This is a genomic window from Streptomyces sp. ALB3 (assembly GCF_044385685.1).
Taxonomy (GTDB): Bacteria; Actinomycetota; Actinomycetes; order Streptomycetales; family Streptomycetaceae; genus Streptomyces.
This window is the reverse complement of record NZ_JBISCE010000027.1, coordinates 514,832-570,962: the sequence shown is the minus strand read 5'-3', so window position 1 is coordinate 570,962 and position 56,131 is coordinate 514,832. Positions and strand designations below refer to the sequence as shown.

Genomic DNA, 56,131 nt, shown 5'->3' with positions numbered 1-56,131 from the left:
CTGACTGCTGTTTCTGGTCATGCGTGGTCCGCCCTGCGTGGTTCCCGGCGGGGCCGCTTCCGCTGTCACGGCCGGTGCACCATCAGTGACGTGGGACCAGCGTGACTCAGGGGGTTGGGCTCCGCAACTCGCGGTGCCCGTACCGTGCCGTAGCGTCAGGCCCGCTGCCCGGCGGCGCTCCGTAGCGCCTCCAGGAACCTGCGGACCGGCGCGGCTCCGCCCGGCCTGCGGTTGCGCTGGCCCATGGTGAGCCGGTAGCGGACCCCGTTGATCCTGGCCACCGCCGAGTCGGAGGCCAGGAACCACGTCCTCCCGGCGCTCACCGCCGTCACCGGGGCACTGGCGATCTCCCGTCCGTTGCTCGTCAGCAGCACGATCCGGCCGTCCTTGACGATCACCTGGCCCGCCCTGGTGAGCGAGCGCGCCCACCGCTGGATCCTCACGTCGCTCGCGCGGAACTCGACCACGCCGAACTCCGACGTGCTGAAATCCGCAGCACTGAACTCTGTCTCAGCCATGGCGACTTCGCCCCCCTTGTACCGGCTTCTGCAAGTCTGCCCGTGGACGGGGCCCGTGCACCAGGCCGCGTCACCAGCGATTTCCGCCGCCGACGGCATCCGGACGCATCCGGGGCGCGTCCGGGGCGCGTCCGGGGCCCGAACGCCCGGGACACGCGGGCCAAGGGAGGGCTATGGGCCGTCAAAGTGAACGTTTGTGCAGGTGGGGGGAATATCGTGGGTCCCAGGCCGTACCGCCGTCCCCCTGAAGGAGACCCGTGATGGACACCAGCGAGCGCACCCATGGCGGTGGCGTGATGGAGACCGTGGACATCGACCGGAGCGATCCGGACTACCGGGCCTGGCTGAAGGAAGCGGTGCGCAAGGTCCAGGCGGACGCCAACCGGTCGGCGGACACGCACCTCCTGCGCTTTCCGCTGCCGGAGCACTGGGGCATCGATCTCTACCTCAAGGACGAGTCGACGCACCCCACGGGGAGCCTCAAGCACCGGCTGGCCCGTTCCCTCTTCCTCTACGGGCTCTGCAACGGCTGGATCCGGCGCGGCAAACCGGTCATCGAGGCCTCCAGCGGCTCGACGGCCGTCTCGGAGGCGTACTTCGCGAAGCTCATCGGTGTGCCGTTCGTCGCGGTGATGCCCCGGACCACCAGCCCGGAGAAGTGCCGCCTGATCGAGTTCCACGGCGGCCAGTGCCACTTCGTCGACGACTCCCGACGGCTGTACGAGGAGTCGGCCGCCCTCGCGGCGCAGACCGGCGGCCACTACATGGACCAGTTCACCTACGCCGAGCGCGCCACCGACTGGCGGGGCAACAACAACATCGCCGAGTCCATCTACCAGCAGCTGCGGCTGGAGAGGTACCCCGAGCCCGCCTGGATCGTCGCGACCGCAGGCACCGGCGGCACCTCCGCGACCATCGGGCGCTACGTCCGCTACATGCAGCACGACACACGGATCTGTGTGCCCGATCCCGAGAACTCCTGCTTCTTCGACGGGTGGACCCGGCACGACCAACTGGCGACCAGCGACTGCGGGTCGCGGATCGAGGGCATCGGACGACCCCGCATGGAACCGAGCTTCGTGCCCGGAGCCATCGACCGGATGATGAAGGTGCCCGACGCGGCGAGCGTCGCGGCGGCCCGCGTCCTGGAGCGCGCCATCGGCCGCAAGGCGGGTGGCTCGACCGGCACCGGACTGTGGAGCGCCTTCAAGCTCGTGGCCGAGATGGTGGAGCGGGGCAGCACCGGAAGCGTCGTGACCCTGTTCTGCGACCCCGGGGACCGCTATCTCGACAAGTACTACTCGGACGACTGGCTGAGCGGGCAGGGCCTGGACATCCGGCCCTACACGGAGACGATCGACCACTTCCTGGCCACGGGCACCTGGTCCGCCTGAGACGGGCGCGAGGACCGGACTCCGCCCGGAGTCAGTCCTCCAGCAGCACGCGGAGCTCCCGGGCGAAGACCCGTCGGCCCATGCTCGCCAGCACCGGATCGGCCCAGCGGGGAAGCAGCCTCACACGCAGCTCCTCGACCCAGATCACGTGCGAGCCCGCAGCGGACGGGCAGACCTCGATCGACGCACGGCCGCGCACCACGGACCCCCGCTTCTCCAGCCGGCACAGCCCCGTCCGGCCGGCGGCGGGCGGGGTCCACCGCACCACTTCCATCGGATCGTCGAAGCCCAGCGGCCCCACTCCCGTCCGGGCCACGAAGACCGTCCCGGTTTCTGTGGGCCCACCCCCCGGGACGGTGACCGAGGTCAGCGGAACCGTCCCACCATGCCGCTCCCAGTCGGTCACCCGTCGCCACGCCTCGGCGGCGGAGAGGGGAGTGAAGCGCTCGATGCGGAATACGGCCACAGGCCGATACTAGGACCACCACGGCCCAGGACGCGCGAAGCGGAGCCTGCGGCCGCACCGTCGCGGCGGACTACTCGTCCGCCTGCCCGCCCGCCACCACCAGGCCGGGCAGGTGCTCCTCGATCTCCTGTCTGGCGGTGTCCGCCAGGCCCGAGTCCGTGACGAAGGCGTCGACCTCGTCGAGCGCCGCGAACGAACTCAGCCCCACCGTCCCCCACTTGGTGTGGTCAGCGACCACCACGACGCGCCTGGCCGCCCGCACGAAACGGCGGTTCGTCTCGGCCTCCGCGAGATTCGGCGTGGAGAGACCGGCTTCGACCGAGATGCCGTGCACCCCGAGGAACAGGACGTCGAAGTGGAGTGAGCCGATCGCGCGGTCCGCGACCGGCCCGACGAGCGAGTCCGACGGCGTGCGGACCCCGCCGGTCAGCACCACCGTGGCCGCTCCGGCCCGCCCCCCGCCCGCCGCGGCCGGACGCTGCGCCCCGTGGAACACATCGGCGACGCGCACCGAGTTCGTCACCACGGTCAGTCCCGGAACCTCCAGGAGGTGCCGGGCCAGCGCGAACGTCGTCGTGCCGCCGGAGAGGGCGATCGCACTGCCGGGAACGGCCATCGTGGCCGCCGCGCGCGCGATGTCCTCCTTGGCGCTGAGTTCCAGCGTCGACTTGGCCTCGAAACCGGGCTCGTGCGTACTCGCCTCGACGACGGGGACGGCTCCGCCGTGCACCTTCTCGATGACGCCCTGGCGGGCCAGCGCGTCCAGGTCCCGGCGGATGGTCATGTCGGAGACGCTCAGCTTGCGGGTCAGCTCGTTGACCCTGACCCCGCCGCGCTTGCGCACATCGTCGAGAATGAGGGCGCGCCGCTGCTCCGCGAGCAGGTTCTGATTCTCGCTCAACGCCGGGAACCGGTCCTTCCCTCTGTCCGTACGGTCCGGCAGCGGTCCTGCGGGACGTCCCTCATCCTCCCACGCACCTCCGAGCACCATCCCACTGGGGAGATTCGGTGAGAGACGGTGCGGGAGTGCCTCCCGTCCGCGATGGTGGTGACTGCGCATCAGTTCACCCCCAGCCGCCCCCTCCCGCAGGCCGCGCGCCGGCGGACCAGAGAGCGAGTCACCGACGTTGCCCACTGCCCCCCGGGCCGAGAGCCCGCAGAGCGGCGGCGCCGCACTGGAACTGCTCGTCCACGGTGTGGGCGGAGCCACCCCGCAGGAGATGCTCGGGGACCCGCGTACGACCAGGATCACCGGTGACGCCACGGCCGCCATCCACCGGCGCACCGAGGACGTCGGAGCCGAACAGCGTCCGGGGCGCGACCGGGAGGGGCCCGTCGCCGAGGCCTACTGCTGGTCCAACCTCACCTCGGGCAACGGTTCCCGGGCCCTGTGGCTGCTGCTGCTGCCCTTCATGGTGGTCAACCTCGCCCACTGGATGCGCCCCACCGCGCGAGGCCGCACCAGGGCCGTCCGGCTCTACGGGGTGCTGGTGCGGCTCGTCGCCCTCAGTCTCACCGTGCTCCTCACCGCAGCGGCCTGCGAGGTCGCCCTCGACCTGGTGGCCTGGCAGTGCGCGGGGACGCCCGAGTGCTCCGTACAGCGCTCCTGGCTCGGTTTCCTCTCCACACAGCAGGACGGATGGTTCGCCCAGCCCGGACGCCGCCTCGCCGTGGCCGCGCTCGTGCCGGCGGCCCTGGTGGGACTGCTCTGGTACCTCTCCCACCGGACCTGGAGCGCCTACGAGTCACAGCGGTCCCTGATCTGGGACGGACCGGACAGCGCGGAAACGGACGCGGACGCGGACACGGACGTGGTGACACGGTCCGGCGCCGGCCATGTCCGTCCGGCCCTCGGGAGGCCCGGCTTCTGGTACGGGCGCCGGCTGGTGGCCCGGCTGCGCGCGGCGCACACCGCCGCCGGATTCCTCACGGTCGCCGCCGCGGTCGGCGGCACGGCGGCCCGGCACGACCGGGCCGCCGACAGCCCCGTGCCCACGGCGATCGGGACCCTTCTCGAAGCAGGGCTCCTCCTGTGCGCGCTCGCCGTCATCGCCGTGGTCTGCCGCCGTGGACGCAGCGAGCGGCGCCTCGACAACCGGCTCGACCGGGCGGTCACCACGTACCTTCCCGGCACCGCTCTCGCGCTGCTGCTCCTCGCGTCGGCCTACGCCGGCTGGTCGCGTCCCGGCTGGGTGTCCTCCGGCGCCCTCCCGGGGGAGGCGGTCTTCCGGGCACTCGCCGTGGGCCAGGCGCTGCTGGTCGTGGTACTCGCCGTGGTCGCGCTGAGCCTGTACCGGAGCGCCCCCGAGCCGCGCACCACGCTCCACGGCCTCGGCGGACCGGCCGTGGCCATGCTCGCCTGCGCCCTCGGCGGTGTGATGACCGGCGGGATCGCCCAGCGCGTGGCCGACTGGCTCGACGGCCCCGGCACTCCCGGCATGGGCGCGGGCGCCGACATAGACGGACCGCCCGTACTCCTCAGCTGGCAGGCCTCCGTCATCCCGGTCCTGCTGCTGCTCCTGCTTCCGCCCCTCGTGTGGCTGGCGGCCCGCACCGTGCGCCGCGCCCGCCTGCTGGGACCGGCCATCGAGGCGGAGTACGCGGAGAGGAACCCGGAGCCCGGACGCACACGGCGGATCGCACGCACCCGGGCGACCGCCGCGCTCACGGACTCCGCCCCCGGGATCCTCGGGCTGCTCTCCGCTGCCACCCTGCTGCTCGGCGCCGCGGCGGTGACGGGTTCCTGGCTCACCGGCGAGGTCCCCGGCCTCGCGACGGACGGCACGGGCCCGTTCGTCGAATCGGTCGCCGAGACGGCCCAGTCGACCGGCTCCTGGCTGACCGGATTCGGCGTCATACTCTTCGTCACCTGGGGCCGCCGCGCCTACCGCGACGTCTCCGCCCGGCGCACCATCGGCATCCTCTGGGACGTGGGTACGTTCTGGCCGCGAGCCGCCCACCCCTTCGCGCCCCCCTGCTACGCCGAGCGGGCCGTACCGGACCTCTCGTCCCGGATGTGCGCGTGGACAGGCCGCACCCGAGGCAGGCTCGTCATCTCCGGTCACTCCCAGGGCAGCGTCCTCGCCGCGGCAGCGGTGTGGCAACTCCCCGACTCGGCCCGGCACCGGGTCGCCCTGCTCACCTACGGTTCCCCGATCGAGCGGCTGTACGGGCGATGGTTCCCCGCCTACTTCGGCCGGGTGCCCCTCGAAGGACTGCAGCGGTCCGTCGACTGCTGGCGCAACCTCTGGCGCGCGACGGACCCGATCGGCGGACCTGTCCGGATCGACGAACGGCAGGGCCACGAGGTGGACCGCGGCCCCCTGAAGGACCCGCTGGTCTACGGCCGTACTCCTGAACACCCGCTGCCCGAGCCGATCCTGGGACACTCGGACTACCAGGCCGACCCCGCCTTCGCCGCGGAGCGCGCCGCACTCCTCGAACGGCTCGGGCCCGTCGTACCCCAGCAGGCGGGTGCGGACCCGGAGGGCCGGGACAGCACCGCTCAGGGGGACAGCACCGCTCAGGGCAGTGCCGGAAGGTCTTCCGGGTAGAGCATGGTCAGGTCGGCCGTGCTCGGCTCGGCGAGCTGGGCCACCCGGCCCGCGTGCCGCTCCACCATCGACTCGAAGGTCTGCCGGGCCGTACGGCCGTTACCGAAGGCCGGCCCCTTGGGCAGTGCCGTGAAGTACTTCAGCAGCGCTTCCCCCGTCCCCTCCGCCAGGCTGTACTCGTGCTCCTCGCTCTGCTGCCCCACGATCCGCAGCAGCTCCTCGGGTTCGTAGTCGCTGAAGGTGATGGTCCGCGAGAAGCGGGACGCCACACCGGGGTTGACCGTGAGGAAGCGCTCCATCTCATGCGTGTACCCGGCGACGATCACCACCACGGCGTCGCGGTGGTCCTCCATCAGCTTGACCAGCGTGTCGATGGCCTCCCGGCCGAAGTCACGGCCGGAGTCCTCGGGCGACAGGGCGTAGGCCTCATCGACGAACAGGACGCCACCGCGCGCCCGGTCGAACGCCTCCTGCGTGCGGATGGCCGTGGACCCGATGTGCTCGCCGACCAGGTCGACGCGGGACACCTCCACCAGATGGCCGTGCTCCAGGACACCGAGCGAGGCCAGGATCTCGCCGTACAGCCGGGCCACGGTCGTCTTGCCCGTGCCGGGCGACCCGGTGAACACCAGATGCCGGCGCACCGACGCCGCCTTCAGACCGGCCAGCCGACGGCGCCGGCCGACCTCGATCATGTCGGTCAGCGCCCGCACCTCGCGCTTGACGCTGTCCAGGCCCACGAGTGCGTCGAGCTCACCCAGCACGGCGGCCGCGTCGCGCACCGGTTCGACGGGAGCGGGGGGAGCGGGCTCAGCGGTCCGTTGCCCGGGCATCGCGCCGAGCAGCCCGGGCGTGACCTGCGTGGCCGTCAGCACGGCGGGAGCCGGGGGAGCGGCGCTGCGCAGGCCGCTCTCGTCGCTGGTGCAGTCCTGTGCCACCGGGCCGGCCGCGTTCCCGTCACCGCCGGATCCGTCGGGGAACTCGTAACCGCCGCGCGCGCACCGCTCGGTCCTGCACCGGGTCAGGGTGGAACGGCAGCCGTCCATCACATGGAAACCGTAGCCCTCGCTCCCCGTGACGCGGCAGCTGTCGAACGTGCCCCGGCCCTCGGCGGAGACGTAGAAACCGGCCTCGGCGGGCGAGGTGACCGTGCACCTCTCGATCGTCGGGTCGGCGCCCTTGGTCACGATGACCCCGGTCTGCGCCGCGTCGATGGTGCAGTTGTTCAGTGTGCCGCCGCTGCCGTGGTCCCGGAACCACGCTCCGGTGGAGGCCTCGCGGATCCTGCAGTCGTCGAGCTGGGCGGTGGCCCCGTCGCTCACCGATACCGCGGTGTTGCGGATCTGGGACAGGTCACTGTCCACGACGTCCGCCCGTGAGCCCCGGTCGAGGACGAAGAGCGCGTCAGGCACGTCGTGTACACGGCAGGAGTCGAGTATCACCGTGGCACCGTCACTCACCCACACCGCGGGGTAGTCCCCCGTACTGTCGTGGATCTCGCACTGGTTGGCGTCGGCACGGGTGCCCGGGTCCCAGACGGACAGGCCGTTGCGGCCGAACCTGCGGACGGTGGAGCGGGTCAGGGTGAGCACCGAGCGGGACCGCAGGTCGACCGCGTTCTCAGGGATGTCGTGGATGTCGCAGTCCGCGAGCGTGAGGACCGCGTCCGTGTCCAGGGTGACCCCGTCGGCGGACGTGCGGTGCACGGTGCAGTCCGTGAGGTGCGCGGTACCGCGGGAGGTGATCTGCACCCCGCTGCCCTTGATCTCGTACACCTCGCAGCCCACCGCCTCCAGGCCGCTGCCCTCCCCGGTCACGCTCAGCCCCGCGCCGGACGAGTGGTGCACGCGGCAGCGCTCGAGCCGTGGGTGCGCGCCGTCGCGCACCGAGACACCGGACTGCCCGGCGGAGACGACCTCGCACTCCTCGAACACACCGCCGGCGCCGTCGAGTACGGCGATGCCCACGCCTGCCGGGTTGTCGACGGTGCAGCGGCGCACCGTGGGCCTGGCCGCGCCCCGCACCTCCATGCCGGCGGCCGACCGGGTCACGATGCGCAGGTCGGAGAGCTCGGGGGCGCCTTCCTCCACGAGCAGCGCGGGGGCGGCCGAGTCCTGGCCCTCCACATGGAGGTCCTGGACGACGGCGGAGGCGCGGACGGTCAGCGGGACGCCGTCGGCGGGCGCGATCCGGACGGACCCCGCGGAGCCTTCGGGGCCGCGCAGTGTCACCGCGCGGTCGACGACCAGATTCTCCCGGTAGGTACCGGGGGAGACGGTGAGGATGTCACCGTCCGCTGCGGCCTCCAGGGCGGCGGTGAGGGAAGCGTATTCGCCCGTACGGCGCCGCCATCGCGATGTGCCGGTGTGCGTCACCTGGACCGTGCCCTGTGCCATGGTGCTGCTGTGCCCCCACCTCGTGCCGTGTGCGCTGCCTCGTGCCTGTCCCCGTGCCGCCTGTTCACCGGCAGCCTCCGGCCCGCCTGCCGAGGAGTCGGGCGGGCCGGTCCACCGTAGCGCGCGCGAGGGGCGCGAGCTGACGGACCGGGTGGGCGAACGGCCCTGATCAGCCGGACACGAGGGGAACCCGCGCCCCCGGGATCAGCTGCCCGTACCCGTTCTGCCCCAGTCGGGACCGACTTCGGCCCACGCACGGTCGAGCCGGGCGTACCGCCTCTGCATCATGCGCCATACGACGAGCCTGCGGGCGACTTCCGTCAGACCCCCCACGAGCAGCGTCGCGCCGACACCGGCGAGCACCGCGTGGGTGCGAGCCGTGGGGAGGTCCATGGGGCGCACGGCGGGGTCGCCCCGGCCGTCCGTCCAGATCTCGATCCGGGCGCCGGGTTCCGTCCTGGTGGACGTCGTCGACACGGTGCCCGTACGTGCCGTACCGTCCGGGGCACGCCAGCCGGCCACCACCGACGTGCGCGTGGAGGCCTCGGTGACAGCCGTCTCCGGGTCCTGGGCGGCGTGGGGTGTGCCCGGGGCCGGGCGCACCACGACGGCCGGGGTGAGATGGCGTTGCTGATGCTGGGTCCGCACCGTCCGCCGGAGCGCGTCGTCCGTGAGTGAGCCGGTCTTCCAGCCGATCACCGGTGCCGCCAGCAGCATCAGCACCAGCGCGGCGAGCGCCACCCGTGCCTCGTGCCGGTCGGTGGCACGGCACACGGGGTTGTGCCGCCACCGCCTGATTCCCAGAACCGCTCGCACAGTCATGCACCCCCTTCCCTGTCCGTGATAACCCGGCAGGACGGCGATCGCGTCCGCCGACGGTGAAGAGAGAGCAACCTCACGCCGTCAACGCCCCGCCCGCCTGCCCGGGTCGAGGGACGCCGAGAAGCCCTGCCGGTCAGCCGAGTACTCGTACCGGGTCGCCGACCCGGATCACGCCGGTGCCCTCCGGGATCATGTTCTGGCCGAACAGGAGGCGCTTTCCGTCCCGTCGGTGCCGGGCGAGGGTGTGCAGCGGCTCCCTGCCCCGGTCTGCCGTCCGCTGGTCGGTGGTCGTGACGACGCACCGCCCGCACGGCTTGACGACACGGAAGGTGACCTCCCCGATCCCGATCCGCTTCCAGCCGTCCTCCGCCCAGGGCGCTGTGCCGTCCACGACCACGTTCGGCCGGAAACGGTTCATCGGCAGCGGCCCCTCGTCCGGATGGTCCCCCTGCGCCACCAGCGAGTTGAGCGCGTCCAGCGAGGCGCTCGCGGTGAGCAGCAGCGGGAAACCGTCGGCGAGCGACACGGTCTCGCCCGGCCGGCCGAACTCCGGATCGACGGGCCTGCGGTGCGACGGCGCGTCGAGATGGACGAGCCGGACCTCCGCACCGAGGCGCGTGCTGAACCAGGCGTGCGCGGCCTCCGCCGCCACCGCCACCTCCACCTCGCTCCTGTGGAGCTCGGCGACGACGGTGCGGCCCGGACCGGGCTCCTCAACCGTCAGCGACGGGCTCCCGGGTGCCGACAGGGCCAGACCGCCACCGGGCAGGAGCTCCGCGGACACCTGTGCCATGCGCGGCTGCTGACGCTGTGTGACGACTCTGTCCTCATGGTCGATCAGCATCCACCGGCGGTCGCCGTCGAGTCCCCATGGCTCGACGACCGCCTCCCCGGCCGCGCGTGCGGCCAGTGACTTGACCGGATGGATGTACACGGCACTGAGTGCAGGAGGAAGCATGCCTTCATCCTGCCAGTCGTCACTGACCGTGGCCGACGGCGGTCGTCAGTACCCCCGGCCCTGATACGGGCGGTTGTACGGGTCCTCGTACGGTGACTGGGCGGGCGCGGGCGCGGGCCGGGGCGACGCCGGACGCATCGCCTCGTAACCCGTACCGGGCCGCTGCTGTTGCGGCGCCTGCGGGTAGCCGCGGGGCGCCGAGGGCTGCTGCGGGATGTAGGGCGCGGGGGCCTGCTGCAGCTGTGCCGGCTGCATCATCGGCGCCTGCTGCATCCCCGCGTTCTGGTACTGCGGCTGCGACGCCTGCTGCGGGTACCCGTAGGACCCGGTGTGCTGCGACGGCGCCGCGGGCAGGGCCGGGAGCGCCGACGGCAGGGCCGGCAGGTAGCTGTTCCCGGTGTCATAGGCGGCAGGGACCCGGATCGGCGCGATCTGAGGGGTTCCCCGCTCGGCGACCAGGGAGTCGTAGATCGGGGTGTCGGCAAACGACGGCGCGGCGTAGTAGCCGCTGCCGTAGGTGGAGCGGGGGGAGGTCATGACACATAAGTTAAGCCCACGATGTGCTGGTTGGGGAGCCCCAATCTTGGGGTTATCCGTTTTACGTTGCTTTTGTCGGCCTGACCTGCCGGAACAGGGATAAAGCCGCGGTAAACAGCGAGGGTTTCCCGTCGAAAGCCCCGCCGATAGCAAGAAGTGTCGGACGGGCTACAAAGGGCGACGCCATGGGGCGCTCCCCGGATCGGACCACTCCGGCACGCTCCCCGGTCCCGGGATGAGTACCGGGCCGGGGTCCGGAGCCTGGCGGCGCGTAGCCGGTCGCCACCCGACGGCGTGACGCGGGAGGTCACCTGACTCGGACCCCTGGGCGTCGACCACTTGGCCCACTTCGCCCGGCAGGCGATTTCGGCGACCGGGGGAGTGGGTAAAGCCACCGGGCCGCGTCCGCGGACGGCCGGCGACGCTGTCGAGCTCAGGGCACTGCGGACACGCGCCGCCGGCCCGTGCGAAGGAGTGTCGTTTCGCCGTACGCCGGGCTCCCGCGGTGGTTGTCCAGCTGGTCCGTGTCCGCCCGTGTGACCGAGAGGTGTGTGTGATGACCCGAGGCTTGATCGTCGTGGATGTGCAGAACGACTTCTGTGAGGGAGGCAGCGTCCCTGTGGCGGGTGGCGCACGGATCGCCACGGCGGTCGCCGAACTGGTGGAACAGGCCGCGAACCGCGACTACCGGTGCGTCGTCGCGACTCGCGACCACCACATCGACCCGGGGCACCACTTCTCCGAGCACCCCGACTACAAGGACAGCTTCCCCGTCCACTGTGTGGCGGGGCAGGAGGGCGGCGAGTTCCATCCCCACTTCGCCCCCGCCGTCGCCAGCGGCAAGATCGACGCCGTGTTCTTCAAGGGCGCTCACAGTGCCTCGAAGAGCGGCTTCGAGGGCGCCGACGAGCACGGCACGCCCCTGGCGGACTGGCTGCGCGCCCGCGGTGTCGAAGAGGTCGACGTGGTGGGGATCGCGACCGACCACTGCGTGCGCGCGACCGCGCTGGACGCCGTCAAGGCCGGGTTCCGCGCCCGCGTGCTGCTCGACTACTCGGTCGGTGTCGCCCCCGACACCACGGCGTCGACCCTGGAGGACTTCCGGCAGGCAGGCGTGGCCGTCTCCGGTGGGACACCCGTACCGCAGTGAGCCGCCCGCGCCGGGGCGAGGAACGCACCACGGCGTAGCCGCACGGACCGGTGCGCGCCCACGGGGCCGCTCAGGGCGCACCTCGCGCGTCAGGCCGGCGTCGTCGGGGGATGACCTCGGCGGCCCCGGCGGAAGGCGACAGGCGGTGTGCATCCCCGCCGCTCCCGGCCCGCCCGGACGCGTGGGTGGGAGCGGGGCCGGCGCATCGGGAACCGGCCGGTCGGGGGACGCGGGGCCGCGAACTGCGGAACAGGGCCGACCGACACGCACCGGGGTTCTCACGACGGTCGCGAGAACCGCGGACGGGGGCACTCGTCCGCCGGTTGCCGGTGTTCCCTGTCCCTCTTGTCCGAGCCGGAGTTCACACACTGACGTTCCTTCATGAGTGCGGCGGTATCCGCCTCGCCGGCCCGTACCGCGGCCGTCCGTCGTCCTGACGGTGGTTTCGGACGACGGCGCGACGGAGTTCCCGTCACGGGGGCGCTCACCTCGCAATTGCCGGTCTCCGGACGGGGAGCGCCACCGCAATCGCCTTACCCCACCGCGCTTTTGCCGGAGCCGGTGCGAGGACGGGCTCGCCATGAATTCCGGCCCGTCCAATCGCCTCACCTGTCGGTCCGGTTCACCACCCTGCCGGCGGCTCGCGGGTGACTGTCCGGTCGGGACCGTGGGCTCTGCGGCGGGCGGGGGATTAGGTTGTCGGGAGACTCTCCGGGCAGCCGGACTCGTGATGGGGGCGAGCATGACCATGCAAAAGGGAACCAATGTCCCGGTGCCGGCCCGAGCCGTGCGGGTCGAACTGGGCTGGCGTGCCGCTCCGGGGACACCTGACGTGGACGCCTCGGCGCTCCTCCTCGTGTCCGGAAAGGTGCGCGGCGACGCCGACTTCGTCTTCTACAACCAGCCGGTGCACGGCTCCGGTGCGGTCCGCCACGAGGGCAAGCAGACGGCGGCCGGGGGCGCCGTCACCGACACCCTCACGGTCGACTTCACACGGATGGAGCCGGCGATCGACCGTGTCGTGGTCGCGGCCTCCGCCGACGGAGGCACCTTCGGCCGGGTGACCGGCCTCTATGTGAGAGTCCTTGACCCGGCGAGCGGTTCCGAGATCGCACGCTTCGAGACCGCGACCGCGACCGTGGAGACCGCGTTCATCCTCGGTGAGCTCTACCTGCGCCAGGGTGCCTGGAAGTTCAGGGCAGTGGGGCAGGGATACGACACGGGGCTCGAGGGCCTGGCGACGGACTTCGGCATCTCCGTCGACGAACCGCAGCAGGCGGCGCCGCCCCGGCAGCCGCAGAGTGCCCCCCGGCCCCCCGCCCGCCCCGTCACACCCCAGGCCGCTCCCACGCCGCCCCCCGAGCCTCCCGTGCTCCACCCGGTGAGGCTGACCAAGGTCACCCTGACGAAGGAGGCACCCGCGGTATCGCTGTCCAAGCAGGGCGGCACATCCGGTGCGTTGCGCGTCAACCTCAACTGGGAGGTGCGCAAGCAGTTCAAGGGCTGGGGCGCGAAACTCGGCAGGGCCGTGGCGATGCACGCGGACCTGGACCTCGATCTGTGCGCGCTGTACGAACTCACCGATGGAAGCAAGGGAGTGGTGCAGGCCCTCGGGAACGCGTTCGGTTCCCTGCGCCAGCCGCCGTACATCCACCTCGACGGGGACGACCGGACCGGCGCGCTCTCCACCGGCGAGAACCTCACGGTCAACCTCGACCACAAGGACCGGCTGCGGCGTGTCCTGATCTTCGTCACCGTCTACGAAGGCGCACGCAGCTTCGCCGATCTGCACGCCACGGTCACTCTGCAGCCGCAGAACGGGGCGGCGATCGACTTCTCGCTGGACGAGTGCACGGTACCTTCCACCGTGTGCGCCCTCGCGCTGATCACCAACGACGGGGGAGACCTCACCGTACGGCGCGAAGCGCGCTATCTCGTACCCCAGCGAGGGGTGAGCCCTCAGCGGACGATCGACGCCGCCTACGGGTGGGGCATGAACTGGACCCCCGGGCGCAAGTGAAGCCGTGCTCCACGGCCGGTACGCGCTGGGGCCGTCGGCCTCAGGGTTCCGGGGCGGTCTCGGGGCGGGCGTACGTACGTCCCTTCCAGGCCGCACCGAGCCCCCGGTAGTGCTGTACCGCGGAGTCCACCGTCATCAGGAGGTAGAGGGCCGCGGTGAAGGGAAGCAGCGGGGCCAGCCACAGCGACTGCCGGTAGTACCCGAGCATGGGCATGTAGGTCCCCGCCATCACCGCCCAGGCCGTCCCGCCGGCGGCCGCCGCCACCGCGTCGCCCGTCAGCAGTCCGGCACCCAGCGTGAGGGGCGGCGCGAGGTAGACGAGGCCGAGACCCAGGACCGCGCCGGCCAGCAGGAACGGGTTGTGCCGCAGCTGGGCGTACGCACTCCGCGCAACCATGCGCCACAGGTCGGCCAGCCGTGGGTAGGGGCGCACGCTGTCCACCCGGTCGGCGAGTCCCAGCCAGACCCGGCCGCCGCTGCGCCGGACCGCACGCGCCAGCGACACATCGTCGATCACCGCCTGGCGGATGGACTCGGGGATCCGCGCCCGCTCGGCCGCCCCGGCACGCAGCAGCACACAGCCGCCCGCCGCCGCGGCCGTCCGCGACCTGCCGTTGTTCACCCGGCGGAACGGGTAGAGCTGCCCGAAGAAGTAGACGAATGCGGGGACGACCAGCCGCTCCCAGGTACTCGTCACCCGCAGACGGGCCATCTGGGACACCAGGTCGAAACCGCCCGCGTCCCCGCTGCCGGCCGCGGCGACGAGTTCCCGCAGGCTGTCCGGCTCATGGGCGATGTCGGCGTCCGTCAGCAGCAGGAACTCGGGTTTCCGCTGCCGGGCCAGTGCCATCCCGTGCCGCAACGCCCACAGTTTTCCCGTCCACCCCGGCTCCGGCTCGCCGGGCGTCACCACGGTCAGCGGCAGACCTCCGCACCGCTCGGCGAGCGCACGGGCCAGCTCCCCCGTGCCGTCACCGCTGCAGTCGTCGACCAGGTAGACCTCCGCATCGCCCGGATAGTCCTGGGCGAGCAGTGACGGCAGGCTCACCGGCAGGACCTCGGCCTCGTCCCTCGCGGGTACGACCACGGCCACCGAGGGCCAGCGCGCCGGGTCCCGGCGCACCGGCAGCCGCTGGTCCGTCCGCCAGAAGAAACCCTGGCCGAGCAACAGCCACACCCACACGATCAGCGAACCCACGGCGATCCAGGCAACGGCGCTCATCCGTCGAAGTGTGCCCCACTCCCGCGGCGCCGCAAGGGCTGTCGACTATGGTGACCGGGTGAAGATCGCACTCATGGACTCGGGAATCGGCCTGCTCGCGGCAGCGGCCGCCGTACGCCGCCTGCGGCCGGACGCCGATCTGGTGCTGTCCTCGGACCCCGCCTCGATGCCCTGGGGGCCCCGCACCCCCGAGGACGTGACCCGCCGCGCCCTGTCCGTGGCACAGGCGGCCGCCGCCCACGAGCCGGACGCCCTGATCATCGCCTGCAACACCGCCTCGGTCCACGCCCTGCCCACCCTGCGAGCCGCACTGGAGCCCGGGCTTCCGGTCGTCGGCACGGTGCCCGCGATCAAGCCGGCCGCCGCGGGCGGCGGCCCCTTCGCCATCTGGGCCACGCCGGCGACCACCGGAAGCCCTTATCAGCGCGGACTGATCGACGAGTTCGCGCGGGCCGTGGACGTGACCGAAGTGCCCTGCCCGGGTCTCGCCGACGCGGTGGAGCACGCCGACGAGGAGGCGATCGACCGCGCGGTGGCCGCCGCCGCCGCCCTCACCCCCGCCGGCGTCACGGACGTCGTCCTCGGCTGCACCCACTACGAGCTCGTCGCCGCGCGTATCCGCGCCGCGGTGGAGAGCGGCCGGTCCGGCAGCCGTCCGCTCGTGCTGCACGGGTCCGCCGAAGCGGTGGCCGCCCAGGCGCTGCGCCGCATCGGGGCGGCACCCGCTCCGTCGGCCGAACCGGCCGGCACCCTCACCGTCCTCCTCGGCGGACACACCGCTGACCTGACCGAACCCGCTCTGGCCTACGCCGAGGGCCTGCTGCTGAAGGCCGTCAGCCCCGCGATCTGACCGCACGCGTCGCCCGGCCGGGTTCCGCGCCCCTCCCGACGACGCGGAACGTGGGTACGCTGCTTGGCATGACGGACCACCCCGGCAACGCGCGGCACGGTTCGAGCCAGGCCCCGAGCACGGTCTGGACGGGACGGGCCACCAATCGCTTCCAGTGGCTGCTCGCGGCCGCGGGAGCGGGGTGCCTGGCACTCGGCATCGAACTAGCTGTCGACTCTGCGTGGGGTGCCGGGTTCGCCCCACTGCTCATGTCCGTCATCGGGTGCGTGGCCGCCGGACTCCTGATCCTCTTCGGCACCCTCGCCTTCGTGCACGTGGCCGTGAAGGTGGACGGCGACGCCCTGGAGGTACGGTGCGGTCACGCCGGCCTGCCCAGACGCCGGATCCTGCTCACCCATGTGGTGGGCGCGGAGTTCGTCCCCAAGGTCACCCCGCGCCAGTGGGGCGGCTGGGGTTACCGCTGGCGTCCCGACCAGGGCACGGCCGTGGTCGTACGCCGGGGGGAGGCGCTCGTGCTCCGGCTGGGGGACGGCAGGACCTTCACCGTCACGGTGGACGACGCGGAGGCCGCCGTCCGCTTCATCCGCGACCGCCTCCACCTCGCGGCCACCGGCAAGCCCCCGGGCCCCTGAGCACGGCGGGACCGAGCCGCTGCCATCGCTGTCATGCGGGCCGGAGCGGAGCCACAGCCGCCCGCACGGCGGGGCCGAGCCGCTGCCGCGTGGCGGGCGCCACTGCCGCCCGCACCGTCGCTCACCGTAGACTCCGGCAGGTGAGCGCCACCATCACCACCGTCGAACCGCCGCCCGCCCCCGTGTCCCGCAGCGGAAAGCCGTGGCAGCGGCTCGTCCGGCCGGCCGCGGCCGTGCTGTCGGGTGCGCTGCTCTACGCCAGTTTCCCGCCCCGGCCCCTGTGGTGGCTGGTGCTTCCCGGCTTCGCGCTGCTGGGCTGGGTGCTGACCGCACGCGGGCTCCGCGCGGCACTGGGTCTGGGCCTCCTCGCGGGCCTCGGCTTCATGCTGCCGCTGCTGCACTGGACCGGGGAGGAGGTCGGCCCCGTCCCCTGGCTCGCGCTCGCGCTCGCCGAAGCGCTGTTCATCGCGGTCGGCTGTGTCGGTGTCTCCGCCGTCTCCCGGCTCCCGTACTGGCCCGTCTGGGCAGCGGCCGTGTGGACCCTGGACGAGGCGCTCCGGGCCCGCGTCCCGTTCGGAGGCTTCCCCTGGGGGAAGATCGCCTTCGGTCAGGCCGACGGCGCGTTCCTGCCGCTCGCCGCACTGGGCGGCACCCCGCTGCTCTCGTTCGCCGTCGTGCTGTGCGGCTTCGGCCTCCTGGAAGCCGTCCGGCAGGTCCGCCGCCACCGCGCCACCGGCACCGTGCCCCGCTCCGCCGTCGTCGCCGCGGCCGTCGCCGTGGTCGCCCCGCTCGCCGCCGCGCTGGCGGCCGTCCCGCTCGTCGACGACTCGCCCGAGGACGGCACCGCCACGGTCGCCGCCATCCAGGGCAACGTGCCGCGCCTGGGACTCGACTTCAACTCCCAGCGGCGGGCCGTCCTGGACAACCACGCGGAGCGCACGGAACAGCTCGCCCGCGACGTCGAGGCGGGGAAGGTACCGCGACCCGATCTCGTGCTCTGGCCGGAGAACTCCTCGGACCTCGACCCCTACCGCAACGCCGACGCCCGCGAGGCCATCGACCGGGCCGTGCGGGCCATCGGCGCCCCCACCGTCATCGGTGCGGTCCTCACCCCCGACAGCGGGCCACTCCGCAACACCCTGATCGAGTGGGACCCCGAGAGCGGCCCCGTGGACACCTACGACAAGCGGCACATCCAGCCTTTCGGCGAGTACATGCCGATGCGGTCCGTCGCACGTGTCTTCAGCGAGGACGTCGACCGGGTACAGCGTGACTTCGGCCCCGGCAGCAAGGTCGGTGTGTTCGACCTGGCAGGCACGAAGGTCGGGCTCGTGACCTGCTACGAGGCCGCGTTCGACGACGCCGTACGCGACACGGTCGAGCACGGCGGACAACTGATTGCCGTACCCAGCAACAACGCGACCTTCGGACGCAGCGAGATGACCTACCAGCAGCTGGCGATGAGCCAGGTGCGGGCGGTCGAGCACGGTCGGTCCGTCGTCGTGCCCGTCACCAGCGGCGTCAGCGCGGTGATCCGGCCGGACGGCAGGATCGTGGAGAAGACGGAGATGTTCACCCCGGACGCCCTGGTCGACGAGGTGCCCCTGCGGTCCTCCCTCACGCCCGCCACCCGTCTGGGGGCGCTGCCGGAGGGCGCCCTGGCGCTGCTCGCGGTGGCCGGTCTCGGCTGGGCGACGGTGCGGGCGGCGCGCGGAAGGAAGGGCGCGAAGGACCTGACGGCCGGCCCGGGGGACACCCCGGCCGCCACGTAGTCTCGCCGCATGGCTACTCCTGACTTCATCCGCGACATCCGTGCCACCGCCGGTCACCAGCTCCTGCTGCTGCCGGGAGTCACAGCGGTCGTCTTCGACGACGAGGGCAGGGTGCTGCTGGGGCGGCGGTCGGACACCGGCAAGTGGTCGGTCGTCGGAGGCATCGGTGAGCCCGGCGAAGAGCCCGCCGCGACCGCGGAGCGTGAGGTGTACGAGGAGACGGCGGTGCACTGCGTCGCGGAGCGGGTCGTGCTCACCCAGGCTCTGAAGCCGGTGCAGTACGCCAACGGCGACCGGTGCCAGTACGTCGACATCACCTTCCGGTGCCGGGCCACGGGCGGGGAGGCACGGGTGAACGACGACGAGTCGCTGGAGGTCGGGTGGTTCGACGTGGACGCGTTGCCGCCGCTGAGCGAGTTCGCGCTGTTCCGGATCAAGCAGTCCCTCACGGACGGGCCCACCTGGTTCGAGCGCACGCCCGGGACCTGACGGGCCCGGCACCCCACGGCGACTGGAGGCGGGCCCGTCGGCGATCCGGCTCAGACGGAGTGGACGTCCGCGGGCGGCGTCGCGGAATCCGCGGCCCGCCGGTCGTCCGGATCGAGGTCCGAGAGGTCCCGGCTCCTCGTCTCCTTCGCGCAGAGGATCGCCAGCACCGTGAGAAGCGCGGCGGCGATGACGTACAGCGAGATGGGGGTCGAACTGCCGAAATCGGCGAGCAGCGCGGTGGCGATCAGGGGCGCCGGGGCGCCCGCCGCGACCGAGGAGAACTGGGCGCCGATGGACGCTCCCGAATAGCGCATCCGCGTGGCGAACATCTCCGCGAAGAAGGCGGCCTGCGGCGCGTACATCGCACCGTGGAAGACCAGCCCGACCGTCACGGCGAGCAGCAGACTCCCGAAGCTCCTGCTGTCGATCAGGGCGAAGAACGGGAACATCCACAGCGCCACTCCTATGGCGCCGACCAGGTAGACGGGCCTGCGGCCCACCCTGTCGGACAGCGCCCCCCACATCGGGATCACGGCGAAGTGCACGGCGGAGGCGATGAGCACGGCGTTGAGCGCGGTCTGCTTGCTCAGCTCGGCGGATGTCGTCGCGTACACGAGGATGAACGCGGTGATCACGTAGTAGCTGATGTTCTCGGCCATCCTCGCGCCCATGGCGATCAGCACGTCGCGCCAGTGGTGCCGCAGGACAGCGACCAGTGGCGTCTTCTCGGTGGAGGAGGAGTCCGCCTTGCGCCGCTCGGCCTGGGCGAGGGCGGCCTTGAAGACAGGCGATTCGTCGACAGAGAGACGAATCCACAGCCCGAGGATCACGAGTACGCCCGAGAGGAGGAAGGGGATCCGCCATCCCCACGACTCGAAGGCGGACTCCGACATGAGCGCGGTGAGTGCCGAGAGCACCCCGGTCGCGAGCAGCTGCCCGGCGGGTGCGCCCGTCTGGGGCCAGGACGCCCAGAAGCCACGCCGTTTCGCATCACCGTGCTCCGACACGAGCAGCACGGCGCCGCCCCACTCGCCGCCGAGGGCGAATCCCTGCACCAGGCGGAGGACCGTGAGGAGTACGGGTGCGGCGGAGCCGATGGTGGCGTGTGTAGGCAGCAGCCCGATGGCGAAGGTGGCCCCGCCCATCATCAGCAGGCTCAGGACCAGAAGCTTCTTGCGTCCGAGCCGGTCCCCGTAGTGCCCGAACACCAGGGCCCCGATGGGGCGTGCGGCGAAGCCGACGGCGTAGGTGAGGAAGGAGAGAAGCGTGCCCACGAGCGGGTCGGATCCGGGGAAGAACAGCTTGTTGAAGACCAGCGCGGCTGCGGAGCCGTAGAGGAAGAAGTCGTACCACTCCACGGTGGTCCCGACGAGGCTCGCCGCGACGACGCGGCGGAGGTTGGACGGGGGTGGGGGAGCGGTTGCTGGGGCGGCCATGGATACCACTTCCGGACAGTTGGCGGGGACGTTTCCGTGTCGCCATACCGTAGGAAGGGGCAGGTCAGGGGCGTATGTGGCGGGACACCATAGTTCGGGTGCGTGGTGTGCGTGCGAGAAACACCTCGCAGCCGGACCGGTTCGTACCCCTCCACCCGGCTACGGATGTGCCGACACTGCTGGTCCCCACTCCTGACACCCGCCGGACGGACGGACGACACTCCAGCGAGGGGCACACCGTGCAACGTTCCTGCGGGATTCCCGCCACCGCGGGCCCTGCTGACGCCGACTCATCCTTGTGGCCTGCACCGGCAGCCAGAACTCCAGACGCTACCCCGGAGCGACCAACGTCCCCCACACCGTCCTGGTGGACAGCGTCACTCCGTACACCTGCGTGCTGCCCCCTCGGAGCCGTCCCGGGCACAGCGTGGTTCCCGGGCCGGCCGCCCCGGCCCTCCTGTGACGGCTCCCGGTTCGGTCACCCTCCATCGGAGCGCGGCGTGCTCAACGAGCCCGAGCCTGTCGGGGAGTTCGTGCCGGCGATCCGCGGCGCGAGGCTGCGCGCTCGCTGTACCCCTCCATCCATCCACCCGATGCAGAGGACGACCGACGGCGAGGCATACCCGGGCCGGTGCCGGCGCACACGAAGGGGGAGCCGCCGAGACCGGGGAGGTCCTCATGGCCGTCAATCTGCTGGGTTTTCTGGGAGTGGTCCTGCTGGCGTACGCGGTACCGGGGCCGGACTTCCTTGTCATCGTGAGGGCAGCCGTCCGGAGGCGCTCCTTGGGCCGCGCCGCCGCCTTCGGCGCACAGGCCGGTCTGTGTGTGCACGTCGCCGCGGCGGTCGCGGGTCTCTCGGTGCTCGTCAGCCGGTCCGCGCTCGCCTTCACCGTGCTGAAGATCGCCGGGGCCGCTTACCTCATCCATCTGGGGGTGCGTACCCTGCTGGCGGCTCGCAGGAGGGACAGGGCACACCGGCGAGGTGAAGGGGACGGTGACGGTAGGCCAGATGTCCACCGCCGCGCCGCTGGGGGAGGAGGGGCCGGGGCGGCGTGCGTGGGCGCGGAGGATCGTACCGGGACCGGCCGCCAGGGATGGTGGCAAGCCTTCACCGAGGGGCTGCTGACCAATGTGCTCAACCCGAAGGCCTCGCTGTTCTTCCTGAGCGTCCTCCCGCAGTTCGTCGAGCACGACGGTGCCGGGGTCCGGGACCAGATCCTCCTCCTGGGGCTCCTCGACGTGGTCGTCGGCGTGGTGCTGTGGCTCGGCCTCGTCGCCGTGGCTGCCAGGCTCCAGTCCCAGATGGCTCGGCAGTCCTTCAGGCGCCGTTGGGACAGGGCGACCGGCTGGCTCTTCGTCGCCCTGGGCGTCGGGGTGGCAGCCGCCGACTAGCCGCCGGTCCGGTGGCCGCCGAGTGCGACGCCCCAAGCACGGCGAGGGCCGCGACGGTCGGACCTCTGGCGCCTCAGCCCCTCCCTGACCGCCCCCGCGCCTCCCGGGCAGCGTCCTGGCCGACCTCCCGCAGGCCGCTCGCGGCCTCCTGCCCGGAATCCCGGACCTGCTGTCCGGTGGCTTCGGCGGCATCCTGCGCCGTGCTCTTCACCGATTGCACGGCTTCCGTGGCCGGCCCGCGCATGCCTTCCTTGAGGTCCTGTGCCGCTTCCTGTGCTGTCTGTCTGGCCGGCTCGAGCAGTTGGTCGGAGTGCTCACGGAGCTGGGAGCCGACCCTCTCCTCGGCCTTCGAGGCCGGGATCAGCGCGGCGGCGAGCATCCCGGCGCCGAACGCGATGACTCCGGCGGCGAGAGGGCTGCCCTGCGTCTGCTCGGTCACCTGGCCCGGGACCTCCTGCACCGACTGACCGACCTGGTCGGCCGTGCGCCGGAGGGTGTCCCCGGCCTGTCCGGCGGCGTCACCCGCGCTTCCGGCGAGGCCACGCGCCTTCTGCCCGGGCCCTGCGCCCGCGCCGTCGGCGGCGCCCATGACGCGTTCCTTGATGCCGGTCAGGCGGCGCTGCGTGGCGTCCGCCTTGCGACGGGCCACCCTTCCCGGTGCCACCCTCTCCGCGAGGCGGTCGACGTCGTGCGACAACTGGGCCCGGGTGTCCTCCACCTCGGTCTTCAGTTCGTCCGGTTCCGTGCCCATCGGACATCCTCCTTCAGCGTCTCTGTGGTCCTTTCCGGCTTCACCCGCACCGCGCGCATACGTTTGCGCCCGATCACGAAGAGGGCGGCGCCCACCAGTGCCCAGAGGGCGGCCACGATGAGGGCGGCCCAGGCGAGGTCGACCAGGCGGGCCAGTCCGAAGACCGCTGCCAGGCTGCCCATGAGCAGCACCAGGTGTCCGGCGTATCCGGAGCCCGCGAGCATGCCCGCGGCCTTGCCCGCTCTGGTCGCCTCCTGCTTCATCTCGGCTTTCGCCAGATCGATCTCGCCGCGCACGAGCCGGGTGAGGTCGTCACTGATCTCGCCCACGAGTTCCCCGACGGACGGATCCGCCGAGGGGACCTGCGTGGAGCCGGTCGGGCCGGTGGTGTGCCGGGCGGTGGCGTTCCGGGAATAGGAGATGGCCACGGCTCAGCCCCCTTGCTGTCGCGGGTCCGGATTGGGGTACGGGTCCGTGACGGGGAGCGGCCCGGGTGGCGATATCGATCCGCCGTAGGACGGTGTGGGCTGCGGCGTCCCCTGGGAGTCGGGGAGTTCCGTCGCGCCGTAGCGCGGATCGCCGTCGGTCCCCACGGATCTGCCGCCGTCCCCGGCAGCCGTCGGCGGAAGGGTCGTTCGGTCGCCGGCCGTGCGGGACGACGCCCCGTCGTTCGCGGACTTGACCCCCTTGCCCAGGCGCGCCGTCGCGAAGCCGGCCAGTGCGGCGCCCGCCAGGAACGTGCCCGGGTGACGGCGCGCGAAGTCCTGGAGGTCGCTGACGAGTCCTTGTGGGCCCCGGTCCTCCAGCCTGGCCGCCGCGTCGTGACCGCGGTCGGCGACCCTCCTCACCGCGTTCGTGGCCGGTGAACCGTCCCTGCCGCTGTTTCCCATGTCGCTGAGATCGTCCGCGAGCCGGCGGACGTTCTCAGCCAGGCGCTGTGTCTGGGTCCGCGCCTGATCCTGTAGTTGCTCCTGCAACTCGCCCGCGACGTCCCGGGCCCGGGACGAGGCTTCACCTGCCACGTCGCCCGCGCGCTGTCTGGCGGTCCCGGCGGCGTCGGCCGCCTTCTCACCCACCAGCCCGACGCCCTCGCCGGCCTTTTCCTGCGCCGTCTGCTTCACGGCCGTCGCTCTGTCGTTGTCCGGACGGTTCGCACCGCTGAAGTCACTCAACGTTCCTCCTCGGTCGTCCTGTGCGGAGAGACGTACGCCTTCCCCATTCCTGGCGCACTATCATCAAGCATGACAAGCCCTGTGAAATGTGCCAAGTCGCCTTCCGCAGGCCTGAAGAACGTCGACGAGTTGTTGCGGATGCAATCGTTCTGAGGGGTCAGGAGCCTTCGGCGGGACTGCGAGGCCCGAGTCCGGTACGTGGCTCCACAGCCTCGGCGCGCCGGGGAGGGGCGGGTGTGCGCCGGCCTGATGAACTCCCGTCGGGACGCGGGCGTGAGGCCATGTCTGCCGCCTCTGTGTCCGCACGGGCCCGGCCGGGCGCCGGAGCCGGCACCTGGCGCGGCCACAGGCGCGCCGTGGCGGCTTCCCCTCGGCGGAGCCCCCGCGCCCCACGCCGCCCGGGCACTGCCATGGCGCCCAGGCATCGGAGAAAGGCCCGGGCACCGTCCGGCAACGGCACCGACCGGCGCACGATCCACGCGACCACGCGGGGCAGCGGGGGACATCGACAACGATCGACGCCCCGGCCGCGGCCGGCACGTACGTCTGCAGCCGGCGGCCCGGGGCACGGTGTGGGGCTACTCGCTCGACGAGTCCTGCGTCCACGGCTGACCGGTGCGAAGCAGGCCGTGCAGGCCGTACCGAGGGCAGGGTCCGACCGCCACGGGGCGGCCGGACCCTGCCCGCACGCGTACGGGCCGGGGCCGCCCCGAGGCCGGACCGGGGCCGGCTGCGCGGGCGTCCTCGGCCCGTCACCTCACCTCATCGGTGCGCGGCCCGGTCCTGCAGAGTCGTCTGCCACACCGGGCCCTGCTCCTGGGGGCCCGCCTCCTCCTGCCGGCCTCCGCGCTCGAAGAAGTCGGCGAGCGGCAGGGCGGCGGCCCCCACGGTGACGGCGTCCGGTCCCAGGGTGCCGAGGCCGATGTGCACATGGGCGGCCGGATAGGCGAGGGCGTAGGAGGTCGCGTGGGCCCTCACCGAGTCCAGGAAACGCGTGCCGAGCTGGAGCCCCGCCCAGCCGCCGACGAGGATGCGTTCAGGCTGGAAGAGGTTGATCAGGTCGGAGAAGCCCGCACCGAGGTACTCCGCGGTCTCCTCCAGGACGGCCAGGGCCGTGGCGTCGGAGTCCGGCCCGGCACCGTCGCCCTGTCCGGCCGGATAGGCCGCGGCCAGCATGGCCGTGAGCGCGGTCTCCTCGTCGACGTCCGCGAGGGGCTCCCCGCCCGCCTCCCGCCAGCGCTCCAGGAGCGCCTCCGCGCCCGCGTAGGCCTCCAGGCAGCCCAGCGCGCCGCATCGGCAGCGCCGGCCGCGCACCCGCACGGTCAGGTGTCCCCACTCGACGGCCCGTCCCGGGCTCATGTCGTCGGTGACCACGCACGCGCCCACACCGGAGCCGAACAGCACCACCACGGCGCTCTGCGCCCCACGTCCGGCGCCGAACCACATCTCGGCCTGGCCGAGCGTCTTGGCACCGTTGTCGATGTAGTACTGCACGTTCGCGGGGAGTGGCACCGACTCGCGCAGCAGGCGCTCCAGTGGCACCGCGTCCCAGCCGATGGTCTGGCCGTGCACGACCGCGCCGTGCTCGGGCCCCCCGGAGACGATGCCCGGCACACCGACCCCGACTCCCAGGAGCCGGTGGGCCGCGATCCCCGCCCGGTCCAGGACCTCGGTGATGCCCGCCCGCACATGGCCCACCACGACGCCGACGTCGTAGCGGTCGACGCGCCGGGGACCGTCGAGCGACAGGGGTTTCTCGACACGGGCGAGCTCGGTGAGGGCGAGGTCGAAGAGCTCGACCCTCACCCGGGTCTCGCCGATGTCGACGCCGATCATGTAGCGGCTCTGTGGCCGGATACGCAGAAGGGTCCGGGGGCGCCCGCCCGCGGAGTCGACGCTGCCGGCCTCCTCGACCAGCTCCTCGGCGACCAGTTCGGCCACCACGTTGCTCACGGAGCCGGAACTCAGACCGGTCAGCGGGCCGAGCGAAAATCGGCTCAACGGGCCATCGAAATACAAACGTTGCAATACGGCGGTGCGGTTCTCGCGCCGCAGGTCACGCACCGTTCGGCCGCTGCGTACTTTCACCCTGCCCCCTCTTCTTGAAGCTCACCTCTGCAACATACCGCCGTGGCCCCCCTTGACGCGACCTTCACTTGGGGTTTAACTCACACCCTAAATTAAGCCGTGTGGGTTTGAGGTCGCTCTCAGGACGTCGCCCCGACCCGTCTGCGGCGGACATTCGTCACTTCTGAAAGGCCCCTGGAGTCATGCGCAGAATCCGAGCCGCGGCCGTCGGCGCCGTCACCCTCTCGCTCGTACTCACCGCGGCTGCCTGCGGCGGTGGGTCGTCCGGGTCGGGCGGTTCCAACGAGCAGCCGAAGACGCTCACCTACTGGGCCTCGAACCAGGGCGCCAGCATCGAGGTCGACAAGAAGGTCCTGCAGCCCGAACTCGACAAGTTCGAGAAGGAGACAGGCATCAAGGTCAAGCTGGAGGTGGTGCCCTGGGGTGATCTGCTGAACCGCATCCTCACCGCCACCACCTCCGGGCAGGGGCCGGACGTCCTGAACATCGGCAACACCTGGAGCGCCTCGCTGCAGGCCACGGGTGCGCTGCTGCCCTGGGACGAGAAGAACTTCGAGGCGATAGGCGGAAGGGACCGCTTCGTCGAGTCCGCCCTCGGCTCGACCGGAGTGCGGGGCGAGGAGCCGGCGGCCGTGCCGCTGTACTCCATGGCCTATGCCCTGTACTACAACAAGCAGATGTTCGCCGACGCCGGCATCCAGAAGCCGCCCACGACATGGGCCGAGGTGGCCGAGGCGGGGAAGAAGCTGTCGAAGGACGGCAAATGGGGGCTGGGAGCGGAGGGCTCCAACCTCTCCAACAACATCCACCAGGTCTTCGTCCTCGCGAAGCAGCACGGGGCCGACTTCTTCACCGCCGACGGCAAGGCCGACTTCACGTCCGAGGGAGCGGTGGCGGCCGTCAAGCAGTACGTCGACCTGATGGCCAAGGACAAGATCATCGCCCCCGGCAACGCCGAGTACGCGCAGAACCAGTCCCTGAGCGACTTCGCCAAGGACAAGACAGCCATGGTGCTGTGGCAGACGGCGGCGGCCACGTTCGAGGCCCAGGGTATGAAGAAGGACGAATGGGGTGTCGTGCCCGCCCCGGTCCAGTCGGGGAAGCCCGGTACGGGCAAGGGCACGAACTCCATGGTGGCCGGCATCAACATGGCCGTCTTCAACAACACCAAGAACGTCGACGGCGCCAAGAAGTTCGTGAAGTTCATGACCAGCGACGAGGAGCAGAAGGTCCTGAACAAGGCCTACGGCTCCATCCCGCCGGTCAAGGCCGCCCAGGAGGACGACGCCTTCAACACCTTCGCCCTGTCTCCCCTGCGGGAGACCCTCGCCACCAGCGCCACCGCCCTGCCCCAGGTGCCCGAGGAGTCGCAGTTCGAGACCGTCGTCGGCACGGCGGTCAAGGAACTCTTCGCCGACGCGGCCGCCGGACGCCCGGTGACGACCGCGTCGGTCAAGGCGAAGCTCGAAAAGGCCCAGCAGCAGATGCCCAAGAAGTGAGTACGGACACCACCATGACCACGACCGCCGCCCCCGTAACCGGCGAGCGGACAGCAGAGAAGAACGACCCCGGAGCGGCGCCGCGCAGACGCCGCTCCGGGCGGCTGCGCAAGATCGGCCTGCCCTACCTGCTGCTGCTCCCCGCCCTGCTCCTCGAGCTGCTGGTCCACCTGGTGCCCATGATCATCGGCATCGTCGTCAGCTTCCGGCAGCTCACCCAGTTCTACATCCGGGACTGGGCCACCGCGCCGTGGGCCGGACTCGACAACTACGCCCTCTCGGTCGACTTCGACGCCCCGGTGGGCGAGGCGCTGGTGCAGTCGTTCCTTACCACGTGCCTGTTCACCCTGCTGTCGGTGAGTCTGTGCTGGTTCCTCGGTACCGCCGCCGCGGTCTTCATGCAGGAGACCTTCCGGGGCAGGGGCTTCCTTCGCACGCTCTTCCTCGTGCCGTACGCCCTGCCCGTGTACGCCGCCGTCATCACCTGGGCGTTCATGTTCCAGCGTGACAACGGCATCATCAACCACGTCGTCCACGACCAGCTCGGCCTCACGGACAGCCCGCCGTTCTGGCTCATCGGCGACAACGCCTTCGTCACGCTGCTCGTCGTCTCGGTGTGGAAGGGCTGGCCCTTCGCCTTCCTCATCATGATGGCCGGCCTCCAGAACATCCCCCGGGACGTCTACGAGGCGGCAGCGCTGGACGGCGCCGGCGTGTGGCAGCAGATCCGCCGCATCACCCTGCCGTCACTGAGGCCGGTCAACCAGGTCCTCGTACTCGTGCTGTTCCTGTGGACCTTCAACGACTTCAACACGCCGTTCGTCCTCTTCGGCAAGGCGGCACCGGCATCGGCGGACCTGATCTCCATCCACATCTACCAGTCGTCCTTCCAGACCTGGAACTTCGGTACGGGCTCCGCGATGTCGGTCCTGCTGCTGCTGTTCCTGCTCGTCGTGACCGGCCTCTACCTCCTGTTCACGTCCCGAGGAAAGCAGGCCACCGATGCCTAGGACCGCACAGCGCACGACCCCTTCGCCGATGGCGCCCCCGCAGTCGTTCCTGTGGGCGCGCCGGGTCTTCCTGACGCTTCTCACCGTCTTCGTGGTGCTGCCGGTGTTCGTCATGGTCACCAGCTCCCTCAAGCCGCTGGAGGACGTGACCGGGAAGTTCCAGTGGGTCCCCTCGGGCCTGACCATCAGCCCCTACTTCGACATCTGGGACACCGTTCCCCTCGCCGACTACTTCATGAACTCCCTGATCGTCGCCGGGGCGGCGACCGTCTGCTCCGTGGTGATCGCGGTGTTCGCGGCCTACGCGGTCAGCCGCTACAACTTCCGCGGCAAGCGCGTGTTCACGGTGACCGTCCTGTCGACGCAGATGTTCCCCGGCATCCTCTTCCTGCTGCCGCTGTTCCTCATCTACGTGAACATCGGCAACGCCACCGGTATCGCCCTGTTCGGGTCGCGGGCCGGCCTCATCATCACGTACCTCACCTTCTCGCTCCCCTTCTCCATCTGGATGCTGATCGGGTACTTCGACTCGGTGCCCAGGGATCTGGACGAGGCGGCCAAGGTGGACGGCTGCGGACCGCTCGGCGCGCTGTTCCGGGTCATCGTCCCCGCCGCGATCCCCGGCATCGTCGCCGTCGCCGTCTACGCGTTCATGACGGCCTGGGGCGAGGTGCTCTTCGCCTCCGTCATGACCAACGACACCACCCGCACCCTCGCCGTCGGCCTGCAGGGCTACTCCACGCAGAACGACGTCTACTGGAACCAGGTCATGGCCGCCTCCCTCGTGGTGAGCCTCCCCGTCGTCGCCGGGTTCCTGCTCCTCCAGCGGTACCTCGTCACCGGCCTCACCGCCGGCGCCGTCAAGTAGCCGCCCCACCCACCGCTCCGCCCCTCCCTTACTGCCCGACTTCTGCGAGGTAGCCCTGTGTCCGCATCGATCGATCTCGCCGCCTTCCCCCCGGACTTCGTCTGGGGCACCGCCACGGCCGCCTACCAGATCGAGGGCGGCGTCGCCGAGGACGGCAGGTCCCCCTCGATCTGGGACACCTTCTCCCACACCCCGGGAAAGGTCGCCAACGGTGACCACGGCGACGAGGCCTGCGACCACTACCACCGGTGGCCCGAGGACGTCGCCCTGATGAAGCGGCTGGGCGCCGACTCGTACCGCATGTCGACGGCCTGGCCCCGCGTCGTGCCGGGCGGTGACGGGCCGGTCAACGCTCCGGGGCTCGACTTCTACGACCGGCTGGTGGACGCGCTCCTGGACGCCGGCATCACGCCCAACATCACCCTCTACCACTGGGACCTTCCCCAGGCACTCCAGGACCGGGGAGGGTGGACCGAGCGTGAGACGGCCGAACACCTCGCCGCCTACGCGACCGTCGTGGCCGGACGGCTGGGGGACCGGGTCACCCGGTGGGGCACCCTGAACGAACCCCTGTGCTCCGGATGGATCGGGCACCTGGAAGGCCGGATGGCCCCCGGCCTGACCGACCTGACCGCGGCGGTCAGGGCCTCCTACCACCTGCTGCTCGGCCACGGACTCGCCGCCCAGGCGATCCGGGCCGTGGTACCGGGGGCGCAGGTGGGGCTCGTGACCAACCACTCCACGGTGGAGGCCGCGTCGTCCGGCCCCGAGGACCTGGCGGCGGCCGTACGCATGGACGGCCACACCAACCGCTGGTGGCTCGACCCCGTGTACGGCCGGGGCTTCCCCGCGGACATGCGGGAGCTGTACGGAGTCGATCTGCCCGAACGCGCGGGCGACCTGGAGACCATCGCCGGCCCCCTGGACTGGCACGGGCTCAACTACTACTTCCCGGTCACTGTCGCCGACGACCCCGAGGGCCCCGTCCCTCACGCCCGGGAGGTCCGGCTGCCGGACGTGCCGCGCACCGGCATGGACTGGCAGATCGACGCCGGTGGCCTCGAAGCGCTGCTCATGCGCCTGACCGACGACTACGGAGCAGGACGCCTCTACGTCACCGAGAACGGATCCGCGTTCCCCGACACCCCCGGCCCCGACGGAACGGTGCACGACCCCGAGCGGATCCGCTACCTGGAGCAGCACCTGGCAGCGTGCGCCAGGGCCGTCCGGAAGGGAGCACCCCTCGCCGGGTACTACGCCTGGTCGCTGCTGGACAACTTCGAGTGGGCCTACGGCTACGACAAGCGCTTCGGGCTCGTTCATGTCGACTACCCGACGCAGACACGCACCATCAAGAGCAGTGGTCACCGGTACGCGGACATCATCCGCACGCACCGTCGGGCCGGTTCCTGAGAGCACTCCCCAGCACCCATGCCTCCGCGTGCCCCCCCCACCCCTGCCACCGGCCGTTCCGCCTGTGTCAGGGGTGCGGGCGCACCCGCGCATCACGACGCCGGCATTCCGGACCACCGCGCGGCAGGCCCCGACGCGGCGGATTCCACCGGTCCGAACGGCTTCCGGCCGTTCCGGCGGCCCCTGCGACCCCGGAGCGGGGCCGGGGGAGCGGCGCACGCTCGCGAGCCCCCGGCCTCCCACCGGCCCGGCTCGCGGGCCGCGTGCCAGGCCTGGCCGAGCCCTCAAGCGATGTCCGTCTGTGAGGGGACGACGACCCCGAACAGGTCGGCGACGGTGGCGAGGGCGCCGTAGTGCACCTGGCGGGCGTCCAGCTCAGTGCCGGCGACCGTCAGCGCGCGCGTGGCACTGGCGTCCGCCACGACGGTGGGACGGTTGCCGCGCAGGAAGGCCCCCTGGGCTGTGGACGCCACACACATGTGCGTCATGAATCCGGCGATGACCAGGTCGCTGTGGCCGGTTGCGTCGATGTGCCCGCCGAGACCGGTCCCGGCGAAGGCGTCCGGCGTCTCCTTGACGACGACGGGCTCACCGTCGACCGGCGCGACGCGAGGATGGATCTGACCGATCACGGCCCGGATGCCGTACGGGGTGCCCTCGCCCCCGTCGTTGATGACGTGGACGACCTTCGTCCCCACCCGGCGGGCGCGGGCCAGCAGGAGGGCGGCGGCGTCGAGCGCGGCCTGCCAGCCGTCCAGTTCCATCACACCGGTCGTGTAGGTGTTCTGGTAGTCGATGAGGACGAGAGTGGACCGGTCGAGGCGCGCGGGGGTGTCGTCGAGGCCGTTGAGCCGGCGCAGCGTCGTTCTTGGCATGGGAAACCGCCTGAGGGTCGCGTGTCGAAAGGAGCAGCTCACCACTGCGGTGACCTGCGCCAACGACGCTATGACCTGGCACAGGGTGTCGGCAATGTCATCTAACATGCAGATGCGGACATCGACGTCGCCTGCCGGGGGAGCCTGATGAGCACCGTCACACGCCTGATCGTCGTCGTGCTCTTCGAGCGTGTCGACCTGCTCGATGTCACAGGGCCACCGGAGGTGTTCTCCCTCGCACGACGCGAATCCGACGAAGCGGCGGCCTACGAGGTGGTCCTCGCCGCCGAGACCATGGATCCGGTCACCACCGGCGCCGGGGTACGCGTCCTCCCCGACGTGACCTTCGACGGCCTGTCCACGAGGAGCATCGACACCCTCATCGTGCCGGGCGCGGTCGAGGTCGACCGCGATCGCCGCGTCCACCCGCTCACCGACCCCCGTGTGGTGGCGCGGGTGAGGCAACTCGCCGACCGCACCAGGAGGGTCACCTCCGTCTGCGTCGGAGCGCACATCCTGGCGGCCGCCGGACTCCTCGACGGCAGACGTGCCACCACCCACTGGTCGACCGCCCAGCAGCTCGCCGCCGACCACCCGGAGGTCGAGGTCGACGCCGATCCGATCTTCATCCGGGAAGGCGACGTGTGGACCGGCGCGGGAATCAGCGCCTGCCTCGATCTGTCACTCGCCCTCGTCTCCGACGACCTCGGCGAAGCCGTCGCGTTGAGTGTGGCCCGGCAGCTCGTGATGTATCTGAAACGGCCGAGCGGACAGAGCCAGTTCAGTGTCCCCCTGCGGCAGGTGTCACGGACCCGGCGGATCGAAGACCTCCGCCACCACATCATGCGCAACATCGGCGCGCCCCTCACGGTCGCCGACCTCGCCGCGCACGCCCACGTCAGCGACCGGCAGCTCACCCGTATCTTCAAGACCGAACTGGGTGTGACCCCGCACGTCTACATCGAATCGGCCCGCGTCGAAGTGGCACGCAGTCATCTCGAGTCCACCGACGCCACCCTCGAACGCGTCGCGTCCACGTGCGGATTCGGCACCGTGGACACCCTGGTCAGGGCGTTCCGCCGCAGACTCGACACGACACCGACGGAGTACCGGCGCCGGTTCCGGGCCGGCCGGTGACGAGCGCACGGACCCGGCGGGCACACTCGTGAACCGGTCGTCCGAAAGGGAGCTGACGGAGCGGCGGCGCCACACCTGCCGCTCCCGGCGGTCGGCGCCACCCTCCCGTAGTCGGCAAAATCCGTGCGCGCACGCCTCCGCGAAGGCTGCCGGGCCGAACCCCGTTCGCGGGCGTCGCGTCCCGGCGGCCGTCAGACCGGCCCGCAGCGGTCGAGTGCGGCGCGAACCAGGTCGAGCCCTTCCCGTCTCCAGCGTTCCCGGTCGGGCATCTGGTCGTCCCGGCGCCAGCGCCAGGCCGAGAACATCGCCCAGTTCAGGGCGCGGCACCGGTCCGTCAGGCCGATGTCAGCCCCCGCGTAGTGCTGTGCCACGTCCTCGGGCGCATGGGCGAGGTCGAACTCCACCGGCCCACGGCAGCACGTCGCGAGGTCCACGAAGAGCGGCCCCTTCCGCGTGCTGATGAGGTTGCCCGGATGCGGCTCGCCGTGCAGGAGCTGGTCGCCGGCTCGATCGGCGCTGATCGTGGCGCTCAGACCACCGAGCGTGCCGCTGAGGAACTCCCGGTCGGCGTCGGACAGCTCGGGGGTCCGCTCCCGGTCCCCTACCGCTCTCAGCGCCCCGGCGACCCGGTCGGTGAAGTGCGGTGCGTCCAGCTCGATCCGGCGCAGGGCGGCATGGTGCCGCATGAGCACGTCCGCGTAGTCGGCCGGAGCGATCTCCGGGCCCACAGGTTCGTGGTAGGTCCAGAGCGAGACGGCGAACGCGTCACGCACATGGACCCGGGGGGCGACCCGGGGATCGAGCTCGGCCACCGGAGCGCCGACGTCCGCCAGACGGCGGGCCACCTCCACCTCGATCCGGGAGTCGGTCATATGGCCCGAAGGCGCGACCCGGGCAAGGACGTCACAGGGGCTCAGGCGCAGAGCGACGCGGTCCGAGTTGTTGACGACACACACGTCGTCGACCTGAAGGCCCAGAGCCGAAGCGGTCGCCCGTCCCGCCGCGACCGCGCGACGGAGTTCTGACGGCTCCACACGTCCTCCCTCGTAGTGGGAACACCTGACACGCCCGGGAGCAGGAGCTCCCGCTCCGATGCCGCCCGCCCGTGCGCGGCCGGACCGGGACGGGGCGGGAGGCACCGTCACCCGGAACCCCCGCCGCGAGGGTGCCCCCGGGTGCGCGACGGCAGCCTCGCCGGTATCCGTCGCAGCGTACGGGACGCACCGGAAGGCCTGTCATCATGTGCCTGTCACACCGCCGACTTCGCGAGGAGCCCTACCACTCATGCGCATGCGCCGTCTCACCACCGTCACCCTGGCAGCCGCACTCGGCTGCGCCGGGGCGCTCGCCACCGGCCCGACTGCCGGTGCCTCGGCCCAGCTCGGATGCCAGTACAAGGTCGTGTGGCCGACCGCCGGGGTGTACGAGAACCCGAACCCGAACAGCGCCGTGGTCAAGACCAAGTACGCCGGGGACATCGTCGGCGCGTCGACGTGCGAGGGCGCGTCCTACAACGAGTACGGCTACGTGCTGGTCACCACGGATGCGGCAGCGGACCGACGGGGCTGGATACGGGAGGGAGCGGTCGTCCCCCTCTGACCCATCCCTCACGGCCCCTGCCACCCGGGCCCCCCTCCGGGCGGGTAGCTCGCGCACGGAGGTACGAGCCACAGGCCAGGGCTGCGGGGGCCGGGACGCGTGCCGGCCCCCGCAGCGGGAACCTGGCGCCGACTGTCTTGGCGCATCGGCCCCCGGGCCGGGCCGCGACGCCACCGAGGACGTGCCGACCGATGAGTTCTCGCGCCCCCCGAAGTCCATCTAGCGGGGATGATTCCGTCTCCACACCCAGCAGGTGCGATCGGCCTCCGAGGCCGAAGAGAGAACGGTGCGCGATGAAGCTCGTAGTGCAGGAGTTCCTGACGCTCGACGGTGTCTCCCAGGGCCCCGGGGCCGCGGACGAGGACACCAGCGGCGGGTTCGAGCGGGGTGGCTGGTTCGTGCCACACCTGGACGAGGAGTTCAACCAGCTGGCCGGCACCTGGCTCGGCGAGGCGGACGCGCTGCTGTTCGGTCGCCGCACCTATCAGAACTTCGCGCGGGACTGGCCGAAGATGACCGACCACCCCTTCGCCGCGATCATGAACGGCCTGCCGAAGTTCGTGGCCTCGGACAGCCTGACCGAGGCCGGGTGGAACCCGACCACCATCCTGTCCGGGGACGTTCCCGCCGAGGTCGCCGAACTGAAGCGGCGGCCCGGCCGTGAACTGCAGGTCCATGGCAGCGCCCAGCTCTCCCAGTCCCTGCTGGCCGCGGGGCTCGTCGACACGCTGCGGCTCGTGATCGCCCCGGTCGTGGTGGGCCAGGGCCGACGGCTTCTCCCGGAAGGGGGCGCACCGGCCGGTCTGCGGCTCGCCGCCCATCAGGTGACACCGGGTGGCCTCTCGGTGCACACGTACGAGACGACGGGCCTCCCGGAGTTCGGCACCTACGGGGCCGACGCCTAGGCCGCCGGTCCCTGACCCGGCCGGGCGGCACCACGACCGGGGGAGCAGGGCCCGCTGCGCCCTCGGTACCGGACGCACCCCCTCCTGGGCCTCCCGTCCCCGGCTCGGGGGAGGGGAAGAGCCGCTGACGGGGCCCGGCCGGGCTGGAGTCCAGGCCGGGTCACCGGCATGTCCGGCGAGGTCTCACGGCGTGGCGGCAGCAGCCTCCCGCGGCGGGCCGGCGTGGACGCCGGCCCCCGTGCATGCTGAACCGAGGTGGTGGCCCGCACCCGCCGGCCGGCCACGGGTACGACCGGGGCGGCGAGAACGCCCCCGCGAAGTGACCGTAGGCTGAGTCCTGGTCAACGCGTCGTGGCGCGGACTCCCGGTACGGATCGGGGGCAGTGGCCGGGGAACCCCACTCCCTGCGGTTCCTCGCTGCCTGCCCCGGGCCCCGGTCGCGCACGGTTCATCAGCAAGGAAGTCATGCAGGGAGTTCTCACCGGGTTCGCGGTGATCGCCGTGGTCATAGGCGTCGGCTACGTCCTGGGACGCCGTGGGCATCTGGGGGAGGACGGCCGGACCGTCCTGACGCGCCTCGCGTTCAACGTGGCGACGCCCGCACTGCTCTTCACCACCTTGGCGGGCGCGGACCTCTCGGTCGTCTTCTCCCAGCGGCTCCTCGTCACCGCCGCCGCGGCGGCGGCCGCAGCGGCCCTCTTCCTCGCCGTGGGACTCCTCCGGGGCTGGGACACCGGGCAGCTCACCATCGGGGCGCTGTGCTCCAGCTACGTCAACGCCGGCAACCTCGGTATCCCGATCACCGTCTACGTCCTGGGAGACGCCTCCCTCGTCGCCCCCGTCCTGCTCTTCCAGCAGATCGTGGTCACCCCGCTGGCACTGACCGTCCTCGACCTCAGTCGCCCGGGCGAGCCCCGCCCTCTGTGGCAGCGCCTGACCACACCGCTCCGCAATCCGATGGCCGTCGGCTCGCTGACGGGCGTGACCGTGGCCGCCACCGGATGGGACATTCCGTCGCCTGCCCTCGAACCCCTCACGCTCATCGGCAACATGTCCGTGCCCGCGGTGCTTCTGGCCTTCGGTATATCCCTGCGCGGCAGCGGTATACCGGCACGCGGTGACAGCCGGCCCGCGATCGCCCTCTCCGCCGCGCTCAAGACGACCGTGCAGCCCCTGGTCGCCTGGGCCGTGGGCGCGGGCCTGTTCCACCTGCACGGCGCCGCCCTGCTCGACGTCGTGGTGATCTCGGCCCTGCCCGCCGCCCAGAACCTCCACACCTACGCGTCGCAGTACGGCGTCGCCGAACGACTCGCCAGGGAATCCATCCTGTTGTCCACCCTCGTATCGATTCCCGCCCTGATCACCGTCGCCGCTCTCCTGGGGTAGGCCGCAGCGGGGGCGTCGACCACGCGGGGCAGCGGCTCGGCGACTCCGTGCCCGCGGTGCCTCGGCGAGCGGGGAGCGGGTCACCGAGCCGCACGCGAGACCGTGCTCAGTCGTGCGAGGGCCGGGCGACATCGACCACGGCGGACCCTTCGCGACGCATCCGCTCGTCCCCCCAGGCGCCGAGCGGCCCGAGCGCCTGGTTGAGTGTCCGCCCGTACCCGGTCAGCGAGTACTCCACCCGGGGCGGCACCTGGGCGTAGACCTTCCGGTGCACGAGGCCGTCCTCCTCCATCTCCCTCAGGTGCTGGGTCAGCATCTTCTCGCTCACCCCCGGCAGACCACGGCGCAGCTCGGCGAAGCGACGTACGCCACGTTCCTCCAGTTCCCAGAGGATCAGCCCTTTCCACTTGCCGCTCAGTACGTCGAGCGCGGCGTCGACGCCGCAGATGTACGGCCCGCGTCTCGGTGCCCTCGTCATCAGTAGCCCCCTTACGAATAGGTAAGTACCGAAGAAGATAGTGGGTACTTCCCGGATGAGCAGGGCCCTTCGATCATGGAGGAGTGAACCGACAACAGAACCCCGACGCCACGCAGGACCGTCCCGTCACCCTCATCGGACTCGGCCCGATGGGCCAGGCGATGGCCCGTACCCTCCTCGCCGCCGGCCACTCCGTCACCGTCTGGAACCGCACCGCGAGCCGGGCCGACGGCCTCGTCGCCGACGGGGCGACGCTCGCGGCGACCCCCGCCGAGGCGGTCGAGGCGAGTGACCTCGTGATCCTCAGCCTCACCGACTACCGGGCGATGTACGACGTCCTCGGCAGCGCCACCGGCTCGCTCGCCGGCCGGACACTGGTCAACCTGAGCTCCGACACTCCCGACCGCACGCGCGAAGCCGCGACATGGGCGGGGGGCCATGACGCCGCCTTCCTCACCGGGGGCGTCATGACTCCCGCACCGATGGTCGGGACCGAGGCGGCCTACGTCTACTACAGCGGCCCCGAGAAGACGTTGGAGAGCCACCGGGCGGCACTCGCACTGCTCGGCACCCCCAGGTATCTGGGCGAGGACCCGGGCCTCGCCCAGCTGATGTACCAAGCGCAGCTCGCACTGTTCCTCTCCACCCTCTCCGGGCTGATGCACGCCACCGCGATGCTGGGCACCGCGGGTGTGAAGGCGCAGGACGCGCTGCCGGAGCTGTTCTCCCTCGCCGACTCGATCGGCGACATGATGAGGGCCGGGGAGGAGAAGCCGGGCGCCGCACTGGACGCCGGGGAGCACCCCGGCGACCTCAGCACGGTCACGATGATGGGGGCGACCTCCGACCACATCGTCGAGACCAGCACCGCTCTCGGACTCGACCTCGCGCTGCCACTGGCCGTGCAGGGCCACTACCGGCGTGCGATCCAGGACGGACACGGCAGCGACCACTGGACCCGCATCATCGACGGCATGCGGGCACCGGCCTGACGGACGGGCGCACGGCGCCCCGGCGGCCGGGCGGAACCCGGCCGCCGCCGTACTCACACCCTGCGGTGGAGCAGGAAGGAGGTCAGCACCTCGATCTCGCGAGCCGCACGGGGGGCGAGGGGCACGCCCCGCAGGCAGGCGCGGGCGGCGTCGAGGTGGTGGCCGGCCTCGGCCAGGGTGGCGGTGCGGCCGCCGCACGCCTCCACCAGGTCGGCGGCACGCATGGCACCGTCGTCGTCGAGGACATGAGGGGCGTTCAGGAGAGCGGCCAGTTCCCCGGCGCGGGGGCCGCCCCCGGCGAGAGCGGCCAGCACGGGGAAGGTCTTCTTCCGCTGCCGCAGGTCGCTGTGCACCGGCTTGCCCGTGACCGCCGGGTCCCCCCAGATGCCGAGCAGGTCGTCGACGGCCTGGAAGGCCACTCCGAGATGGCTCCCGGCACGGTCCAGCGCGGCGACGGTGCGAGCGGGTGCTCCGCCCAGGAGGCCGCCGAGCGCTGCGGCGCAGCCCAGCAGGGTGCCCGTCTTGAGTTCCGCCATGACCCGGTACTCATCGGTCCGGACGGCCCCGGGCCCCGTCCACGGACGGGACGCGAAGAGCAGGTCGTCCGCCTGGCCGCGTACGAGCCCGCTCAACGTCCCGGACAGGCGGACGACGGCCGCGGCCGTGTGCGGTCCGGGTGTCTCGGCGAGGGTCTGCACCGCGAGGGCGAAGAGCGCGTCGCCCGCGAGGACGGCGGGCCCCGTGCCGTACGCCTTCCACACGGTGTCCCGCTGCCGCCGGGTCCCGTCCCCGTCCATGATGTCGTCGTGCAGGAGCGAGAAGGTGTGGACCAGCTCCACTGCGACCGCGCCGGACACGGCGCTCTCCCCGGGCGCCCCCGCGGCCTCGGCGCCCAGTACGGCGAGGGCCTGGCGCACCCCCTTCCCCTCGAACGACCCGTCAGCGGGCGCGCCACCGACTTCGCACCACCCGAGTGCGAACGCGGCCATCTCACCCGACCAGGGATGGAGCCGTTCCACGGCGGCCGAAAGGGAAGGGCGCACCAGGTCGCGGCAGCGGGCGAGTATCCGGGGAGCGGTGAGCGCGGCGCGGGACGGCGGCGTACCCGGAGAGGGGACACCGGGTGCGGTGGCGTGGAGCGACGCGGTGTCGGTGTGCCCGGCACCTCCGGAAGGCGCCGCGTCCCGGACGGATCCGGCGGGCGCGGAGGACAGGGCGCGTACGGTGCCGGCGGAGACGGTCGTGGGAACGGTCATCGTGTCACCGCCGCCTCCACGCGGGGGTTCGCATCCGGCAGCGGTCCCACCCCCAGTTCGACAGCCGCCTTGTCGACCATGTCCCGGGCGTGCTTCAGCCCGATGCGGTCCAGGGTCCGGCGGAGCCCGGCCAGTTCCACGACGGTCTCCGCCGGGTTGCGTCCCAGCCTGGCCAGTGACTTGGCGAGACCCAGCTGTGACAGCGCGGTCCCCCGGGGTTCGTTCATCTCCTGGAACTCCGCGAGGGCCCGCGCGTAGGTGTCACGGGCCTGCGGGTACTGCCCGGCCCGGTAGTGCACGTTGGCCCGCATCTTGTGGTTGTAGGCCAGGGCGCTCGACAACTTCATCTCGCGGCAGGCGGACTCCGCCTCGGTGAGCAGTGCCAGCGCACGTTCCACGTCACCGTCGCGTACGGACACCACGTCGGCTATTCCGCGCAACGCCCAGGCCCGGCCCCGCTGGTCGTCCGCTCGGCCCGCGGTCTCGGCCGCCTCCTCGAAGAGGGCGAGAGCCCTGTCGTACGACCCGGTGTTCCGGTGCATCTGGGCTATGCCCTCCAACGCCCACACCGTGTGCCTGGCCTCGCCGCGCCTGCGGGCCTCGGCGAGCAGTTGTTCGTGCAGCTCGCCCACGGCCTGGTAGTCGCCCTGGATGCGCCCGGTCTCCGCGAGACCGGCGAGCGAGTAGCCGCGTACGACCACGTCGCCCCCTCGTTCACCCATCTCGGCGGCGAGCCCGAGCAGGCGGTAGGCCAGTGCCAGCGAACCCCGCTGACGAGCCAGCGTGCCACCGCTCCACAGCGCCCACGCCATGGCGCCGACGTCACCCGCGGCACGAGCCGCGCGGTAACTCGACTTCCAGGCCGCGTCGGCGTCGTCGACGCGCCCCAGCCGCCGGTACGCCTCCGCCACAGCCAGACCGCAGCGCGCCATCTCCCCCTGGTCGCCGTCCCGTTCGGCCGCACGCAGTTCTTCGACACCCTTCTTCAGTACGTCGCTGAGGGAGGAGTTCACCGACAACGAGCCGAGCGCCCCCTGATACTCGGGAGCGAACGCCTTGCCCTTCGGCCGATTCTGCTGAGTCACCCGTGCCACCTGCTCACTGTCTCGCCTGTCTCCGGAACCGCTGTCCCGACGGTTGCCGACCGCCGTTTCTCTGATCAAGACGGTATGAGCGGGCGGGGGTTCCACGAATCCCTCTCCGTGTCGGTCCCGGGTCGTACCTGAGAGCCACGGGAGACACGCGGACTAGTCAGCGGGAAGGAGGCGGCCCCTGGGCGGAACCGCCGCTCACCGCACGTCCGGGCGCGGTACTCGCCTGGACCGGCCCCTCGCGGACCCCCGGGTCCGCCGGATCCACGGTCCTCCTTGCGACGGATGCGGAGGCGGAGGCGGTGGCGCGTCTCTCGAGCGGCCCGCCGCACGGCCGTGGCGATCGCCCGAGACGGTCCGAACCGTGTCATCGGCAGCCGGCTCCTCGTTCACCCCGTTCGTCCATGTCCGGTCATCGGGTGGTGTCCCACCGGGCTCGCCAGGTGGGAGTTCGGGCCATGTGGCGCGTCGACGAAGGGGGAGCTGGGTAAGGTGGCAACGCCAAGTGGACTCAGCCTTACCTAAGTTCTAGGAGTACCGGTGACCAACCCCTTCGAGGACGAGAACGGCACCTACCTGGTGCTCGTCAACGACGAGGGACAGCATTCGCTGTGGCCCGCCTTCGCCGAGGTGCCCGCCGGCTGGGCGGTGGCGCACCCGGAGGACACGCGCCAGGCCTGTCTCGCCTACGTGGAGGAGAACTGGACCGACCTGCGGCCCAAGAGCCTGATACGGAGCATGGCGGCCGACTCCGCCTGACGCCCGGGAACCGGGTGGGTACGGCGCCCCGCCCCCGCTCACGAGGGCGGGGCGCCGTACCCCGCGGGGCCCGGGGCCGGTGCGACGGGTCGGCGGGCCGGCCGCGCCGGGGCGGATCAGCGGGCGTCCGTGGCGACCCGTACGCGAGTGCTTTCGCCGTCGGAGAGGAACGAGGCCAGTGCGGCCCCCTCCTCGGCGACACTGCCGCGGTCGGCACGGGACAAGCGGTACAGAGGGTCGACGACCACGGTGCCGGCGTCGACGCCCCAGGTCGCGGCGACCCGGCCGTCGACCAGGACGACGCGCTCGCCGGCGACCGAGAGGCCGCGGTGGGCGTCGTCGATGATCCGGCTGCGGTCGTGGTAGCCGAGAATCGCGTTGTCGAAGGCAGGCAGGAACCGCACCGGTGCGGGAGTCCCGGGGTCGGGACGGGGCGCGCCGGGGAGGTCGAGCAGTTCCCGTCCGCGCTCGTCCCGGAAGGAGACGAGTTCCCCGCGCAGCGCCTTCACCGCGGCAGGGAGACCTGTGAGGCCGCACCAGGCGCGCAGGTCCGCCGTCGCGGCGGGGCCGTAGGCGGCCAGGTAGCGGCGTACCAGCGTCCGGCCGACCGGGTCGCAGGGGTCGGGGTCCGGCGCGTCGAGGCTTCGGCCCAGCCAGGAGGAGAGCAGGACGTTGCGTACTCCCGCCTTGGTGCGCCACAGCCCTCGGGGCGGTGCCTGTGCGACCGGCACGAGGGCGGCGACCACCATCTCGCCGAGGGCCCGGCGTCCCGGCGCCGGGCGGCGCGCGGCGAGCTCGCTCACGACCTCGGCGGTCGAGCGGGGCTCCCCGTCGGCCATCACCGCCCGTCCCGCCGCCGCCAGTTCGTCGAGGTCCGTTCCGGCGAACTCGTCGCGGTAGACGCCGAGGACACGCCGGCGCAGCATGGAGTCGTGGCGGGCCCGCCAGGCGACCGCGTCGTCGGCGGTGACGAGGTGGACGGTGCGCCGCATGAGGTGGATCCGCACCACGCTGCGCCGGAGCAGCAGGTCCGAGAGGGCGGTGGGTTCGAACGCCCGCAGCCGGGACCAGAGTCCGGTGTACGGTTCCTGCGGCTCCTGAGCCTGGAGGCCGCCCAGATGTCCCACGGCCCCGGGCACCGGCATGCCGGAGCGTTCGAGCAGCAACTGCCTGGCGAGCGTGGCGCGGTTGAGCGACCGGCTGTCGAGGACGGTCATCGCGTCACCACCGGGGGCCCGGGCACCGGCCGGAGGGCCGGGTCTCCGGTCCGCGCGTGCTCTCGCGTCCTCACGTGGCTGGGTTCCTTCCGCTCGTGTGCGTGTCCAGGTCCACGTTCGCATCGGAAGCGGTCAGGATGTGTCCGCTTCTCCCGGTGATACTGAGGGCATGCCGAAGACCTCAGCGCGACTGCTGTCCCTCCTGTCCCTGCTCCAGGCGCGCCGCGACTGGCCCGGGCAGGCGCTGGCGGAGCGGCTGGAGGTCAGTCCGCGCACCGTACGACGTGACGTCGGCCGTCTGCGCGAGCTCGGCTATCCCGTGTCGGCCACCAAGGGGCCGGACGGCGGCTACCGGCTCGACGCCGGTGCGGAGCTGCCGCCGCTGCTCTTCGACGACGACCAGGCCGTCGCCCTGGCCGTCGCGCTCAGGACCGCCGCCGCCACCGGGGCAGGCATCGAGGAGGCCGCGGCGCGCGCGCTGAACACCGTCCGGCAGGTCATGCCGGCCCGCCTCCGCCATCGCGTCGACGCCGTGCGCGTCACCGCTGTCGAAGGCGTGGGACCCGATCCGGTCCCGCAGGCGGACCCGCGCGTTCTCGTGGCGCTGAGTGCGGCCGTCCACGCCCGTGAGGTACTGCGCTTCGACTACACCTCGGCGGACCCGGCGGCCGGTGAGGGTCCGGCCGCGCCGCCGCCGCGCAGGGCTCAGCCACATCACCTGGTCACCCGGCGCGGGCGCTGGTACCTCGTCGCCTGGGACCTCGACCGTGACGACTGGCGCACCTTCCGCGCCGACCGCATCGCCCCGCGCACCCCCACCGGGCCCCGCTTCACTCCTCGCGACGTGCCCGGGGGCGACGTGGCGGCCTTCGTGGCCGGCAGGTTCCAGGGCTTCGACGGCGGAGGCGACTGGCCCTGCCGCGGTGAGGTGATCCTCGATCTGCCGGCGTCCGTCGTCTCTCGCTACTCGCGGGACGGAGTCGTCGAGGCGCTCGGCCCGGACCGCTGCCGGCTCGTCCTCGGGGCATGGTCCTGGCCGGGGCTGGCCGCCACGATCGGCCGGTTCGACGCCGGCATCCAGGTCGTCGGGCCGGCCGAACTCAAGGACGCCTTCGCGCACCTGGCCCGCCGCTACGCGGATGCCGGCCGGTGAGGTCCCCGCCCGGTGACCGGCCGCGGCATCCGTGCGCCGGCGGGCACGGAACGCACGAAGGCGTTCGCCCGGAAACCCGGACGAACGCCTTCGAGCCGTGGGGTCCCGGTCAGGACTCGTCGGCCGGCACGGCCTCGGGCGCCGGACCGGCGACTCCGGGAGCGGGCACCTCGCGCCGGGACCGGTGGGACATCCAGGCGGCCACCAGGGCACCCGAGATGTTGTGCCACACGGAGAACACCGCGGCCGGCAGAGCGGCCAGCGGGCTGAAGTGAGCGGTCGCCAGCGAGGCGGCCAGCCCCGAGTTCTGCATGCCGACCTCGAAGGCCATGGCGCGGCTTGCAGGCCGGCCGAGTCCTGAGGCCTTGCCCGCGGCGTAGCCGAGCGCGAGTCCGAGGCCGTTGTGCAGCACGACTGCGATCAGCACGGTCACGGCGGCCGACTTGATGGTGCCGGCGCTGCCCGCCACGACGGCGCAGACGATCGCCGCGACGGCCACCGAAGAGAGCCAGGGCATGAGACCCAGTACGCGGTCGACGAGCCTGCCCGCGACCAGCCGCACCACCAGTCCGCCGAGGACCGGGAGCAGCACCGTCTTGAGGATGTCCGTGATCATCGAACCGGCGTCCACCGGAAGGTACGCGCCCGCCAGCAGCAGCGTGAGGGGCGGCGTCACCAGCGGGGCGACCAGAGTGGAGACGGTGGCGACGGAGACCGACAGCGCCACGTCGCCGCGGGCGAGGAACGTCACCACATTGGACGCCGTGCCGCTCGGCGCGCAGCCGACCAGGATGAGCCCGGCTGCCAGCTGCGGCGGCAGCCCGAGCAGATGAGCGATGGCCCAGCCGAGTCCCGGCATGATCACGTAGTGCGCGACCAGGCCGATCGCCACGGCCCACGGACGCTTCGCCACGCCCCGGAAGTCGAGCGGAGTCATCGTCAGTCCCATGCAGAACATGACGATGCCCAGGAGGTACGGAACCGATTCCGTCCAGCCGTCGAACGTCCCGGGGGTGACGAGACCTGCCACGCCCGCCACGACTACGAGCACGGGGAACACCGTGACGGCGCGCCTCGCCGCCTTGTCGTCGGAGGCCGTCTGATCAGGGGTTATCTGTTCGGTTTGCACAGGCGCGATGGAACGCCGCAGGCGTGCGCCTTCGCAAACGCGTCTCGCCATGCGGACAAGATGTCCGGGATGCGTCGCTCCGGAGCACGGCTCCCCGGCCGGTCGCGGAACTCGCGGCGCGGACCACGCCCCGCGGAGGAGAGTCGAGGCCCTCGGCGCGAGACGCCGGCTGCTCCGTACGAGCATATACGTGGTCAGTGCAAGCAGTTGCCTCGCGGCACGATGCACACGGGGCCGGGCACCGGCACGTCAGGAGAACATCGGTGTCTCTCGCTGCCCCAGCAAGCCCCTGCCCGTCAGATGTCTCCGCCCCGTACGCCGTGCGCGGAAGCCCGGGGTGGCGGAGGACCGCACGTGCGGGCAGCGTGGGGGAGTGCCGCAGCTGCCGAGAACCCAGTGGATCCCCGTAGGCCTCATCGTGCTGGCCGTGGTGGTCGACCTGGTCACCCCGCACGATGTGACGTCCGCGCCACTTCTCATGGCGGCACCCGTCGCAGCCGCGCCACTCTCCGGAGTCCGGGGAATCGTCGGGGTCGGCCTCACGGCGATGGTCGTCCACGCGTTCCTCGCGCGGCTCGACGGCACCTTCGGCTGGCGCGCGGGCGTGGCCAACCAGATCACCCTGGCGGCCGTCACGGCGCTCGCCGTACTCATCCACCGCACGCTGCGCAGCCGGGACGCCCGCGCCAGGCGCGCCCAGCACGTCGCGGCCGTCGCCCAGCGGGCCGTGCTGCCCAGGCCCCCGTCACGCCTCGGGGACCTGCACATCGACGCGCGGTACGTGCCGGCCGAGAGCGAGGCCCTGATCGGCGGAGACCTGTACGTGGTGCAGAGCACCCCGTACGGAGTCCGGGTGATGGTCGGCGACGTGCGGGGGAAGGGGCTGGGCGCGGTCAGCGCCGTCAGCGCCGATCTCGGCGCCTTCCGGTACGCGGCGGACGAGTCCGAGGACCTGCCGCAACTGGTGGCCCGGCTGGAGAGGGCTCTCCTGCGCGAGGGCGGCCGACGCGGCGGACAGCAGCAGGAGGAGGGTTTCACGACGGCCCTCATCGCCGAGTTCTCCACGGACCTGGAGACCGTACGCCTGGTCAACCGGGGCCATCCGCCTCCCGTTCTCCTGGACGCGCAGGGCCGCGCCACGCTTCTGCAGGCATCCGAGGAAGCGCCTCCGCTGGGCATGAGCGACCTGGGCACCTGGTCCGCCCCGGTCGACAGCTTCCCCTTCCCGGCCGGCTCCACCCTGCTCCTCCTCACCGACGGTGTCACCGAGTCCCGGGACGCCACGGGCCGCTTCTACGACCCCGTGGCCCGTCTGCCGCTCGCGTTCGCCGGACGGACCCGCTCGGACGGGCGCCCCACCCCGGGGCAGATCCTGGACACGCTGATCCAGGACGTCCGGCGCCATGCCGGCGGCCGGCCGCAGGACGACCAGGCCATGCTCGCCCTGCACCGCGCGGGTGCCGGGCAAGGGTCCGCCGCCCTCGACGGGACCACTCCGGCGGCGCCTTCGACCCGCCCCGCCGGCCCCGGCCCGTTCGCCACGCGCCGGGCCGGACATGACCCGGTCGGTGACGGAGAGACCTGACCCACTGACGTGGACGCTGACGAGCGTCCGGAACCCGTCGGCTACCTGACGGTGCGGTGCCGCAGGTATGCGCAGCCCGACGGCAAGCTGCAGGACCGGGACATCCTCCAGGGCGGACGGACGGTGGCTCTCACCGCGTTCACGGAGGACGGCCCGGGCATTCTCGTCCGCCAGTACGGACGGGCCCCGGCAAGGCGCTGCGCGACCGGCGACCTGCTCGCCGGGACGCCCGCGCAGCCGGAGCGAGGCGCCCCGCAAGGCGGCGGCTGAAGCGACTCCGGAGCCGGACGGCCCCGTCCCGACCGGTACCACCCCTCGTCAGCCGTGTGCCGCGCGGGCCGCGCCGGTTCGCAGCGGGGCAGGGTGAGGCGCGTCTCACCCGGCCGCCGCAGCTTGCTATGCAACCAGTTGCATAAGACGATCGGGGGCATGGCGCTCGAACACGCGATCCTCGTCTCCCTGCTGGAGCAGCCGGGCTCGGGCTATGAGCTCGCCCGGCGGTTCGAACGGTCCATCGGGTACTTCTGGACCGCCACGCACCAGCAGATCTACCGCGTCCTCAAGCGCATGGAGAGCGACGGCCTGCTCGACGTCCGCGACGTGCCGCAGGAACGCAGGCCGGACAAGAAGGAGTACTCCGTCGCGGCCCCCGGCCGCGCCGCCCTCTCCGACTGGCTCCACGAACCGATCGAACCCGAGAGCCTCCGCCACGATCTCGCCGTGAAGATCCGCGGCACGGCCTTCGACGACCCGGCAGCGCTGCTGCACGAGGTCCAGCGGCACCACCGGGTGCACAGCGACCGTCTCGCGCACTACCTCGCCGGGGAACTGCGTGACTTCACCGGTCCCGGAGCTCCGGCAACCCTGGACGCGGGCCAGGAACTGCAGCACGTCGTGCTGCGCGGCGGCATCGCCTACGAACGCATGACGGTCGCCTGGCTCGACGACGTACTCACCACGCTCCGCAGGCTCGGCCCGGCCGGCCGGCAGAAGTGACATCTCCGTCCTCCCCCCGCCCACACCCTCTCGAAAGGCCCCTCACCATGGCAGACCCGCTGCTGTTCAACCCGCGTGCCTACGACCCCGCGCACTTCGACCCCGAGACCCGCAGGCTGCTGCGCGCCACCATCGACTGGTTCGAGGACCGCGGCAAGCGGCGTCTCATCGAGGACTACCGGTCCCGCGCGTGGCTGGGCGAGTTCCTCGGGTTCGCCGCCAAGGAGGGACTGTTCGCCACCTTCCTCACTCCCGCCACGGCCGCGCAGCGGGAGGACCAGCGCTGGGACACCGCGAGGATCGCCGCGCTCAACGAGATCTTCGGCTTCTACGGACTCGACTACTGGTATGCCTGGCAGGTGACCATCCTCGGGCTCGGCCCGGTCTGGCAGAGCGACAACGACGCGGCCCGCACCCGCGCGGCGGACCTGCTCTCGCAGGGTGAGGTGTTCGCCTTCGGCCTGTCGGAGAAGACCCACGGCGCCGACATCTACTCCACGGACATGCTCCTCGAACCGGCCGGTGACGGCGGCTTCCGGGCCACCGGCTCCAAGTACTACATAGGCAACGGCAACGCCGCCGGCCTGGTCTCGGTCTTCGGCCGGCGCACCGACGTCGAAGGCCCTGACGGCTACGTCTTCTTCGCGGCGGACAGCCGCCATCCCGCCTACCACCTGGTGAAGAACGTCGTCGACTCCTCCAAGTACGTCAGCGAGTTCCGCCTCGACGGCTACCCGGTCGGCCCCGACGACGTCCTGCACACGGGCCGCGCCGCCTTCGACGCCGCCCTCAACACCGTCAACGTGGGCAAGTTCAACCTGTGCACCGCGTCGATCGGCATCTGCGAGCACGCGATGTACGAGGCCGTGACCCACGCGCACAACCGCATCCTTTACGGCCGCCCCGTGACCGCGTTCCCGCACGTCCGCCGGGAGCTTGCCGACGCCTACGTCCGGCTCGTCGGCATGAAGCTGTTCAGCGACCGGGCCGTCGACTACTTCCGGTCGGCCGGCCCGGACGACCGCCGGTACCTGCTGTTCAACCCGATGACGAAGATGAAGGTGACCACGGAGGGCGAGAAGGTCATCGACCTGATGTGGGACGTCATCGCCGCCAAGGGCTTCGAGAAGGACACGTACTTCGCCCAGGCGGCCGTGGAGATCCGCAGCCTGCCCAAGCTGGAGGGCACGGTCCACGTCAACCTCGCTCTCATCCTCAAGTTCATGCGGAACCACCTGCTGGATCCGGCCGGGTACGAGCCCGTCCCGACGCGCCTGGACGCGGCGGACGACGCCTTCCTCTTCCAGCAGGGACCCGCCCGTGGCCTCGGATCCGTACGCTTCCACGACTGGCGTCCGGCCTACGACGCGTACGCCGCGGTGCCCAACGTCGCCCGCTTCCGGGAGCAGGCGGACGCCCTGTGCGACTTCGTCGCCCGTGCCGCGCCCGACGAGCACCAGAGCCGGGACCTCGACTTCCTGCTGTCCGTCGGCCAGCTCTTCGCCCTCGTGGTCCACGGCCAGCTGATCCTGGAGCAGGCCCGGCTCACCGGCCTGGACGAGGACGTGCTGGACGAGCTGTTCTCCGTACTGGTCCGGGACTTCTCCGGGTACGCCGTCGAGCTGCACGGCAAGGACTCCGCGACCGAGGAGCAGCAGCGCTGGGCCGTCGCCGCGATACGGCGCCCCGTCGTCGACGACGCCCGCTCGGCGCGGGTGTGGGACCGCGTCGAGGCCCTGTCCGGGGCGTACGAGATGGGCCTGTAACCCGAACGGGGAACCCGACCGGGCCGGCCCGCATCGCCCGCGCCTACGGGGGCATATGGAAGGTCCGGCGGCCGGATCGGGCCGGCTGCCAGGAGGAGGCGACCATGGAAACGGTCTGGACAGGTCCTGCGCAGCTGGAACGGCCGCTGGACGACGACGTGATCGGATACGGCGTGGAGGCACCGGACGGAAGCGTGGGAACCGTCATCCGGCTCTCGCCGGTACCGGGTTTCGACCACCTGGTGATCGACGCGGGAGTCTGGAAGTTCGGGAGGAGCGTCGTCGTGCCCGCGGGCATGGTGGCCGCCGTGGACGGCACCGAACGCGTGATCAGGGTCCGGTGCACCAAGGACGAGATCAAGGACGCCCCGCGCTTCGAGCGCGATCAGGACACGGGCGACCTCTTCTACCTGCGGAAGCTCGGCACGTATTACGAGACCCTGACCGCCACCGCGAGATGACGGCAGTTCGGCGCCACCGGCCTGAGCCGGTGGCGCCGAGGTGCACGGGGACCGCCAGGTGTGCGCAAGCGTGTTCCGACAGCGGCGAGGTCAGGGCGATCGCGCAGCTCCCGTCGGACAGGGCCGTCAGCTGTTCCGCGTTCTTCCCGTCGCCCGTTCCCGCTCGGGCGGAACCCACCTGCCCGGCCTTTCGGGGCCGGGGCGACCCCGGGAGGGATCACACCGACGGCGGGCGGTGGGTCAGGCGGTCTGGAGGCGGTTCTCCTGCTGCCTGGCAACAGGCCGGCGCAGAGCGGGGGAGACCGTGGCCCGCATGCCGAGCATCGTGTCGGCGACCTGCAGGGCCTGCGCGACAGCCTGGGTGCCGGTCATCACGCACAGGGTGTACGCGGCATCCTCCACGGCCCGGGACGTCGCGTCCGTGGAGCGGCGCGCGTCCTCGATCCGCGCGTCGGCGTAGCGGGCCAGAGCCACTCTCAGGTCCTGAGGACTGGGTGTCAGCACAGCGGGTCTCCTCCATGTTCGATCCACGTCCGGTACGGCGCGCCGGGACCCGGGGCCGCTGGTGGGCCGAGCGGTGCGGTCCACACACCGTCAGGTGACCCGGCGTCACGCGCCTACCCGCTCGTGGGCGGACTACGCAGCGGATCGCCTGCGTGTACACCGGCCCGTACCCGCCGGGCGTTCTACATTGCACCGATGCGATCTGTCCCCCGGTGGGCCTTCTTCTCCTCGGCGTGTGCCCCGATCCTCCTGGTCGGTGGCTGGGCGGTCTCGGCGGAGCTGCAGGGGCCCGGTTACGACCCCGCGCGGGCGACGATCAGCCTGCTCGCCTCCGACGGCGCCGGCGGGTACTGGGTGATGACGTCAGCCCTGCTCGCCCTGGGAGCCTGCCATGTGATCACCGCCTGCGGGCTACGACCCGCCGCGCCGTTCGGCAGGGTGACACTGGCCGGCGGCGGGATCACGGCGATGCTGCTCGCCCTGTTCCCGGCACCGAGCAGCGGTGGCTCGTTCGCACACGGAGTGGTCGTGACCGTGGGGTTCTCGCTGCTCGCCGTGTGGCCGGTCCTGGCCGTCCGGCGCGGACCCCGCCGGATGACCGTGGCGGCGCTCGACACCTGGCCGCGCCCCGGGGCCCCGCCCTCCGAGGAGGCGGCGCCCTGGGGACTGCGACCGGTGCCTTCCGCCACGGCGGCAGGGCTCATGTGGCTCGGCGGAGGCTGGTTCCTGCTCGCCCTCCTCCTCCTCGACACCGCGGGAGCGGCCGAGCGCGTCCTCACGTTCGCTCAGTCGTTCTGGCCGTTCGTCGTGGTCGTCTCCTGCGTCCGGCGGACCGGCGGCGAAGGGCGGCCGACGTGACGGCCCCGTGCGGGCGGCTCAGGGGCGGGGCCCGATCACCAGACCGCCCTCCCGGACCACGATCGCCGACGCGGGACACGAGTCGGCGGCGTCCAGCGCACGTTCGTCAGGGGCCATCCGCTCATGGACGGGCCGCGCCCGGTCCTCCTCGTCGAGCTCGTACAGATCGGAGGCGACACCCGCGCACATGCCCGATCCCATACACAGACCGCGGTCCACCTCCGTCGTCCACGACACGGCCTTCACCACCCCACCGGCATCTCGCGCGGCCCCCGCACGAGCATCTGGCTCTTCCACTCCACGTCCCCCGCCACATGCAGGTCCGGGAAGCGCACGAGCAGCGCCTCCAGTGCCTCCTGCAGTTCGAGCCGGGCGAGAGGTGCACCGAGGCAGTGGTGGACCCCGTGTCCGAACCCCAGATGCTGGACGCCGGTCCTCGTGACGTCGAGCCTTCCCGCCCCCTCGAACCTCAGGGCGTCGCGGTTGGCGGCCCCGACCGCGACGAGCACGGGCTCCCCCGCCCGGACGAGTGTGCCGCCGACCTCCACGTCCTCGGTCGCGTACCGGGGGAAGCCCGCGCCGCTTCCCAGCGGCACGAAGCGCAGCAGTTCCTCGACGGCCCCGCGGATGAGCGCGGGGCGCTCCCGCAGCAGTTCCAGCTGATCGGGGTGGTCGAGCAGCGCGTACACGAAGTTCGGGATCTGGGTCGCGGTGGTCTCGTGACCGGCGACGAGGATGCCGACACAGAGATCGACCAGTTCGAGTTCGCTGAGCCGGTCCCCGGTGTCACGGGCCTCGATGAGCCCCGTCATGAGATCCGGCCGGGGGCTGCGCCGGTGGTCCTCGATCAGTGTCGCCATGTAGGCACGCAGCTCCTCCCGGCTGCGCAGGAACTCCTCGGCGGTCAGGGAACTCGTGGAGAGGGCGGCGTCGCTCCAGGCCCGGAACCTCGGGCGGTCCTCCTCCGGCACGCCGAGCATGCGACAGATCACCGCCACGGGGATCGGCAGCGCGTAGTGCTCCACCAGGTCGGCCGGCTGTCCCCCGGCCTCCAGCCCGTCGAGCAGGCCGTGCGCAAGCTCCCGTACCCAGGGGCGTAACTTCTCCACCTGATGCACGGTGAACGCCTTGGCCACCAGGGTGCGCAGCCGGGTGTGCCCAGGGGGGTCCATGCTCAGGATGCCGCTGTCCCGGCTTCCTTCCGACTGGCGCGGCTCGTCGTGGCGGAGGGCCTCCGCCCGGCTGAAGCGGCGGTCGCCGAGTACCAGGCGCGCGTCGGCGTAGCGCGTGGCCAGCCAGGCGGGTTCCCCGTAGGTCATGCGTACGCGCAGGAGCCCGGGCCGCACCAGTGCTTCCTGGTAGGCGTCCGCCAGCTCCAGTCCGGCCGACGCGTTGAACGGATAGGGAACGGGTGTCTGTCCGGCTGTGGCCGTCATCGTGTGGCCTCCCTGCTCTCGGCGGATCACCCGAGAATCAGGTCGCGGCGCCGACGAGGTCAACAGCGCCTTGTCGGCCACCACCGGGCCGCCGCTCCCGGGGAAGCGACGGCCCGGTGGTGGCCGATCGGGTCAGCCCTTGCGGCCCACCGCCACGTACCCCGCGCTGACGACGTCGTCCTGCCCGGGGACCGGCTCGCCCAGCTCGGGATGCCACGCCTCAGCCGCCACGATGCCGGGCTCCACCACGTCGAGCCCGTCGAAGAAGCGGGCGAACTGCGCGCGGGTGCGGGGCGCCAGGGTGAGGGTGTTGGCCTTGTACATCTCGTCGACCTTGCGTGCCTCCGCCGGGTGGAAGTCTGCGGTGAGGTGCGAGATCACCACGTGGCTGCCCGGCGCGAGCACTCCGGTCAGCCGCTCCACCAGCTCGTAGGCACCGTCCTCGTCACTCACGAAGTGCAGCAGAGCGATCATGGAGAGTGCGACCGGCCGGCTGAAGTCCAGGGTCTTGCCGGCGTGCTGGAGTATGGCCTCCACGTCGCGGGCGTCCGCCTGGACGTAGTCGATGGCGCCCTCCTCCGTGCCCTTCAGGAGGGCCTCGGCGTGCGCCAGGACGATCGGGTCGTTGTCGCAGTAGACGACCCGTGTGGAGGGCGCCGCCCGCTGGGCCACCTGGTGGAGATTGGGCTCGGTGGGTATCCCCGTGCCGATGTCGAGGAACTGCCGGATTCCCTGGTCGGTCAGCCACCGGGTGGCGCGGTGCATGAAGGCCCGGTTCACCTTCGCCATGACGGGGACGGAGGGCTCGACGGCGAGCATCTGCCGGCCCAGGGCCTCGTCCACCGGGTAGTTGTCCTTGCCGCCGAGGAACCAGTCGTACATCCGGGCGGGATGGGGTCTGCTGGTGTCGATGCGCAGGGCGGGGGCATCGTTCTCCGGTCGGGACATGGCGAACTCCTGGAGTGTGCGCGGCAGCGGATGATCAGCTGCGAACAGAATAGGGAACGCGAGCGCCGAACATGTCCATCAGCGATCAACCTGGTTGTCCATGCAGCCCCTTCGTCGCCCCGGGAAGCAGTGGAAGCCGGCGGCATCCCGTGGCGGCGGCGGTCAGGCCGCCGCCCCCACGGGCGGTCGTCAGGTGGTGCTGCAGGAGACGGTCGGCCAGGTCCAGTTGCCGTTGGCCTGGATCGTGGCGCCCCAGGTGTTTCCGCTGCCGTTGGACCGGGCGGTCATCACCTGGGCGGAGGGGAAGGCGGCGGCGGTGTTCCAGGTGGTGAGGACCTTCGCGGGGGAGGGCACGTTCATGGTGACGGTCCAGTTGGCGGAACCCGACACGGCGACGCTGATGTTGTAGCGGTCGCTCCACCTCTGGCCCGCGGACACGGTGGCCGTGCAGCCGTTGCCGCCGCCGCCACCGCTGCCGCCGCCGTCGGGGGCGACGGCTCGGCCCGTCTGCGGAGAGATCATCCCGGCGCAGAGCCCTCGGCTCGCCAGCCCCTGGGCGATGCGCGGGATCGCGGCGAGGGTGTTGGCGGGCCAGTCGTGCATGAGGATGACCTGGCCGTCGGTGAGCCGGGCGTTGGCCTGCACGATGGCGTCCGTGCTCGCGTTGTTCCAGTCCTGCGAGTCGACGTCCCAGATGACCTGCGTCAGACCGTACTTGGCCGCGACCGACCGCACCGTCGCGTCGGTCTCCCCGTACGGGGGGCGGAACAGCTTCGGGGTGCCCCCGCCGGCGGCGGCGATGGCCTGCTGGGTGCGGGAGAGCTCCGAGTCGATCTGTGCCTGGCTCAGCTGCGTCAGGTGCGGATGGGTGTAGCTGTGGTTGGCGACCCACATGCCGGCGTCCACCTGCGCCCGGACCTGAGCGGGGTTGGCGGCGGCGTACTGGCCCTGGTTGAACATCGTGGCCCGCAGGCCGTTCTGCTTCAGGGCGTTCAGCAGAGCCGGCGTGCTGCTCGACGGGCCGTCGTCGAAGGTCAGCCCGACGTATCCGTTGCACGCGGCGGCGGCAGCGGCGTGCGCGGGGGTGGCGTCGGCAGCGACGGTGGCGGTCGCGGCCATCGTGGCGACGGCCAGAGCGGTGACCGCGGGCCGTAGGGACAGGCGTGGCGTGATGCGCATGCGAGTGAGCCCTTCTCGTCCTGCTGGACATGGGGGAGACGGCTGTGTGGGGCGGGGGCGCTCGGCGGCCGGTCTCGACGCCGGGCCCTGGTGCACGGATCGACGGACGGTGAAGTCCGTCGACGGCGAACAGTGTTGAGCCGGCTCCAAGGGGTGTCAAGAGTTTCGACATCGATTACGAAACGGTCGGGCCTGTTCTGAGTGCCGTCAAAAGTTGTTCTTCCTGCGCAACGGTGGTGAGCGTGAAGAGAGCCGGAACCGAAAGTCGTGCACTGGGGGATCGGCCCCGAGATTGTGACTCCCTGGCATCGAAAGTTTCGAACCTCACCGGCCGGTCCGGGATGAGGGGCCGACGGGGTGGCGGACGTGCTCGGGAGGCGCCGGGAGGCGTGTGCGCGACACGCGGGGCGGCTCTGTCCGGAAACCGCCGCCAGGGGTGCCCGATGACGCGGCGCCGCCTCGGTTCCCGTTCGCCTCCGTCCGTTCGCCGACGAACTCGTCAGGACGCCGCCGACGGTGCCCGGCGCGAACAGGGGCCGCGGCCCCGCAGCGGGCGTCCGGGCGGTGTTTCCCCTGAGTCGGCAGGCAGGGTACCTTGGGCAACTCGACATCTGCCTAGTCCGCCTAGGCAGGAGCATGAGCACACCTGCCGAAAAAGGGATGGCCGCCATGGCGAGAGCAGGACTGACCGCGGAACGCCTCACGCAGGCGGGCGCCGAGCTGGCCGACGAAGTCGGCTTCGACAAGGTGACCGTCGCGGCACTGGCCAGGCAGTTCGGTGTCAAGGACGCGAGTGTCTACTCGCATCTGAAGAGCTCCCAGGACCTCAGGACGAGGATCGCCCTGCTGGCCCTGGCGGAACTCGCCGACCGCGTGTCCGCCGCGCTGGCCGGGCGGGCGGGCAAGGACGCGCTGGAGGCGTTCGCCAACGCCTACCGTGACTACGCGAGGGAGCATCCGGGCCGCTACGCCGCGGCACAGATCAGGCTCGACCCGGACACCGCCGCCGCCAGCGCGGGCGGCAGGCACGCCCAGATGACGCGGGCGATCCTGCGTGGCTACGACCTGGCCGAGCCGGACCGTACGCACGCGGTCCGCCTGCTGGGCAGTGTCTTCCACGGCTACATCAGCCTGGAGTCGGGCGGCAGTTTCAGTCACAGCGCTCCAGGCACGGAGGAGACCTGGTCTCGGGTCCTCGACGCCCTCGACGCACTCCTCCGCCACTGGCCCGCCACCTGACGACGTCACGCGACGGCCCCACCCTCCCACCGGAACAGGCACGGACAATGAGCACCCACCCCGGGCTGACGGACACCCCCCTCACCGAAGACCTCCTGCGGGGCGCGCTCCACGTGGAGCGCACCGAACGCGGCGTGCTGCCCCACCGGCTGCCCGCCCGTGCCCGCGCCCAGAACACCGATGGCCAACTGGCGATGGCCGAGTCCCAGCCCTCCGGCGTGCGGATCGCCCTGCGCACCCGGGCGACCGTCGTGGAACTGGACACCCTGCCCACCAAACGGGTGTACGCGGGGACTCCCCGCCGGCCTGACGGGGTCTACGACCTGCTGGTCGACGGCCGCCTCGCTGATCAGGCAGTCGTGACCGGCGGCAATACCCTGACCATCGACATGGCCGCCGGATCCGCCGAGGTCCGGCCGGGGCCGGCCGGCACCCTCCGTTTCAGCGGTCTCCCCGCCCATCTCAAGGACGTCGAGATCTGGCTGCCGCACAACGAGACCACCGAGCTGATCGCCCTGCGGACCGACGCCCCCGTCGAGCCGGCTCCGGACCGGGGTCGCGCGGTGTGGCTGCACCACGGCAGCTCGATCAGCCATGGCTCCGACGCCGCCGGCCCCACCACCACCTGGCCCGCGCTGGCCGCCGCCCTCGGCGGTGTGGAGCTGGTCAACCTGGGTCTCGCAGGCGGCGCACTGCTCGACCCGTTCACCGCCCGCGCCCTGCGGGACACCCCGGCCGACCGGATAAGCCTCAAGATCGGGATCAACCTGGTC

Annotated in this window: 53 protein-coding genes (1 of these 53 only partly in view); 28 read left to right on the top strand and 25 right to left on the bottom strand. The window is 71.8% G+C overall.

The window, feature by feature from the left end; translation table 11 throughout:
- Window positions 1-155 precede the first annotated feature (155 nt).
- The gene (locus tag ACHFIV_RS17700) at window positions 156-518 is read right to left on the bottom strand and encodes a hypothetical protein (RefSeq protein WP_398969492.1); all 363 of its coding nucleotides are present in this window, start codon (window positions 516-518) and stop codon (window positions 156-158) included.
- A gap of 260 nt (window positions 519-778) precedes the next feature.
- Here ACHFIV_RS17700 and cds1 point away from each other — a divergent pair, with 260 nt between their 5' ends.
- Window positions 779-1,912, top strand: a complete 1,134-nt coding sequence (cds1, locus tag ACHFIV_RS17695; protein WP_398969490.1) for an L-cysteine desulfhydrase Cds1 — start codon at window positions 779-781, stop codon at window positions 1,910-1,912.
- 31 nt (window positions 1,913-1,943) lie between these two features.
- Here the strand turns inward: cds1 and ACHFIV_RS17690 are convergent, their stop codons facing one another.
- Window positions 1,944-2,378 carry an SRPBCC family protein gene (locus ACHFIV_RS17690; protein ID WP_398969487.1) on the bottom strand — a complete coding sequence of 145 codons (435 nt, stop codon included), beginning with the start codon at window positions 2,376-2,378 and terminating at the stop codon, window positions 1,944-1,946.
- Between the two features lie 70 nt (window positions 2,379-2,448).
- A complete protein-coding gene (locus ACHFIV_RS17685; protein ID WP_398969485.1) occupies window positions 2,449-3,279 on the bottom strand; it encodes a DeoR/GlpR family DNA-binding transcription regulator in 831 nt (276 codons plus the stop codon).
- Between the two features lie 226 nt (window positions 3,280-3,505).
- On the opposite strand from ACHFIV_RS17685, the gene ACHFIV_RS17680 reads away from it, so the two are divergent.
- On the top strand, window positions 3,506-5,932 hold the full coding sequence (locus ACHFIV_RS17680; protein ID WP_398969482.1) for a hypothetical protein: 2,427 nt from the start codon (window positions 3,506-3,508) through the stop codon (window positions 5,930-5,932).
- Here the strand turns inward: ACHFIV_RS17680 and ACHFIV_RS17675 are convergent.
- From ACHFIV_RS17675 to ACHFIV_RS17660, 4 genes are all read right to left on the bottom strand, one after another.
- Complete coding sequence (locus ACHFIV_RS17675; RefSeq protein ID WP_398969480.1) at window positions 5,902-8,328, bottom strand: right-handed parallel beta-helix repeat-containing protein; 2,427 nt, start codon at window positions 8,326-8,328, stop codon at window positions 5,902-5,904. The genes ACHFIV_RS17680 and ACHFIV_RS17675 overlap by 31 nt on opposite strands.
- Window positions 8,329-8,532: 204 nt before the next feature.
- The gene (locus tag ACHFIV_RS17670; protein ID WP_398969477.1) at window positions 8,533-9,150 is read right to left on the bottom strand and encodes an Rv1733c family protein; all 618 of its coding nucleotides are present in this window, start codon (window positions 9,148-9,150) and stop codon (window positions 8,533-8,535) included.
- 133 nt (window positions 9,151-9,283) lie between these two features.
- Window positions 9,284-10,108 (bottom strand): MOSC domain-containing protein, encoded by an 825-nt coding sequence (locus ACHFIV_RS17665; protein WP_398969474.1) that lies wholly within the window; start codon window positions 10,106-10,108, stop codon window positions 9,284-9,286.
- A gap of 45 nt (window positions 10,109-10,153) precedes the next feature.
- A complete protein-coding gene (locus ACHFIV_RS17660; RefSeq protein ID WP_398969472.1) occupies window positions 10,154-10,645 on the bottom strand; it encodes a DUF6643 family protein in 492 nt (163 codons plus the stop codon).
- A 556-nt stretch (window positions 10,646-11,201) separates the two neighbouring features.
- Between ACHFIV_RS17660 and ACHFIV_RS17655 the strand changes: the two genes are divergently transcribed.
- Both ACHFIV_RS17655 and ACHFIV_RS17650 read left to right on the top strand, forming a co-directional pair.
- Window positions 11,202-11,795: an isochorismatase family protein gene (locus ACHFIV_RS17655; protein WP_398969469.1), complete on the top strand. Its 594-nt coding sequence runs from the start codon at window positions 11,202-11,204 to the stop codon at window positions 11,793-11,795.
- Window positions 11,796-12,525: 730 nt separating this feature from the next.
- The gene (locus ACHFIV_RS17650; RefSeq protein ID WP_398969466.1) at window positions 12,526-13,815 is read left to right on the top strand and encodes a TerD family protein; all 1,290 of its coding nucleotides are present in this window, start codon (window positions 12,526-12,528) and stop codon (window positions 13,813-13,815) included.
- A 40-nt stretch (window positions 13,816-13,855) separates the two neighbouring features.
- On the opposite strand, the gene ACHFIV_RS17645 is transcribed toward ACHFIV_RS17650, so the two are convergent.
- Window positions 13,856-15,037, bottom strand: coding sequence for a glycosyltransferase (locus ACHFIV_RS17645; protein WP_398969463.1), 1,182 nt, complete (start codon window positions 15,035-15,037; stop codon window positions 13,856-13,858).
- 58 nt (window positions 15,038-15,095) lie between these two features.
- Between ACHFIV_RS17645 and ACHFIV_RS17640 the strand changes: the two genes are divergently transcribed.
- The 4 genes from ACHFIV_RS17640 to ACHFIV_RS17625 all read left to right on the top strand — a co-directional run bounded on the left by ACHFIV_RS17640 (window position 15,096) and on the right by ACHFIV_RS17625 (window position 18,780).
- Complete coding sequence (locus tag ACHFIV_RS17640; protein ID WP_398969461.1) at window positions 15,096-15,887, top strand: glutamate racemase; 792 nt, start codon at window positions 15,096-15,098, stop codon at window positions 15,885-15,887.
- A gap of 68 nt (window positions 15,888-15,955) precedes the next feature.
- Window positions 15,956-16,519, top strand: a complete 564-nt coding sequence (locus ACHFIV_RS17635) for a hypothetical protein (RefSeq protein ID WP_398969458.1) — start codon at window positions 15,956-15,958, stop codon at window positions 16,517-16,519.
- 140 nt (window positions 16,520-16,659) lie between these two features.
- Window positions 16,660-18,291 (top strand): apolipoprotein N-acyltransferase, encoded by a 1,632-nt coding sequence (lnt, locus tag ACHFIV_RS17630; protein ID WP_398969455.1) that lies wholly within the window; start codon window positions 16,660-16,662, stop codon window positions 18,289-18,291.
- A gap of 9 nt (window positions 18,292-18,300) precedes the next feature.
- Window positions 18,301-18,780 (top strand): NUDIX hydrolase, encoded by a 480-nt coding sequence (locus ACHFIV_RS17625; protein WP_398969453.1) that lies wholly within the window; start codon window positions 18,301-18,303, stop codon window positions 18,778-18,780.
- Between the two features lie 50 nt (window positions 18,781-18,830).
- On the opposite strand, the gene ACHFIV_RS17620 is transcribed toward ACHFIV_RS17625, so the two are convergent.
- Entirely contained in the window at window positions 18,831-20,216 is a 1,386-nt protein-coding gene (locus ACHFIV_RS17620) for an MFS transporter (RefSeq protein ID WP_398969450.1), read from the bottom strand.
- Between the two features lie 678 nt (window positions 20,217-20,894).
- Here ACHFIV_RS17620 and ACHFIV_RS17615 point away from each other — a divergent pair.
- Window positions 20,895-21,608 carry a LysE family translocator gene (locus tag ACHFIV_RS17615; protein ID WP_398969448.1) on the top strand — a complete coding sequence of 238 codons (714 nt, stop codon included), beginning with the start codon at window positions 20,895-20,897 and terminating at the stop codon, window positions 21,606-21,608.
- A 73-nt stretch (window positions 21,609-21,681) separates the two neighbouring features.
- Here ACHFIV_RS17615 and ACHFIV_RS17610 read toward each other — a convergent pair whose 3' ends face one another.
- From ACHFIV_RS17610 to ACHFIV_RS17595, 4 genes are all read right to left on the bottom strand, one after another.
- A complete protein-coding gene (locus ACHFIV_RS17610) occupies window positions 21,682-22,359 on the bottom strand; it encodes a DUF3618 domain-containing protein (RefSeq protein WP_398969446.1) in 678 nt (225 codons plus the stop codon).
- The gene (locus ACHFIV_RS17605; protein ID WP_398969444.1) at window positions 22,335-22,787 is read right to left on the bottom strand and encodes a phage holin family protein; all 453 of its coding nucleotides are present in this window, start codon (window positions 22,785-22,787) and stop codon (window positions 22,335-22,337) included. Before ACHFIV_RS17605 ends, ACHFIV_RS17610 begins: the two co-directional genes overlap by 25 nt.
- A 3-nt stretch (window positions 22,788-22,790) precedes the next feature.
- Window positions 22,791-23,531, bottom strand: coding sequence for a hypothetical protein (locus ACHFIV_RS17600; protein WP_398969441.1), 741 nt, complete (start codon window positions 23,529-23,531; stop codon window positions 22,791-22,793).
- Window positions 23,532-24,293: 762 nt separating this feature from the next.
- A complete protein-coding gene (locus ACHFIV_RS17595) occupies window positions 24,294-25,619 on the bottom strand; it encodes an ROK family protein (protein ID WP_398969439.1) in 1,326 nt (441 codons plus the stop codon).
- A gap of 182 nt (window positions 25,620-25,801) precedes the next feature.
- On the opposite strand from ACHFIV_RS17595, the gene ACHFIV_RS17590 reads away from it, so the two are divergent.
- Genes ACHFIV_RS17590 through ACHFIV_RS17575 form a run of 4 tightly spaced genes read left to right on the top strand, consistent with a single transcriptional unit; the run spans window position 25,802 to window position 30,409 of the window.
- Entirely contained in the window at window positions 25,802-27,118 is a 1,317-nt protein-coding gene (locus ACHFIV_RS17590) for an ABC transporter substrate-binding protein (RefSeq protein WP_398969437.1), read from the top strand.
- Window positions 27,119-27,132: 14 nt separating this feature from the next.
- Window positions 27,133-28,128 carry a carbohydrate ABC transporter permease gene (locus ACHFIV_RS17585; RefSeq protein WP_398969434.1) on the top strand — a complete coding sequence of 332 codons (996 nt, stop codon included), beginning with the start codon at window positions 27,133-27,135 and terminating at the stop codon, window positions 28,126-28,128.
- A gap of 28 nt (window positions 28,129-28,156) precedes the next feature.
- Complete coding sequence (locus ACHFIV_RS17580) at window positions 28,157-28,996, top strand: carbohydrate ABC transporter permease (protein ID WP_398969733.1); 840 nt, start codon at window positions 28,157-28,159, stop codon at window positions 28,994-28,996.
- A 57-nt stretch (window positions 28,997-29,053) separates the two neighbouring features.
- The gene (locus ACHFIV_RS17575; RefSeq protein WP_398969431.1) at window positions 29,054-30,409 is read left to right on the top strand and encodes a GH1 family beta-glucosidase; all 1,356 of its coding nucleotides are present in this window, start codon (window positions 29,054-29,056) and stop codon (window positions 30,407-30,409) included.
- A gap of 284 nt (window positions 30,410-30,693) precedes the next feature.
- On the opposite strand, the gene ACHFIV_RS17570 is transcribed toward ACHFIV_RS17575, so the two are convergent.
- The gene (locus tag ACHFIV_RS17570) at window positions 30,694-31,284 is read right to left on the bottom strand and encodes an isochorismatase family protein (RefSeq protein WP_398969428.1); all 591 of its coding nucleotides are present in this window, start codon (window positions 31,282-31,284) and stop codon (window positions 30,694-30,696) included.
- 147 nt (window positions 31,285-31,431) lie between these two features.
- On the opposite strand from ACHFIV_RS17570, the gene ACHFIV_RS17565 reads away from it, so the two are divergent.
- A complete protein-coding gene (locus ACHFIV_RS17565; protein ID WP_398969425.1) occupies window positions 31,432-32,421 on the top strand; it encodes a GlxA family transcriptional regulator in 990 nt (329 codons plus the stop codon).
- Between the two features lie 191 nt (window positions 32,422-32,612).
- Here ACHFIV_RS17565 and ACHFIV_RS17560 read toward each other — a convergent pair whose 3' ends face one another.
- Entirely contained in the window at window positions 32,613-33,455 is an 843-nt protein-coding gene (locus ACHFIV_RS17560) for a phosphotransferase (RefSeq protein WP_398969422.1), read from the bottom strand.
- Between the two features lie 250 nt (window positions 33,456-33,705).
- Here ACHFIV_RS17560 and ACHFIV_RS17555 point away from each other — a divergent pair, with 250 nt between their 5' ends.
- The 3 genes from ACHFIV_RS17555 (at window position 33,706) to ACHFIV_RS17545 (ending at window position 36,311) form a co-directional block, all read left to right on the top strand.
- Window positions 33,706-34,020 (top strand): glycosyltransferase, encoded by a 315-nt coding sequence (locus tag ACHFIV_RS17555; protein WP_398969419.1) that lies wholly within the window; start codon window positions 33,706-33,708, stop codon window positions 34,018-34,020.
- Window positions 34,021-34,313: 293 nt separating this feature from the next.
- The gene (locus ACHFIV_RS17550) at window positions 34,314-34,925 is read left to right on the top strand and encodes a dihydrofolate reductase family protein (RefSeq protein ID WP_398969417.1); all 612 of its coding nucleotides are present in this window, start codon (window positions 34,314-34,316) and stop codon (window positions 34,923-34,925) included.
- Window positions 34,926-35,390: 465 nt separating this feature from the next.
- A complete protein-coding gene (locus tag ACHFIV_RS17545; RefSeq protein WP_398969414.1) occupies window positions 35,391-36,311 on the top strand; it encodes an AEC family transporter in 921 nt (306 codons plus the stop codon).
- Window positions 36,312-36,417: 106 nt separating this feature from the next.
- Here ACHFIV_RS17545 and ACHFIV_RS17540 read toward each other — a convergent pair whose 3' ends face one another.
- Window positions 36,418-36,789 carry a winged helix-turn-helix transcriptional regulator gene (locus ACHFIV_RS17540; protein WP_398969411.1) on the bottom strand — a complete coding sequence of 124 codons (372 nt, stop codon included), beginning with the start codon at window positions 36,787-36,789 and terminating at the stop codon, window positions 36,418-36,420.
- An 83-nt stretch (window positions 36,790-36,872) separates the two neighbouring features.
- Between ACHFIV_RS17540 and ACHFIV_RS17535 the strand changes: the two genes are divergently transcribed.
- Window positions 36,873-37,781, top strand: a complete 909-nt coding sequence (locus tag ACHFIV_RS17535) for an NAD(P)-dependent oxidoreductase (protein ID WP_398969408.1) — start codon at window positions 36,873-36,875, stop codon at window positions 37,779-37,781.
- Window positions 37,782-37,834: 53 nt separating this feature from the next.
- On the opposite strand, the gene ACHFIV_RS17530 is transcribed toward ACHFIV_RS17535, so the two are convergent.
- Window positions 37,835-39,037: a polyprenyl synthetase family protein gene (locus ACHFIV_RS17530; protein WP_398969405.1), complete on the bottom strand. Its 1,203-nt coding sequence runs from the start codon at window positions 39,035-39,037 to the stop codon at window positions 37,835-37,837.
- Entirely contained in the window at window positions 39,034-40,122 is a 1,089-nt protein-coding gene (locus ACHFIV_RS17525) for a tetratricopeptide repeat protein (protein WP_398969402.1), read from the bottom strand. The genes ACHFIV_RS17530 and ACHFIV_RS17525 overlap by 4 nt, the downstream gene beginning before the upstream one ends.
- 546 nt (window positions 40,123-40,668) lie before the next feature.
- Between ACHFIV_RS17525 and ACHFIV_RS17520 the strand changes: the two genes are divergently transcribed.
- Window positions 40,669-40,887, top strand: a complete 219-nt coding sequence (locus tag ACHFIV_RS17520) for an MbtH family protein (RefSeq protein ID WP_398969399.1) — start codon at window positions 40,669-40,671, stop codon at window positions 40,885-40,887.
- A 116-nt stretch (window positions 40,888-41,003) separates the two neighbouring features.
- Here ACHFIV_RS17520 and ACHFIV_RS17515 read toward each other — a convergent pair whose 3' ends face one another.
- Window positions 41,004-42,104, bottom strand: coding sequence for a winged helix DNA-binding domain-containing protein (locus ACHFIV_RS17515; RefSeq protein WP_398969397.1), 1,101 nt, complete (start codon window positions 42,102-42,104; stop codon window positions 41,004-41,006).
- A gap of 169 nt (window positions 42,105-42,273) precedes the next feature.
- On the opposite strand from ACHFIV_RS17515, the gene ACHFIV_RS17510 reads away from it, so the two are divergent.
- A complete protein-coding gene (locus tag ACHFIV_RS17510) occupies window positions 42,274-43,257 on the top strand; it encodes a helix-turn-helix transcriptional regulator (RefSeq protein WP_398969394.1) in 984 nt (327 codons plus the stop codon).
- Window positions 43,258-43,366: 109 nt separating this feature from the next.
- On the opposite strand, the gene ACHFIV_RS17505 is transcribed toward ACHFIV_RS17510, so the two are convergent.
- Complete coding sequence (locus tag ACHFIV_RS17505) at window positions 43,367-44,386, bottom strand: bile acid:sodium symporter family protein (protein WP_398969391.1); 1,020 nt, start codon at window positions 44,384-44,386, stop codon at window positions 43,367-43,369.
- A 373-nt stretch (window positions 44,387-44,759) separates the two neighbouring features.
- Between ACHFIV_RS17505 and ACHFIV_RS17500 the strand changes: the two genes are divergently transcribed.
- From ACHFIV_RS17500 to ACHFIV_RS17480, 5 genes are all read left to right on the top strand, one after another.
- On the top strand, window positions 44,760-45,971 hold the full coding sequence (locus tag ACHFIV_RS17500) for a PP2C family protein-serine/threonine phosphatase (protein ID WP_398969388.1): 1,212 nt from the start codon (window positions 44,760-44,762) through the stop codon (window positions 45,969-45,971).
- Between the two features lie 9 nt (window positions 45,972-45,980).
- Window positions 45,981-46,241, top strand: a complete 261-nt coding sequence (locus ACHFIV_RS17495; protein WP_398969385.1) for a hypothetical protein — start codon at window positions 45,981-45,983, stop codon at window positions 46,239-46,241.
- 159 nt (window positions 46,242-46,400) lie between these two features.
- Window positions 46,401-46,967, top strand: a complete 567-nt coding sequence (locus ACHFIV_RS17490; protein WP_398969382.1) for a PadR family transcriptional regulator — start codon at window positions 46,401-46,403, stop codon at window positions 46,965-46,967.
- Between the two features lie 47 nt (window positions 46,968-47,014).
- Window positions 47,015-48,733: an acyl-CoA dehydrogenase family protein gene (locus ACHFIV_RS17485; RefSeq protein ID WP_398969379.1), complete on the top strand. Its 1,719-nt coding sequence runs from the start codon at window positions 47,015-47,017 to the stop codon at window positions 48,731-48,733.
- A 104-nt stretch (window positions 48,734-48,837) separates the two neighbouring features.
- Window positions 48,838-49,194, top strand: coding sequence for a hypothetical protein (locus ACHFIV_RS17480; RefSeq protein WP_398969377.1), 357 nt, complete (start codon window positions 48,838-48,840; stop codon window positions 49,192-49,194).
- Window positions 49,195-49,434: 240 nt separating this feature from the next.
- Here the strand turns inward: ACHFIV_RS17480 and ACHFIV_RS17475 are convergent, their stop codons facing one another.
- A complete protein-coding gene (locus ACHFIV_RS17475) occupies window positions 49,435-49,698 on the bottom strand; it encodes a DUF5133 domain-containing protein (RefSeq protein ID WP_398969374.1) in 264 nt (87 codons plus the stop codon).
- Window positions 49,699-49,893: 195 nt separating this feature from the next.
- On the opposite strand from ACHFIV_RS17475, the gene ACHFIV_RS17470 reads away from it, so the two are divergent.
- Window positions 49,894-50,556, top strand: a complete 663-nt coding sequence (locus tag ACHFIV_RS17470) for a DUF998 domain-containing protein (RefSeq protein WP_398969372.1) — start codon at window positions 49,894-49,896, stop codon at window positions 50,554-50,556.
- An 18-nt stretch (window positions 50,557-50,574) separates the two neighbouring features.
- Here the strand turns inward: ACHFIV_RS17470 and ACHFIV_RS17465 are convergent, their stop codons facing one another.
- From ACHFIV_RS17465 to ACHFIV_RS17450, 4 genes are all read right to left on the bottom strand, one after another.
- Window positions 50,575-50,802 (bottom strand): ferredoxin, encoded by a 228-nt coding sequence (locus tag ACHFIV_RS17465; protein ID WP_398969730.1) that lies wholly within the window; start codon window positions 50,800-50,802, stop codon window positions 50,575-50,577.
- A complete protein-coding gene (locus tag ACHFIV_RS17460) occupies window positions 50,799-51,992 on the bottom strand; it encodes a cytochrome P450 (RefSeq protein WP_398969369.1) in 1,194 nt (397 codons plus the stop codon). Before ACHFIV_RS17460 ends, ACHFIV_RS17465 begins: the two co-directional genes overlap by 4 nt.
- A gap of 132 nt (window positions 51,993-52,124) precedes the next feature.
- Window positions 52,125-52,940 (bottom strand): SAM-dependent methyltransferase, encoded by an 816-nt coding sequence (locus tag ACHFIV_RS17455; protein ID WP_398969366.1) that lies wholly within the window; start codon window positions 52,938-52,940, stop codon window positions 52,125-52,127.
- Window positions 52,941-53,129: 189 nt separating this feature from the next.
- A complete protein-coding gene (locus tag ACHFIV_RS17450; RefSeq protein ID WP_398969363.1) occupies window positions 53,130-54,119 on the bottom strand; it encodes a polysaccharide deacetylase family protein in 990 nt (329 codons plus the stop codon).
- 669 nt (window positions 54,120-54,788) lie between these two features.
- On the opposite strand from ACHFIV_RS17450, the gene ACHFIV_RS17445 reads away from it, so the two are divergent.
- Together ACHFIV_RS17445 and ACHFIV_RS17440 are read left to right on the top strand one after the other, a co-directional pair.
- Window positions 54,789-55,358, top strand: a complete 570-nt coding sequence (locus ACHFIV_RS17445; RefSeq protein ID WP_398969360.1) for a TetR/AcrR family transcriptional regulator — start codon at window positions 54,789-54,791, stop codon at window positions 55,356-55,358.
- A 47-nt stretch (window positions 55,359-55,405) separates the two neighbouring features.
- A protein-coding gene (locus tag ACHFIV_RS17440) for an SGNH/GDSL hydrolase family protein (RefSeq protein ID WP_398969357.1) crosses the window boundary here: on the top strand, window positions 55,406-56,131 show its 5' portion. It continues 483 nt past the right edge of the window; only the first 726 of its 1,209 coding nucleotides appear in the window; the start codon lies at window positions 55,406-55,408; the stop codon falls past the right edge of the window.

Excerpts from the sequence above, each read along its gene's own strand:
- ACHFIV_RS17650 (WP_398969466.1), top strand. The coding sequence starts at position 12,526 with ATGGGGGCGAGCATGACCATGCAAAAGGGAACCAATGTCCCGGTGCCG.
- ACHFIV_RS17515 (WP_398969397.1), bottom strand. The coding sequence starts at position 42,104 with ATGACCGTCCTCGACAGCCGGTCGCTCAACCGCGCCACGCTCGCCAGG.
- ACHFIV_RS17635 (WP_398969458.1), top strand. The coding sequence starts at position 15,956 with ATGACGGACCACCCCGGCAACGCGCGGCACGGTTCGAGCCAGGCCCCG.
- ACHFIV_RS17450 (WP_398969363.1), bottom strand. The coding sequence starts at position 54,119 with ATGCGCATCACGCCACGCCTGTCCCTACGGCCCGCGGTCACCGCTCTG.
- ACHFIV_RS17620 (WP_398969450.1), bottom strand. The coding sequence starts at position 20,216 with ATGGCCGCCCCAGCAACCGCTCCCCCACCCCCGTCCAACCTCCGCCGC.
- ACHFIV_RS17615 (WP_398969448.1), top strand. The coding sequence starts at position 20,895 with ATGGCCGTCAATCTGCTGGGTTTTCTGGGAGTGGTCCTGCTGGCGTAC.
- ACHFIV_RS17470 (WP_398969372.1), top strand. The coding sequence starts at position 49,894 with ATGCGATCTGTCCCCCGGTGGGCCTTCTTCTCCTCGGCGTGTGCCCCG.
- ACHFIV_RS17645 (WP_398969463.1), bottom strand. The coding sequence starts at position 15,037 with ATGAGCGCCGTTGCCTGGATCGCCGTGGGTTCGCTGATCGTGTGGGTG.
- ACHFIV_RS17530 (WP_398969405.1), bottom strand. The coding sequence starts at position 39,037 with ATGACCGTTCCCACGACCGTCTCCGCCGGCACCGTACGCGCCCTGTCC.
- ACHFIV_RS17545 (WP_398969414.1), top strand. The coding sequence starts at position 35,391 with ATGCAGGGAGTTCTCACCGGGTTCGCGGTGATCGCCGTGGTCATAGGC.
- ACHFIV_RS17445 (WP_398969360.1), top strand. The coding sequence starts at position 54,789 with ATGGCGAGAGCAGGACTGACCGCGGAACGCCTCACGCAGGCGGGCGCC.
- ACHFIV_RS17570 (WP_398969428.1), bottom strand. The coding sequence starts at position 31,284 with ATGCCAAGAACGACGCTGCGCCGGCTCAACGGCCTCGACGACACCCCC.
- ACHFIV_RS17480 (WP_398969377.1), top strand. The coding sequence starts at position 48,838 with ATGGAAACGGTCTGGACAGGTCCTGCGCAGCTGGAACGGCCGCTGGAC.
- ACHFIV_RS17460 (WP_398969369.1), bottom strand. The coding sequence starts at position 51,992 with ATGACGGCCACAGCCGGACAGACACCCGTTCCCTATCCGTTCAACGCG.
- ACHFIV_RS17485 (WP_398969379.1), top strand. The coding sequence starts at position 47,015 with ATGGCAGACCCGCTGCTGTTCAACCCGCGTGCCTACGACCCCGCGCAC.
- ACHFIV_RS17555 (WP_398969419.1), top strand. The coding sequence starts at position 33,706 with ATGCGCATGCGCCGTCTCACCACCGTCACCCTGGCAGCCGCACTCGGC.
- ACHFIV_RS17580 (WP_398969733.1), top strand. The coding sequence starts at position 28,157 with ATGGCGCCCCCGCAGTCGTTCCTGTGGGCGCGCCGGGTCTTCCTGACG.
- ACHFIV_RS17490 (WP_398969382.1), top strand. The coding sequence starts at position 46,401 with ATGGCGCTCGAACACGCGATCCTCGTCTCCCTGCTGGAGCAGCCGGGC.
- ACHFIV_RS17660 (WP_398969472.1), bottom strand. The coding sequence starts at position 10,645 with ATGACCTCCCCCCGCTCCACCTACGGCAGCGGCTACTACGCCGCGCCG.
- ACHFIV_RS17625 (WP_398969453.1), top strand. The coding sequence starts at position 18,301 with ATGGCTACTCCTGACTTCATCCGCGACATCCGTGCCACCGCCGGTCAC.
- ACHFIV_RS17550 (WP_398969417.1), top strand. The coding sequence starts at position 34,314 with ATGAAGCTCGTAGTGCAGGAGTTCCTGACGCTCGACGGTGTCTCCCAG.
- ACHFIV_RS17700 (WP_398969492.1), bottom strand. The coding sequence starts at position 518 with ATGGCTGAGACAGAGTTCAGTGCTGCGGATTTCAGCACGTCGGAGTTC.
- ACHFIV_RS17610 (WP_398969446.1), bottom strand. The coding sequence starts at position 22,359 with ATGGGCACGGAACCGGACGAACTGAAGACCGAGGTGGAGGACACCCGG.
- ACHFIV_RS17670 (WP_398969477.1), bottom strand. The coding sequence starts at position 9,150 with ATGACTGTGCGAGCGGTTCTGGGAATCAGGCGGTGGCGGCACAACCCC.
- ACHFIV_RS17565 (WP_398969425.1), top strand. The coding sequence starts at position 31,432 with ATGAGCACCGTCACACGCCTGATCGTCGTCGTGCTCTTCGAGCGTGTC.
- ACHFIV_RS17675 (WP_398969480.1), bottom strand. The coding sequence starts at position 8,328 with ATGGCACAGGGCACGGTCCAGGTGACGCACACCGGCACATCGCGATGG.
- ACHFIV_RS17665 (WP_398969474.1), bottom strand. The coding sequence starts at position 10,108 with ATGCTTCCTCCTGCACTCAGTGCCGTGTACATCCATCCGGTCAAGTCA.
- ACHFIV_RS17455 (WP_398969366.1), bottom strand. The coding sequence starts at position 52,940 with ATGTCCCGACCGGAGAACGATGCCCCCGCCCTGCGCATCGACACCAGC.
- ACHFIV_RS17510 (WP_398969394.1), top strand. The coding sequence starts at position 42,274 with ATGCCGAAGACCTCAGCGCGACTGCTGTCCCTCCTGTCCCTGCTCCAG.
- ACHFIV_RS17540 (WP_398969411.1), bottom strand. The coding sequence starts at position 36,789 with ATGACGAGGGCACCGAGACGCGGGCCGTACATCTGCGGCGTCGACGCC.
- ACHFIV_RS17655 (WP_398969469.1), top strand. The coding sequence starts at position 11,202 with ATGACCCGAGGCTTGATCGTCGTGGATGTGCAGAACGACTTCTGTGAG.
- ACHFIV_RS17590 (WP_398969437.1), top strand. The coding sequence starts at position 25,802 with ATGCGCAGAATCCGAGCCGCGGCCGTCGGCGCCGTCACCCTCTCGCTC.
- cds1 (WP_398969490.1), top strand. The coding sequence starts at position 779 with ATGGACACCAGCGAGCGCACCCATGGCGGTGGCGTGATGGAGACCGTG.
- ACHFIV_RS17585 (WP_398969434.1), top strand. The coding sequence starts at position 27,133 with ATGACCACGACCGCCGCCCCCGTAACCGGCGAGCGGACAGCAGAGAAG.